The 57,189-nt window shown below is 70.5% G+C and carries 48 protein-coding genes (1 of these 48 only partly in view); 24 read left to right on the plus strand and 24 right to left on the minus strand.

The genetic code is table 11. The features are described 5' to 3' along the window. The 3 genes from ACPYOG_RS02690 to ACPYOG_RS02700 form a co-directional block, all read right to left on the minus strand. Positions 1-790 (minus strand): GlxA family transcriptional regulator (locus ACPYOG_RS02690; protein ID WP_481292715.1); only part of this gene is annotated, 790 nt, incomplete at its 3' end. Positions 791-808: 18 nt separating this feature from the next. Beyond that, a complete protein-coding gene (argG, locus tag ACPYOG_RS02695; RefSeq protein WP_481292716.1) occupies positions 809-2,242 on the minus strand; it encodes an argininosuccinate synthase in 1,434 nt (477 codons plus the stop codon). A gap of 10 nt (positions 2,243-2,252) precedes the next feature. After that, positions 2,253-2,738: a MarR family winged helix-turn-helix transcriptional regulator gene (locus ACPYOG_RS02700; RefSeq protein ID WP_481292717.1), complete on the minus strand. Its 486-nt coding sequence runs from the start codon at positions 2,736-2,738 to the stop codon at positions 2,253-2,255. Positions 2,739-2,797: 59 nt separating this feature from the next. On the opposite strand from ACPYOG_RS02700, the gene ACPYOG_RS02705 reads away from it, so the two are divergent. Continuing rightward, positions 2,798-3,427 (plus strand): NAD(P)-dependent oxidoreductase, encoded by a 630-nt coding sequence (locus ACPYOG_RS02705; RefSeq protein WP_481292718.1) that lies wholly within the window; start codon positions 2,798-2,800, stop codon positions 3,425-3,427. 102 nt (positions 3,428-3,529) lie between these two features. Here ACPYOG_RS02705 and ACPYOG_RS02710 read toward each other — a convergent pair whose 3' ends face one another. Then, the gene (locus ACPYOG_RS02710; protein ID WP_481292719.1) at positions 3,530-5,245 is read right to left on the minus strand and encodes an amidase; all 1,716 of its coding nucleotides are present in this window, start codon (positions 5,243-5,245) and stop codon (positions 3,530-3,532) included. After that, complete coding sequence (locus ACPYOG_RS02715; RefSeq protein ID WP_481292720.1) at positions 5,242-6,321, minus strand: agmatine deiminase family protein; 1,080 nt, start codon at positions 6,319-6,321, stop codon at positions 5,242-5,244. Before ACPYOG_RS02715 ends, ACPYOG_RS02710 begins: the two co-directional genes overlap by 4 nt. A gap of 79 nt (positions 6,322-6,400) precedes the next feature. On the opposite strand from ACPYOG_RS02715, the gene ACPYOG_RS02720 reads away from it, so the two are divergent. From ACPYOG_RS02720 to ACPYOG_RS02730, 3 genes are read left to right on the plus strand one after another with little or no spacing between them, the layout of a single operon-like run. Continuing rightward, positions 6,401-7,018, plus strand: coding sequence for a TetR/AcrR family transcriptional regulator (locus ACPYOG_RS02720; protein WP_481292721.1), 618 nt, complete (start codon positions 6,401-6,403; stop codon positions 7,016-7,018). 19 nt (positions 7,019-7,037) lie between these two features. Next, positions 7,038-7,307, plus strand: a complete 270-nt coding sequence (locus ACPYOG_RS02725; protein ID WP_481292722.1) for a type II toxin-antitoxin system TacA family antitoxin — start codon at positions 7,038-7,040, stop codon at positions 7,305-7,307. Then, positions 7,300-7,821, plus strand: a complete 522-nt coding sequence (locus tag ACPYOG_RS02730; protein ID WP_481292723.1) for a GNAT family N-acetyltransferase — start codon at positions 7,300-7,302, stop codon at positions 7,819-7,821. The genes ACPYOG_RS02725 and ACPYOG_RS02730 overlap by 8 nt, the downstream gene beginning before the upstream one ends. Here ACPYOG_RS02730 and ACPYOG_RS02735 read toward each other — a convergent pair. The 4 genes from ACPYOG_RS02735 to ACPYOG_RS02750 form a co-directional block, all read right to left on the minus strand. Continuing rightward, the gene (locus tag ACPYOG_RS02735; RefSeq protein WP_481292724.1) at positions 7,814-8,866 is read right to left on the minus strand and encodes an alpha/beta fold hydrolase; all 1,053 of its coding nucleotides are present in this window, start codon (positions 8,864-8,866) and stop codon (positions 7,814-7,816) included. The genes ACPYOG_RS02730 and ACPYOG_RS02735 overlap by 8 nt on opposite strands. Further along, complete coding sequence (locus ACPYOG_RS02740; protein WP_481292725.1) at positions 8,863-9,798, minus strand: alpha/beta hydrolase; 936 nt, start codon at positions 9,796-9,798, stop codon at positions 8,863-8,865. The genes ACPYOG_RS02735 and ACPYOG_RS02740 overlap by 4 nt, the downstream gene beginning before the upstream one ends. Beyond that, on the minus strand, positions 9,795-10,541 hold the full coding sequence (locus tag ACPYOG_RS02745) for a 3-hydroxybutyrate dehydrogenase (protein WP_481292726.1): 747 nt from the start codon (positions 10,539-10,541) through the stop codon (positions 9,795-9,797). Before ACPYOG_RS02745 ends, ACPYOG_RS02740 begins: the two co-directional genes overlap by 4 nt. Before the next feature lie 81 nt (positions 10,542-10,622). Beyond that, entirely contained in the window at positions 10,623-11,603 is a 981-nt protein-coding gene (locus ACPYOG_RS02750; RefSeq protein ID WP_481292727.1) for a Gfo/Idh/MocA family protein, read from the minus strand. A gap of 158 nt (positions 11,604-11,761) precedes the next feature. On the opposite strand from ACPYOG_RS02750, the gene ACPYOG_RS02755 reads away from it, so the two are divergent. Then, entirely contained in the window at positions 11,762-12,178 is a 417-nt protein-coding gene (locus ACPYOG_RS02755; protein ID WP_481292728.1) for a hypothetical protein, read from the plus strand. 201 nt (positions 12,179-12,379) lie between these two features. Then, the gene (locus ACPYOG_RS02760; RefSeq protein ID WP_481292729.1) at positions 12,380-16,387 is read left to right on the plus strand and encodes a DUF7507 domain-containing protein; all 4,008 of its coding nucleotides are present in this window, start codon (positions 12,380-12,382) and stop codon (positions 16,385-16,387) included. 120 nt (positions 16,388-16,507) lie between these two features. Here the strand turns inward: ACPYOG_RS02760 and ACPYOG_RS02765 are convergent, their stop codons facing one another. Continuing rightward, the gene (locus ACPYOG_RS02765; RefSeq protein ID WP_481292775.1) at positions 16,508-18,091 is read right to left on the minus strand and encodes an ATP-dependent DNA ligase; all 1,584 of its coding nucleotides are present in this window, start codon (positions 18,089-18,091) and stop codon (positions 16,508-16,510) included. A gap of 64 nt (positions 18,092-18,155) precedes the next feature. Between ACPYOG_RS02765 and ACPYOG_RS02770 the strand changes: the two genes are divergently transcribed. The 3 genes from ACPYOG_RS02770 to ACPYOG_RS02780 all read left to right on the plus strand — a co-directional run bounded on the left by ACPYOG_RS02770 (position 18,156) and on the right by ACPYOG_RS02780 (position 19,691). Beyond that, positions 18,156-18,524: a cupin domain-containing protein gene (locus tag ACPYOG_RS02770; protein ID WP_481292730.1), complete on the plus strand. Its 369-nt coding sequence runs from the start codon at positions 18,156-18,158 to the stop codon at positions 18,522-18,524. A 34-nt stretch (positions 18,525-18,558) separates the two neighbouring features. Beyond that, entirely contained in the window at positions 18,559-18,972 is a 414-nt protein-coding gene (locus tag ACPYOG_RS02775; protein WP_481292731.1) for an arsenate reductase ArsC, read from the plus strand. A gap of 137 nt (positions 18,973-19,109) precedes the next feature. Further along, the gene (locus ACPYOG_RS02780; RefSeq protein ID WP_481292732.1) at positions 19,110-19,691 is read left to right on the plus strand and encodes a TetR family transcriptional regulator; all 582 of its coding nucleotides are present in this window, start codon (positions 19,110-19,112) and stop codon (positions 19,689-19,691) included. 339 nt (positions 19,692-20,030) lie between these two features. On the opposite strand, the gene ACPYOG_RS02785 is transcribed toward ACPYOG_RS02780, so the two are convergent. Beyond that, positions 20,031-20,555, minus strand: coding sequence for a hypothetical protein (locus tag ACPYOG_RS02785; protein WP_481292733.1), 525 nt, complete (start codon positions 20,553-20,555; stop codon positions 20,031-20,033). 124 nt (positions 20,556-20,679) lie between these two features. Here ACPYOG_RS02785 and ACPYOG_RS02790 point away from each other — a divergent pair, with 124 nt between their 5' ends. The 3 genes from ACPYOG_RS02790 (at position 20,680) to ACPYOG_RS02800 (ending at position 23,629) form a co-directional block, all read left to right on the plus strand. After that, positions 20,680-21,309, plus strand: coding sequence for a LysE family translocator (locus ACPYOG_RS02790; protein ID WP_481292734.1), 630 nt, complete (start codon positions 20,680-20,682; stop codon positions 21,307-21,309). 111 nt (positions 21,310-21,420) lie between these two features. Then, on the plus strand, positions 21,421-23,163 hold the full coding sequence (locus ACPYOG_RS02795; protein WP_481292735.1) for an MFS transporter: 1,743 nt from the start codon (positions 21,421-21,423) through the stop codon (positions 23,161-23,163). Then, positions 23,147-23,629 (plus strand): MarR family winged helix-turn-helix transcriptional regulator, encoded by a 483-nt coding sequence (locus ACPYOG_RS02800; RefSeq protein WP_481292736.1) that lies wholly within the window; start codon positions 23,147-23,149, stop codon positions 23,627-23,629. The genes ACPYOG_RS02795 and ACPYOG_RS02800 overlap by 17 nt, the downstream gene beginning before the upstream one ends. A 181-nt stretch (positions 23,630-23,810) precedes the next feature. Here ACPYOG_RS02800 and ACPYOG_RS02805 read toward each other — a convergent pair whose 3' ends face one another. From ACPYOG_RS02805 to ACPYOG_RS02815, 3 genes are read right to left on the minus strand one after another with little or no spacing between them, the layout of a single operon-like run. Beyond that, positions 23,811-25,379: an amino acid permease gene (locus ACPYOG_RS02805; RefSeq protein WP_481292737.1), complete on the minus strand. Its 1,569-nt coding sequence runs from the start codon at positions 25,377-25,379 to the stop codon at positions 23,811-23,813. A 60-nt stretch (positions 25,380-25,439) separates the two neighbouring features. Further along, complete coding sequence (locus ACPYOG_RS02810) at positions 25,440-26,384, minus strand: EamA family transporter (protein WP_481292738.1); 945 nt, start codon at positions 26,382-26,384, stop codon at positions 25,440-25,442. Next, positions 26,384-26,947 carry a dihydrofolate reductase family protein gene (locus tag ACPYOG_RS02815; RefSeq protein WP_481292739.1) on the minus strand — a complete coding sequence of 188 codons (564 nt, stop codon included), beginning with the start codon at positions 26,945-26,947 and terminating at the stop codon, positions 26,384-26,386. Before ACPYOG_RS02815 ends, ACPYOG_RS02810 begins: the two co-directional genes overlap by 1 nt. A 96-nt stretch (positions 26,948-27,043) precedes the next feature. Here ACPYOG_RS02815 and recQ point away from each other — a divergent pair, with 96 nt between their 5' ends. The 3 genes from recQ to ACPYOG_RS02830 all read left to right on the plus strand — a co-directional run bounded on the left by recQ (position 27,044) and on the right by ACPYOG_RS02830 (position 32,255). Then, the gene (gene recQ / locus ACPYOG_RS02820; protein WP_481292740.1) at positions 27,044-29,089 is read left to right on the plus strand and encodes a DNA helicase RecQ; all 2,046 of its coding nucleotides are present in this window, start codon (positions 27,044-27,046) and stop codon (positions 29,087-29,089) included. Positions 29,090-29,387: 298 nt separating this feature from the next. Continuing rightward, positions 29,388-29,852, plus strand: coding sequence for a DapH/DapD/GlmU-related protein (locus ACPYOG_RS02825; protein WP_481292741.1), 465 nt, complete (start codon positions 29,388-29,390; stop codon positions 29,850-29,852). 291 nt (positions 29,853-30,143) lie between these two features. Continuing rightward, positions 30,144-32,255, plus strand: a complete 2,112-nt coding sequence (locus ACPYOG_RS02830; protein WP_481292742.1) for an acyl-CoA dehydrogenase family protein — start codon at positions 30,144-30,146, stop codon at positions 32,253-32,255. Between the two features lie 123 nt (positions 32,256-32,378). Here ACPYOG_RS02830 and ACPYOG_RS02835 read toward each other — a convergent pair whose 3' ends face one another. Further along, positions 32,379-32,801 (minus strand): FAD synthase family protein, encoded by a 423-nt coding sequence (locus tag ACPYOG_RS02835; RefSeq protein ID WP_481292743.1) that lies wholly within the window; start codon positions 32,799-32,801, stop codon positions 32,379-32,381. Positions 32,802-32,879: 78 nt separating this feature from the next. Next, positions 32,880-33,455 (minus strand): arsenate reductase/protein-tyrosine-phosphatase family protein, encoded by a 576-nt coding sequence (locus ACPYOG_RS02840; protein ID WP_481292744.1) that lies wholly within the window; start codon positions 33,453-33,455, stop codon positions 32,880-32,882. A gap of 329 nt (positions 33,456-33,784) precedes the next feature. Between ACPYOG_RS02840 and ACPYOG_RS02845 the strand changes: the two genes are divergently transcribed. Next, positions 33,785-36,337 (plus strand): right-handed parallel beta-helix repeat-containing protein, encoded by a 2,553-nt coding sequence (locus ACPYOG_RS02845; protein WP_481292745.1) that lies wholly within the window; start codon positions 33,785-33,787, stop codon positions 36,335-36,337. Positions 36,338-36,350: 13 nt separating this feature from the next. Here the strand turns inward: ACPYOG_RS02845 and ACPYOG_RS02850 are convergent, their stop codons facing one another. From ACPYOG_RS02850 to ACPYOG_RS02860, 3 genes are read right to left on the minus strand one after another with little or no spacing between them, the layout of a single operon-like run. After that, positions 36,351-37,862: a lipopolysaccharide biosynthesis protein gene (locus ACPYOG_RS02850; RefSeq protein ID WP_481292746.1), complete on the minus strand. Its 1,512-nt coding sequence runs from the start codon at positions 37,860-37,862 to the stop codon at positions 36,351-36,353. Beyond that, the gene (locus ACPYOG_RS02855) at positions 37,859-39,175 is read right to left on the minus strand and encodes a Coenzyme F420 hydrogenase/dehydrogenase, beta subunit C-terminal domain (protein ID WP_481292747.1); all 1,317 of its coding nucleotides are present in this window, start codon (positions 39,173-39,175) and stop codon (positions 37,859-37,861) included. Before ACPYOG_RS02855 ends, ACPYOG_RS02850 begins: the two co-directional genes overlap by 4 nt. Further along, complete coding sequence (locus ACPYOG_RS02860) at positions 39,172-40,263, minus strand: polysaccharide pyruvyl transferase family protein (RefSeq protein WP_481292748.1); 1,092 nt, start codon at positions 40,261-40,263, stop codon at positions 39,172-39,174. Before ACPYOG_RS02860 ends, ACPYOG_RS02855 begins: the two co-directional genes overlap by 4 nt. Before the next feature lie 175 nt (positions 40,264-40,438). Between ACPYOG_RS02860 and ACPYOG_RS02865 the strand changes: the two genes are divergently transcribed. Next, complete coding sequence (locus ACPYOG_RS02865) at positions 40,439-41,485, plus strand: glycosyltransferase family protein (protein ID WP_481292749.1); 1,047 nt, start codon at positions 40,439-40,441, stop codon at positions 41,483-41,485. Here the strand turns inward: ACPYOG_RS02865 and ACPYOG_RS02870 are convergent. Both ACPYOG_RS02870 and ACPYOG_RS02875 read right to left on the minus strand, forming a co-directional pair. Beyond that, a complete protein-coding gene (locus ACPYOG_RS02870; RefSeq protein ID WP_481292750.1) occupies positions 41,448-42,197 on the minus strand; it encodes a polysaccharide deacetylase family protein in 750 nt (249 codons plus the stop codon). The two genes, ACPYOG_RS02865 and ACPYOG_RS02870, sit on opposite strands and share 38 nt — an antisense overlap. Next, entirely contained in the window at positions 42,194-43,147 is a 954-nt protein-coding gene (locus ACPYOG_RS02875) for a glycosyltransferase family 2 protein (RefSeq protein WP_481292751.1), read from the minus strand. The genes ACPYOG_RS02870 and ACPYOG_RS02875 overlap by 4 nt, the downstream gene beginning before the upstream one ends. Positions 43,148-43,195: 48 nt before the next feature. On the opposite strand from ACPYOG_RS02875, the gene ACPYOG_RS02880 reads away from it, so the two are divergent. From ACPYOG_RS02880 to ACPYOG_RS02910, 7 genes are all read left to right on the plus strand, one after another. Continuing rightward, complete coding sequence (locus tag ACPYOG_RS02880; RefSeq protein ID WP_481292752.1) at positions 43,196-44,218, plus strand: glycosyltransferase; 1,023 nt, start codon at positions 43,196-43,198, stop codon at positions 44,216-44,218. Positions 44,219-44,244: 26 nt separating this feature from the next. Continuing rightward, entirely contained in the window at positions 44,245-44,736 is a 492-nt protein-coding gene (locus ACPYOG_RS02885) for an acyltransferase (RefSeq protein WP_481292753.1), read from the plus strand. A 193-nt stretch (positions 44,737-44,929) separates the two neighbouring features. Further along, positions 44,930-46,177, plus strand: coding sequence for a DUF1972 domain-containing protein (locus ACPYOG_RS02890; protein WP_481292754.1), 1,248 nt, complete (start codon positions 44,930-44,932; stop codon positions 46,175-46,177). Beyond that, the gene (locus ACPYOG_RS02895; RefSeq protein WP_481292755.1) at positions 46,174-47,097 is read left to right on the plus strand and encodes a CDP-alcohol phosphatidyltransferase family protein; all 924 of its coding nucleotides are present in this window, start codon (positions 46,174-46,176) and stop codon (positions 47,095-47,097) included. The genes ACPYOG_RS02890 and ACPYOG_RS02895 overlap by 4 nt, the downstream gene beginning before the upstream one ends. Then, on the plus strand, positions 47,094-47,783 hold the full coding sequence (locus ACPYOG_RS02900) for a hypothetical protein (protein ID WP_481292756.1): 690 nt from the start codon (positions 47,094-47,096) through the stop codon (positions 47,781-47,783). Before ACPYOG_RS02895 ends, ACPYOG_RS02900 begins: the two co-directional genes overlap by 4 nt. A gap of 7 nt (positions 47,784-47,790) precedes the next feature. After that, positions 47,791-49,158, plus strand: a complete 1,368-nt coding sequence (locus ACPYOG_RS02905) for a hypothetical protein (RefSeq protein WP_481292757.1) — start codon at positions 47,791-47,793, stop codon at positions 49,156-49,158. Further along, positions 49,158-50,864: a tyrosine-protein kinase domain-containing protein gene (locus tag ACPYOG_RS02910; RefSeq protein WP_481292758.1), complete on the plus strand. Its 1,707-nt coding sequence runs from the start codon at positions 49,158-49,160 to the stop codon at positions 50,862-50,864. Before ACPYOG_RS02905 ends, ACPYOG_RS02910 begins: the two co-directional genes overlap by 1 nt. Before the next feature lie 367 nt (positions 50,865-51,231). Here the strand turns inward: ACPYOG_RS02910 and ACPYOG_RS02915 are convergent, their stop codons facing one another. The 3 genes from ACPYOG_RS02915 to ACPYOG_RS02925 all read right to left on the minus strand — a co-directional run. Beyond that, complete coding sequence (locus tag ACPYOG_RS02915) at positions 51,232-52,395, minus strand: glycosyltransferase (RefSeq protein WP_481292759.1); 1,164 nt, start codon at positions 52,393-52,395, stop codon at positions 51,232-51,234. Positions 52,396-52,407: 12 nt separating this feature from the next. Beyond that, positions 52,408-56,883, minus strand: a complete 4,476-nt coding sequence (locus ACPYOG_RS02920) for a PKD domain-containing protein (protein WP_481292760.1) — start codon at positions 56,881-56,883, stop codon at positions 52,408-52,410. 107 nt (positions 56,884-56,990) lie between these two features. Next, on the minus strand, positions 56,991-57,189 hold the 3' portion of the coding sequence (locus ACPYOG_RS02925) for a sugar transferase (RefSeq protein WP_481292761.1). Its footprint extends 1,319 nt past the window's final position; 199 of the gene's 1,518 nt are visible here — the last part of the coding sequence; its start codon lies off the right edge, out of view — the gene reads right to left on this strand; the stop codon is at positions 56,991-56,993.

Here is a 57,189-nt window from a genome sequence, read left to right on the forward strand (position 1 = left end):
GCGTGTAGCCGGTGTCCTCGACGAAGCGTCGGGAGAACGTGCGGGCGGAGACCTTGGCGTTCCGTGCGAGCTCCACCAGGGTCAGCGGCTCGGCCAGGTGCGCCAGCGCCCACTCCCGCGTCTCCGCGAACAGGTCGCCGAGCGGCTCCGGGACGCTGCGGGGGACGTACTGGGCCTGGCCGCCGCTGCGGTACGGGGCCGCCACGAGCCGCCGTGCGACATGGTTGGAGAGCGCGACGCCGTGGTCGCGCCGGATCAGGTGCAGGCACAGGTCGATTCCGGAGGCGGCGCCGGCGGAGGTCAGGATGTCGCCCTCGTCCACGAACAGCACGTTCTCATCCACCCAGATCAGTGGATACCGCTGAGCGAGCGCGCGCGTGTAGTGCCAGTGCGTCGTGGCGCGCTTGCGGTCGAGCAGCCCGGTCGCGGCGAAGGCGAAGGCCCCGGTCGAGATCGCGGCCAGCCGGGCGCCGCGGTCGTGCGCGGCCAGGAGGGCGGAGACGACGGAATCCGGCGGATCCGCCGTGGCGGGGTTCCGGTACCCGGGCACGAACACGGTGTCGGCCTGCTCCAGCGCCTCGAGCCCCTCCGCCACGTGATACGAGAGCCCGTCGCCGCCGGTGACCGGCCCCGGCGCCGCACCGCAGACGCGGACGTCGTACGGCATGCTCGGCCGGTGCGAGAACACCTGGGCCGGGATGCCGACGTCGAGCGGCTTCGCGCCGTCGAGCACGAGCACCGCGACGACGTGGTCGGCAGTCCTACCGTCGCCCGAAACGCCCGCTGTCATCTCGGTGCGGCGATCGGGTCAGTCGGTGCCGGAGTCGAAGGCCGCGCCCTCGGAGCTGAGGTCGATGTCGCGGGAGAGCGCCTCGTCGACCGCCTCGACGCCTTCGAGGATGGAGCGCGCGCTCCCCTCCTCCAGCTCGCCGACGAGGGCGCCGGTCGGGCCGCCGATGAGGCCGGCCGCGGCGTACTGCTCCAGGCGGGAGCGGGAGTCGGCGATGTCGAGGTTGCGCATCGTCAGCTGACCGATGCGGTCCCCCGGGCCGAACGCGGAGTTGCCCACGCGCTCCATCGACAGCTTCTCCGGGTGGTAGCTGAGGGCAGGTCCTGTCGTATCCAGGATGGTGTAGTCGTCGCCACGGCGCAGGCGCACGGTGACCTCGCCCGTGATGGCGGAGCCGACCCAGCGCTGCAGGGACTCGCGCAGCATCAGGGACTGCGGGTCGAGCCAGCGGCCCTCGTACATGAGGCGTCCGAGGCGGCGGCCCTCGTTGTGATAGTTGGCGACCGTGTCCTCGTTGTGGATGGCGTTCAGGAGGCGCTCGTAGCCGATGTGCAGCAGTGCCATGCCGGGGGCCTCGTAGATGCCGCGGCTCTTCGCCTCGATGATGCGGTTCTCGATCTGGTCGGAGGCGCCCAGCCCGTGCCGGCCGCCGATCGCGTTCGCCTCGAGCACGAGTGCCACCGGGTCGTCGAACTCGACGCCGTTGATGGCGACCGGGCGTCCGCCCTCGAACCGGACGGAGACCGTCTCGGGCGTGACCTCGACGTCGTCGCGCCAGGCGGCGACGCCCATGATCGGGTCGACGATCTCGAGTCCGGCATTGAGTTCTTCCAGGCGCTTGGCCTCGTGCGTGGCGCCCCAGATGTTGGCGTCGGTGGAGTACGCCTTCTCGCTCGGATCGCGGTACGGGAAGCCGCGCGCGACCAGCCATTCGCTCATCTCGGTCCGGCCGCCGAGCTCCTCCACGAAGGCGGAGTCGAGCCACGGCTTGTAGATGCGCAGCCGCGGGTTGGCGATCAGGCCGTAGCGGTAGAACCGCTCGATGTCGTTGCCCTTGTAGGTGGAGCCGTCGCCCCAGATCTCGACGCCGTCGTCCATCATCGCGCGCACCAGCATGATGCCGGTCACGGCACGGCCGAGCGGCGTGGTGTTGAAGTACGTCTTGCCGGCCGAGCGGATGTGGAAGGCGCCGCACTGCAGCGCGATCAGGCCTTCCTCGACGAGGGCGCGCTTCGCGTCGACCAGGCGGGCGATGTCGGCGCCGTACTCGACGGCACGACCCGGGACCTCGTCGATGTTCGGCTCGTCGTACTGCCCGATGTCTGCGGTGTAGGTGCAGGGGATGGCACCCTTCTCACGCATCCAGGCGACCGCGCAGGAGGTGTCGAGGCCTCCCGAGAACGCGATGCCGACTCGCTCACCGACGGGCAGACTGCTCAAGACCTTGGACACGGCATCCAGCTTACCGGCGCGCTCCGTGGTCGCGCGCGAGCCCCGGGTGCACCCCGGGCCGGTAGCCGCCGCGCTCCACCATCCGGGAGAGGATCGCCAGCAGGGTGGCGCGGTCGTCCGCATCGAGGTGCCGGAGCATGGCCTCCTCCTGCTCGTCTGCCAGGCGGGTCGCGGCGACCACCACATCCCGGGCCGCCGGCGTCAGGTGGATGGCGTAGGCGCGCCGGTCGTTCGGGTGCCGGCGGCGCTCGACCAGGCCGCTCTTCTCGAGGTCGTCGATGAGCCCCACCATGGAGTTGCGGTGCAGGCCCAGCGCGGTGGCGAGCTCCTGCTGCGTGCGGCCTTCCTGCCGGGCGACGTTCATGAGGATGCCGTACCGGTTCGGCGTCAGCCCCAGCGGCGCGAGCGCTGCGGTGAATGCCTGCGCGCTTTGCAATCCCAGCTGCGACACCAGGAAGCTGACGCGGGATTCCAGACCGGGCGACTCCGAGTTCATCCGGATATCGTACCAAGTTGTGATTGCACGTGAGCGTGACTATCACTTACCATGACGATATGAAGCTCACCATCTTCGGAGCGAACGGCCAGACCGGCCGGCTCCTCACCAGCCTCGCCCTCGACCGCGGTCACACCGTGACCGCGGTGATCCGCCGGCCCTCCGCCGACGTGGATGCCCGCGCCCACACCCGGATCGTCCCCAGCCTCGACGACACGGCGGAGGTGCGCTCGGCCGTGGCCGGCGCCGACGCTGTGTTCTCCGCCATCGGTCCGCGCAAGCGCGCAGACGCGCCGGTCGCGGCCCCGGCCGCCCGCGCCATCCTGGCCGGGATGGGCGAGACGCCTCAGCGCTTCGTCGTCATCAGTGCGGCGCCGGTCGCCCCGCCGCCCGCCGATGACAGCTTCATCAGCCGGCGCATCGCGTTGCCGCTGATCGGCACGCTGCTGCGCCCCGTGTACGACGACCTGCGCGAGATGGAGCGCGCGCTCGCCGAGTCCCCGGCCCTCTGGACGGCGTTCCGCCCGCCCAAGCTGACGTCGGGCCCGGCGAAGGGGAAGTACCTCACGCGCGTGGGAGGCAGCGTCCCGCGCCACTTCACCGTCTCGCGCGCCGACCTCGCCGACGCGATGCTGGCCAGCCTCGGCCGCCCCGAAACGGAGCGGGCTCCCGTCGGCGTCGCCGGCTGACCCGCCCCTGCCGCACCCCCACCGTCGAGTACACGAAGACTGCACGCGACACGCCGAGCGAGCGTGCAATCTGTGCGGACTCGACGGTGGGGGTGTGGGGCGTCAGGGGAGGCGGGGGGTGCGCGGCGGCTCGGTGCGGCGGCGACCGGTCGCCTCGAAGGCGGCGGCCAGGGCCAGCAGCGCCGTGTCGTCGTAGGCGCGGCCGGCGAAGGTGAGGCCGACGGGCATCCCGATGTCGTCCATGGTCCCCATGGGCACCGTCACGGTCGGGATGCCGAGGTGGCGCGGCACCAGGTTTCCGTTGGCGACCCAGACGCCGTTCCGCCAGCCGAGGTCCGCCGAGGCGGGGTCGACGTCCATGTCCGCCGGCCCCACGTCCGCCACCGCCGGGAAGATCACCGCGTCGAGGCCCAGCCCGTCCATCCACTCCTCCAGGTCGACCCGGCGCGTCTCCTCCAGCCCGCGGATGCCCTCGGCGAGTTCCGGGATGCCGGCGAGCGTCGTGCCGGGATGCGCCCGCACCCAGTCCGGGTACCCCGCGATGTCGTCCTCGAAGCCGTCGTACCGGTCGGGCAGCGCGCCCTCGGGATGCGGGAAGATGCGTGCGCCGTCGACCGGCACCAGCGTGTTCAGGGCCGGGTCGCCGTTGGCGGCGAGGAAGTCGTCCCACGCCCACGCCGACAGGTCGACGATCTCGCGGTGCAGGAACTCCGGGCTGACCAGCCCACGCGTCGCGATCGTCGGCGCGCCCGGACGGTCGCCCTCGTAGTTCGACACAGCGGGGAAGTCGACCTCGACGACCGTCGCCCCTGCCGCCTCCAGGTCCCGCCGGGCCGCCTCCCAGAGGGCGATCACCGACGCCCGCGTCTCGATCCGCTGACCGGTCGGGCCGCCGATCCACGTCCGTTCGGCCAGTGCGCTTCCCGCGGTCCCGGCCTCCGGATCGGCGTTGATGTACATGCGCGGAACGCCGAACCGACGTCCCTCAAGAGACGGGCCGGAGGCGAGCGCGGGATAGGACGCCGGCCGCACAGCGGACGCGCGCGGGAGCGGCACCCACGGCTGGGAGCGCCAGAAGTCGCCGCGCGTCTCGGCGTCGTCGGCGACGATGACGTCCAGCACCTCGAGCAGGTCCGCCATCGTGCGCGTGTGCGGCACCACCACATCCATCGTCGGCACCAGGGGCCAGTTGCCGCGGACCGAGATGATCCCGCGGGAGGGCGTGTACGCGCACAGGGCGTTGTTGGATGCGGGGGCGCGGCCCGACGACCACGTCTCCTCCCCGAGCCCGAACGCCGCGAAGCTGGCCGCCGTGGCCGTGCCCGAGCCGTTGGAGGAGCCGGAGGCGAACGCGGCCGTCAGGTAGTCGCCGTTGTACGGGGACTCCGCGCGACCGTAGAGGCCGCGCTGCATCCCGCCTGCCGCCATCGGAGGCATGTTGGTCAGCCCGAGCAGGACGGCCCCGGCAGCCCGCAGGCGCTCGATCGTGAACGCGTCCCGCTGTGCGACCAGGTGCTCGAACGCGGGCGACCCGGCCGCTGCGGTCAGACCCCGGGCGAGGTAGCTGTCCTTCGCCGTGTACGGGATGCCGTCGAGCGGCCCAAGCGTCTCGCCCCGGGCGCGTCGCGTATCCGACTCCCGGGCATCAGCCAGCGTGTCCGGGTTCCGCACGACGACGGAGTGGAGGTGCGGGCCGGCGGTGTCGTACGCGTCGATCCGTGCGAGGTACGCCGTGACGAGCTCCTCGCTCGTCGTGTCGCCGGCCTCGAGCGCGCGACGCAGCTCCGAGATGGGCGCCTCCACCACGTCGAAGGTCATCGCCCGTCCTCCTCGGAGGAAGTGGCGTCGGCGGACGCGGGCGCCGCGGCCACGGCCGGCTGTTGCTGCGTGATGCAGTGGATGCCGCCCCCGCGCGCGAAGATCGGCCGCGAATCCACCATGGTCACCGTCCGCCCCGGGTACACCGCTTCGAGGATCGCGGTCGCCTCGGCGTCCGCCCGCTCCTCTCCGAAGGCGCAGGCCACGATGCCGTCGTTGACAACGAGGTGGTTCACGTAGCTCCAGTCCACGAAGCCCTCCTCGTCCCTCAGGGTCGCCGGTGCGGGCAGGTCGACGATGTCCCAGGAGCGCCCGGCCGCGTCGGCCGTCTCGCTGAGCAGTGCCCGCAGCTCGCGCGTCACCACGAAGTCCGGATGGTCCGGGTTCTGCTGGGCGTGCAGCAGGAGGCGACCCGGCGACGGGATGGTCGCGACGATGTCGACGTGACCCTTCGTCCCGAAGTCGTCGTAGTCGCGGGTGAGCCCGCGCGGGAGCCAGATGGCGTGCGTCGCGCCGATCGTGCGGGCGAGCTCCGCCTCCACGCGCGCCTTGTCCGCGTACCGGTTGCGGCGCGGGTCGAGCTGTACGGTCTCGGTGAGGAGAACGGTCCCTTCGCCGTCGACGTGGATGCCGCCGCCCTCGTTGACGAGCAGTGAGCTGATGATCTCGGCACTGGTCCGGTCGGCCACGAACGCCGCGATCCCGGCGGATTTGTGCCACTCGGCCCATTCCGGGTCGCCCCAGCCGTTGAAGGTCCAGTCGACGGCGCCGAGCGCGCCCGGCCGCTCGTCGTCGACCACGAACGTGGGGCCGAAGTCGCGCATCCAGAACTCGTCCAGTGGCGCCTCCACCTGCTCCACGTGGGTGCCGAGCAACCGGCGGGCGCGCTCGCGTTCGCTCGGGTCCACGACCATCGTGACCGGCTCGTACTCGGAGACGGCGTGGGCCACCGCCGTCCAGGCGGCGTACGCCTCGTCGGCCGAGGCGGCGTCGTCGCCGAGGGTGATGCCGGCGCGCGGGAAGGCCATCCAGGTGCGCTCGTGCGGTGCGGTCTCAGCGGGCATGCGCCAGGTCATCGGTGTCCTCCGCGGATGGGCGACGAATTGTTGATCAGACGATCAATATGTGAGCGAAGCTACCTATACTGGGCGGACCATGTCAAGAGCCGCCCGACGCCCGCCCGCTGAGCGCCGCGCCGAACTGTCCGCTGCCGCGCGTGACGTGGCGCTCGCCGACGGGCTCGCCGCGGTCACCCTCCGCGGCGTCGCGGCGCGCGCGGGGGTCGCGCCCGCTCTCGTCGCGCACTACCACCCGGCCATGGATGAGCTGGTCGCGTCCGCCTTCCGCGCCGTGGTGGCCGCCGAGCTGGATGAGGTGCGCGGCCTGCTCGCGCCGGTGGGCGGTCCGACCGCGCGACTAGCAGCTCTCCTGCGCACGCTGCTCGACGGCACGCGGGAGGACGTCACCCTGGTCTGGGTCGAAGCCTGGGCCCTGGGCCGACGCAATGAGGCGCTCGCCGCTGCCGTCCGCGACGAGATGGACGCGTGGCAGGCGCTCATCCTCTCGGTGATCGGGGACGGCGTCGCGACGGGCGAATTCCGGCCCGACGACCCCGCGCAGGCGGCCTGGCAGCTGCTGGGCATGATCGACGGACTGAACGCCCAGGCGCTGGTCCGCTGGGGAGCGGGCGGCGAGCGCGGCCCCGCCCTGGCGCGCGCGGTCGAAGGGATGCTGGGGCTCGAGCACGGGACGCTCGGCAACACGTACGGCTGATTGCCGTACACTGGAGCGCATGGCGGTGAAGGACAAGCGGCTCGAACTCCGCGTCACGAGTGAGCAGAAACAGCTCATCGAGCAGGCGGCGGCGCTCGAAGGCCGCTCGGTCACCGACTTCTCCACCCAGGTGATCGTGGAGGAGGCGCACGAGGTGATCCGCCGGGAGCACCAGCTCACGCTCGATGCCGAGTTGTTCGACGCCTTCCAGGCAGAGCTCGACAAGCCGGCCCGTGTCGTTCCCGGTCTGGCCGATCTCTACCGCCGCGGCACTGTCTTCGGTGAGTGAGTCGAGCGGGTTCGCCGAGCCTCGACCGTTGCGGACCGGCGACGTCATCTCCGAATTCGTGTGCGGAACCGAGGAGCTGGACCGCTGGCTTCGCGCGTGGGCACGGCAGAACGACGCCCAGGGCGCGTCCCGGACGTTCGTATCGCCGGCGCCCGGATCCGACCGGGTCGCCGGCTTCTACTGCCTGGCGGCCGGGTCGATGGCCAGAGCGGATGCTCCCGGCCGGGTCGCACGCAACATGCCGGACCCCATCCCGGTCGTCCTGATCGGGAGGCTGGCGGTCGACCTCCGGTATGCCGGCAGGGGTCTCGGTGCCTCCCTTCTGCAGCACGCGGTGCTTCAGTCCGTCCGGGTCGCCCAGACGATCGGCATGCGGGCGATGGTGGTGCACGGCAAGGATGACCGGGCCGTCGCGTTCTACGAGCGCTTTGGCTTCGTCCGCATCCCCGGGCAGGAGCGTGCGCTGTACCTGCGAGTCAGCGACGCGCTCGCGACGGCGGCGTCGCTCAACTGATCCAGGCGAGCAGTTCGGCGCGGAACTCGTCCGGCTTCTCGATGTGGGCGGAATGGCCGCAGTCGTCGAAGACGACCTCTCGGGTGGTGCCTCCCGCGTCCGCGTAGCGGGCCAGCACGGCGCGCGTCTGGGCGAGCATCGGCTGCGGCGGCGCGACGTCCTCGCCGGGCCAGCCGGGGATGATGCCGGCGGCTCCCAGCTGGTTGAGGTCGAAGAAGGACGCATCGCCGACGATCGCATCCTGGGCTCCATGGATCCAGAGGATGGGCGGCTTGGCGGGCGCATCCACGATTCCGGAGGTGTTGAAGTACGTCGGCGCGAGCGTGTTGAGGACGCCCCGGGTGCCCGGAGCGAAGCCCGGCCAGTTATCGGAGGGGGCGGAGTCGCCCGGGTAGTTGTCGGGTCCGGTCGCGGTCGAGAGCATGGATTCGACCCAGAGGTCCTCGAACTCCGAGACGAAACCGGGAGCGACATAGGAGGAGCGGTAGACGGCGCGCGGTGAGGTCGGTGCGTCCTCGCCCGTGTCTCCCGCCTCCAGACGGGCGATGAAGTCGGGGTTCGCACCGCCGCCTCCCGTCCCGGACGCATCGGGGTTGAGGAGGCTGCCGTCGGCCGCCGTTCCGCCGAAGCCGTAGGGGGAGACCGGGGAGACGAGCGTCAACGTGCCGACCAGGTCCGGCCGGTCGAGCAGCAGCTGCATGGCGACACCTCCGCCGAGGCTCCAGCCCACCACGTTCACAGCTCCCAGCCGCAACTCGTCGGCGACCGCCGCGACGTCGTCGGAGAAGTCCCGGACTCCGCGCGTGCCGTCGACCGGGAGCGTCTCGCTGTCACCGAAGCCGCGGAGGTCGACGGCGAGGGCACGCACGCCGTCGGGGAGCGACAGCATGAGCGGCTGCCAGAACAGCGACGACGACACGTTGCCGTGTACGAAGAGGACCGTCCGGAGAGCCTCGCCGCTCGCGGGGCGCTCCAGTACGTTGGCGGTGTAGCGGGCGGTTCGGACGGTGCGGGACTCGATGCCGGGCAGCAGCGTTCCACTCATGCGTCGGCCTCCTTCGTGACGGGCGGATGCGGGACTGCGGCCTGCCCGCCGGGCGGATGCGGGACGGGCGGATGCAGCAGCGGCAGCACCTGACGCACCCCCGCCTCGGTCAGCAGGATCGTGTAATGGTTGACGTCCGTCGCCTCCCGGACCCGCATCCCGGGCAGCCGCTGCAGCCATTCGGACACCACGGCCGGGTCGTAGAGCGGCTCCGCATTCAGCAGTCCCCGGGGTGCGCGGATGAAGGAGATCGGCAGCTGCAATCCCGCCAGGGCCTCCGCATACCCGGTGGACCCGTCGAACTCCAGCGCGTTCACGGACACCGCCTCCGGGTCTGCGCTCGATCGCAGCTCAGGGGCATCCCCCATCAGGTCGTAGCCGATGTAGTCGTCGAGGGTGTCGCTCCACCACGGACCGAGCGCCGGATGCCGCTGCCAGAACGCCCGGTAGTCCTCGAACGACGCGAACCGCATCCCCAGACGCTCGAGTGCCGGCCCGAGGAGAACCGCGGGAACGTCCTCCGGGGCGACCCCCTCGGGCGCGGGGATCGGCAGGCCGCCGTCGATCAGCACCAGGCGCCTGACCCGGTCGGGATGCCGCGCCGCGAACCAGACCGCGACGAAACCGCCCATCGAGTGCCCGGCGAGGGCGACGTGGTCCACCTCCAGGGCGTCGAGCATCCTGGCCAGGTCGTCGGCGTGCTGGACCAGGCCGTACGGTGCCGGCAGCCCGGAACTGCGCCCGCGGCCGCACAGGTCCGGCGCGATCACGCGGGTATCGGGCAGGTCCTCGGCGGCGAGCAGCCACGCACGGTGGCTCGAGGTGATGCCGTGGATGCCGACCAGCGGCATCCCGCCGGCCTCCGGGTTCCAGATGCCGACCGCCAGCTCTCCTCCGTCGACCGGGACGCCGACCCGCTCGTACGGAGTCACCGGGCGCTCCATCCGCCGTCCATCGTGTAACTGGCTCCGGTCACCATCGCGGAGTCGCGTCCGGCGAGCCAGAGCGCCAGGCTCGCGACCTCGGTCGGTTCGACCAGCCGCTTGATCGCCGCCTCGGTCAGCATCACCTTCTCGACGACCTCCTCCTCGCGGATGTCGTGCAGCCGTGCCTGGTCGGCGATCTGCTTCTCGACCAGCGGCGTGCGCACGTAGCCGGGGTTGATGCAGTTGGAGGTGACGCCGTGCGGTCCGCCCTCGAGCGCCGTGGTCTTCGAGAGCCCCTCCAGAGCGTGCTTGGCGGTGACGTAGGCCGACTTGAACTCGGAGGCCCTCAGCCCGTGGACGCTGGAGATGTTCACGATCCGGCCGAAGCCCCGCTCGTACATCCCGGGAAGTGCAGCGCGGATGAGGAGGAACGGGGCCTCCACCATGATCCGCAGCATCAGGGCGAACGTCTCGGGTTCGAACTCCGGGATCGGCCGGACGTGCTGGATTCCTGCATTGTTCACCAGGATGTCGGTGTCGACCGTTGCCTCGGCGAGCTCGCCGGTCCGGGAGAGATCGACCTCCCACGCGTCGCCGCCCAGCCGTTGCGCGACCTCGCGCGCCGCGTCTCCGTTGAGGTCCGCGATCGTGACGCGGGCGCCCGCTTCGGCGAACGCCTCCGCGCAGGCGAGCCCGATCCCGCTCGCGCCGCCGGTCACCAGCGCCCGCCTTCCGGTGAGGTCCGTCATCGTCGACACTCCTTCCCGCAGGACCGGTGGCCCTCGCCGCACTCTAACTCCGGCCGCGTCGCCCGGGGAAGAGCGGCGGGGTCATTCGTAGACGAGGCCGATGCGCTCCCGGATGGTGTCGAGCGTGCCCATGATCGCGATCGACTGCGACAGCGGCATCCGGGCATCCTCGCCGCCGCCGGCCGCGACCAGTCGCTCGATCGCCCGCGCCTGGTACTGCATCCCGCGGCCGCTGATCTGCGATTCGTACGTCTCGATCACGCGTCCGCTGTGGTCGACGACGCGGAATGCCGTCGGCACGAAAAAGGTCGCGTCCAGCTCGATCCGCGCATCCGTCCCGACCACCGTCGCGCTGTTGTCGCCGGCCGCATCGAGCACGGTGGTGAGCGCCGCCTGGGCGCCCGATTCGTAGCCGAGCAGGATGGAGGTCTGCCGGTCGACACCGGTCGCCGTCGGCGTCGACAACGCGAGCACCTCGCTCGGCGCGCCCAGCACATCCCAGGAGAACGACACCGGGTAGATGCCGAGGTCGAGCAGGGCGCCGCCGCCGAGTGCGGGGTCGAGCATCCGCCCGGCGGGATCGGGGCTGGTCCGCTGGCAGTGGTGCGCCACCACCGATCGGAGCTCGCCCAGCGTTCCGTCGTCGATGATCTCGTGGAGTCGATCCATGTGCGGCAGCCACCGCGTCCACATCGCCTCGAGGGCCACCAGGCCGCCGAGGCGTGCGGTGTCGGCGACCTGCTGCGCCTCCTGCTGGTTCATGGTGAACGGCTTCTCCACGAGGACGTGCTTGCCGGCGGCCAGGGCGAGCAGGGCGTTCGGAGCGTGCTGCGGATGCGGGGTCGCGACGTAGACGATGTCGATGCCGGGATCGGCGGCCAGCTCCTCGTACGAGCCGTGCGAGCGCGGGAGGCCGTGGGCGGCGGCGAACCGCGCGGCCGACTCCGGCGTGCGGGATCCGACCGCCGCGACGGTGTGCCCATCGAGCTGGAGGTCGCGCGTCATGGCGGCGGCGATGCCACCCGTTCCGAGGATGCCCCAGACCGGGGACGAGGTCGTCATGCGGTCATCGTAGCGGCGACGGGGTTGCTCACCGGCGGCCCGGAGAGCGGGAAGCGGAGCGGGAGCGGAGTGAGCAGGAATGGAGAAGCGGTCGTGATGCCCGAATCGTAGATTGGTCGCAGTCCACACGAGAGCCCACAGACCAGGAAGAGGACATCATGGCCACGACGACATTCAGCAAAGAGGAGAAGGCAGCCATCAAGGCCGCGGTCGCGGAGAAGAAGGCGGCGCAGGAAGGGGCGGATGCGGCGGCCGCGTGCGATGCCGCGATCGCCGCGATGACCGGGACCGACCGGGAGCTCGCCGAGGCGTTCCACCAGCTGGTCGCCGAGAACACCTCCCTGAACGCGAAGACCTGGTACGGGATGCCGGCCTATACCGACGCCGACGGCAAAGTGGTGGTCGCGTTCAAGCCGGGATCCAAGTTCAAGATCCGCTACGCGACCCTCGAGTTCCAGCAGGCGGCGAACCTCGACGACGGCAACATGTGGCCGGTCGGCTTCGCCCTGACGAAGCTGGACGCCGCGGACAAGAAGCGCGTCGCCGACATCCTGAAGGCCGCCGTAGGGTCCTGAAGGCACCGTTCCTCCGCCCCCGGCCGCGCAGGGTGAACCCGGGGTGAAAAACGGTCTCGGGGTGGCATCCCTCCGCTAGCGTGTGCTCCGGGTCGACAGGAATACATGTGTTCTGTCGACCCGGATACTCGGCTCCGCCCGACCGCGGCGCCGGTAGTTTTCGCGGCGCGTTCTCGCGCTACGAGCGTTCTGGAGGGGACCATGCGCCACACGAAATCACGCCTGTTCGACGAGCGAGTACCGGTGCGGCGACCGTCGCGCACCCTCTCCTCCGTCGTCACGATCCTCCTGGCGGTGAGCGGGCTGGCCGTCGCGGGCGGAACGGCCGCGCTCCCGGCAGCGGCAGCACAGCCGGCGCAGGCGGCACCATCGGCGACGGCCGCAGCGGCCCGTCCCGAAGCGTCGAGCGCAGCGGCGACCTTCACCAAGACCGGCACCTCCACCGCAACCGGTACGTCGACGGACTCGGCAGCCGGCACGACGGGGACGACGCAGCAGTCGGACACCCTCAACTGGGTCCTGCACTACACCAACACGACCGGATCGTCGGCGACCGTCGACCAGACAGACGCCATCACCGGCCTGCAGGGCTACGTGCCCGGGTCGCTGAAGACGCCGCCGAGCCTGTCGCCCCAGTACACGACCGACGGGGGCCAGACCTGGACCGCGGGCAGCCCGCCCGGCGGTGCCGCGGTCAACGGCGTCGGCGCGACGGGAACGGTTCCGGCCAGCATCACGAGCTCCTCCTCGTCGAACTTCTCGGCGGCGGCCGTCACGTTCAACACCCCCGGCGGCGACGGCTACAGCGTCGAGGGCTACCTGGGCAACGTGTACACGGTCTTCCACCACAACAGCAGCCCGACCGTGGTGTTCTGCGCCACTCTGTCCGGCGCCATCTGCCCGGGCTGGCCGGCCCAGTCCTCGTATGTGGACCCGACCCCCGGCACCCCGCTCGGCACCGGTTCATCGACCACGTACTTCTCCGACCTGGTCAACGGCTCCTTCATCTCCGGCGGCCGTCTGTACTGGCCGGCCTCGCAGAACGTGGTCCCGGCGAACCCGTTCGGGATGCAGTGCCTCGACCTGAACTCCCTGACCAGTTGCGGCTTCACTGCACTGGGCTCGACCACGGTCCCCGGCTACTCGCTGAGCGGCGACGGAATCGCCGCGGGCGACGGCAACTACTATTACGTGGACCTCAACGGCAACCTGCAGTGCGTCTCGCCTGCCGGCGCCTCCTGCGGCACCACGACGGTGACCGCGGGGCAGCCGATGGGCACGGTCGGGAACCCCGAGATCGACACGTTCGGTCGCTACGTCTACATCTCCTACGTGGATGCGATCGGCTCCACCGAGTTCCTGAGCTGCTACGACACGACCGCGCAGGCGGTCTGCCCCAGCTTCCCCATCGCCGTCGGGGCTCCCAGCCTGCACGGCAGCGAGGTGTTCCCGGTGGTGTCGTCGACCGGTACCGTCCTCGGCGGATGCGCGGTCTTCGACTCCGCCTGCTTCACGCCGACCGGCGCGCCACTCCCGAACCCGTGGAGCCAGACGGCCTACGCCTTCTCCCCGGCGACGAACGACGGCTTCGGCACCGGCGTCCTCGTGGGCGCGAAGTACTACACGGCCAACGGAGACGTCGACTCCTGCTACGACTTCTCGCTTCCGCTTGTCGGCGGCAAGGTCCAGCCCTGCGCCGAGTTCACCACCGCGCCGACGAATGTCCGCGGCTACACCGTGCGCGCCCTGCAGAACCTGCCCGGATGCATGGCGTCCAACGGCGATGGCGCACAGATCACGATCTTCAACGCCCTCACCGGCGGACCCTGCACGACCGCCTCGCAGCAGGTGACCCTGTCGCCCGAGCAGTACTACTGCGACGGGCAGAGCGGTCACGTCTCTTCGTGGCAGACCGTCTCCCTGCCCGGCCTGACCGGCACGGAGTACGAGAGCGCCACCGTCACGCTGCAGGATGCGAACGGGAACCCGGTCACCGGCTTCGACAACATCCCGTTCCCGGCGGGCACTCCGCCGAGCATCGACATCTCGTCGATTCCGACCAGCGGTGCGACCGCGAGCCTGACGGCCGTCCTCAACCTGGCCGGCGTGACGGATTCCGCAGCGGTGGACGCCTCGCACGTCCAGCTCTCCTGGAGCGGCGACCCGATCCAGACCTGCTACAGCACGACCGTGCTGAACACCTGCCCGCAGCCGGGGACCACCGTCACGAACACCGCCAACGCCGTCACCACGGGTGACAACGGGGTCACTGACGCCCCCGCCGGAACGTCCTCCGGCCAGGCCGCGTTCGACTTCGTCCCGACAGCGGCGTGCGCCGCCATCTCGATCGACAAACACGCCAGTCCACCGGCGGATGTGAACGGCGACGGGTTGACGGATGCCGGGGACACCATCCAGTACACCTTCACCGTCACGAACACAGGCGTCCTCACCCTGAGCAGCGTGGGCGTGAACGACCCCAAGGCCGGCGCGGTCACCTGCCCGCAGACGACACTCGCCCCCGCCGCGAGCGAGCTCTGCACCGCCACCAGCGTGTACACGATCACCGCGGCGGATGTGACCGCCGGCACGGTCCACAACTCCGCCACCTCGGAGGGGACGCCTCCGGGAGCGGTCACGCCGGTCGTGTCCGTCCCCTCCACCACGGACACTCCGACCACCGCCCCTGCTCCTTCGCTCAGCCTGGTGAAGTCGGCGGATCCGTCTGACGCCGCGGCCTACACGCCGGGCCAGCTGATCACCTACCACTTCGTGGTGACGAACACCGGCAACGTGCCGATGAACGGCATCAGCGTCGACGAGTCGCAGTTCAGCGGCACCGGCACGATGTCGCCGGCGACCTGCCCGTCCCCGACGCTGGCGCTCGGCGAGCAGGAGGTCTGCACCGCCGCGTACACGCTCACCCAGGCGGATGTGGATGCGGGCAGCCTGACGAACACGGCCGTGGCGAACGGCACACCCACCGGGTCGAACGTCTCCGTCCCGTCGGGACCGTCGTCCGTCACCATTCCGCAGACGCCTGCTCCCGGGATCTCTCTCGTCAAGTCGGTCGATTCCGCTACGGTGAACGCTGCAGGTGAGCAGGTGACGTACTCGTTCTTCGTGACGAACACGGGCAACGTGACGTTGACGAACCCGACGGTGACCGAGACGCAGTTCTCCGGAACCGGCGCCCTTTCGGCGATCGACTGCCCGGAGACCTCGCTCGTCGCGGGCCAGTTCGAGACCTGCACGGCCACCTACACGGTCACCCAGGCCGACATGGACGCCGGGACGATCACCAACACCGCGACGGTGACGGGCACGCCGCCGACCGGTGCGCCGGTGACCTCCGTGCCGTCGAACGCTGTCGTGAACGCGGCGCAGGCGCCCGAGCTGACGCTCGTGAAGACTGCGAGCGCACAGGCCGCCCAGGTGGGCCAGGAGCTCACCTACTCGTTCGCGATCACCAACACGGGCAATGTCACCATCACGGGTCCGACCGTGACGGAGTCGGCGTTCTCAGGGACCGGACAGCTGTCGGCGATCACCTGCCCGCCGGGCGTCGTGCTCCTTCCGACCGACACCACCACCTGCACCGCCACGTACACGGTGACGCAGGCGGACATCGACTCCGGGAAGATCACGAACACCGCCACGGCCGCTGGGACCTCGCCGGGCGGGGGCACGGTCACCTCCGCACCGTCCTCGGTCGCGGTCGTCACCAGCCCGCACCCCGCGCTCGCCCTGGTGAAGACCGCGAGCATCCAGCAGGCCACGCAGGTGGGGCAGGTCGTGAACTACCTGTTCGCGATCACCAACGCGGGCAATGTGGACATCACCAATCCGAACGTCGCGGAGGGCGCCTTCAGCGGACACGGCAGCCTCTCGGCCGTCACCTGCCCCGGCCCGAGCATCCTTCCGCCCGGCCAGACGATCGACTGCACGGCCACGTACACGGTCGTAGCGGCGGATCTGGCCGCGGGCGGGACGCTGACCAACACGGCGACGGCGACCGGCACGACGGCCGGCGGCGATCCGATCGTCTCGGATCCGTCCACGGCGAAGGTGACGGAGGTCGCGCCGGCCGGTCTGGCGTCGACGGGCAGCGACCTGCTGCCGCCGTTCCTGATCGCACTCGGACTGTTGGCCCTGGGTCTGATCGCGGCTCTCGTGACCCGCTACCGACGCCGGGGACGCACCGACTGATCGCATGACGCGGCGGGGATCGAGGGGAGCGGATGCGCTCCCCTCGATCCCCGGCCGTGCGTCAGGCGGTAGCCGGCCGGGCCGCAACGGGCGGTAGCCGCCCGGGCCGTAAACGCGGCCTCAGGCGCGGAGCATGGCGCGCAGCGTCCCGATCGTGTCCGCCTCGCCGGGGTCCTTGTCGTCGCGGTACCGCTTGACGCGGGCGAACCGCAGCGCGATCCCGCCGGGGTAGCGGCTGGAGCGCTGGACGCCGTCGATCGCGATCTCCACGACCGTCGTGGGAGCCACCCAGACGGTGCCCGGCGTGCGGCGCACCTCGATCTCCTGGTAGTGCTCGGTCTGCCAGGCGAGCAGCTTGTCGGTGAGCCCCTTGAACGTCTTCCCGACCATGACGAAGCCCCCGGGCTCCCCGTACTCCCCGTCCGGGTCGCGGGCGCCGAGATGGATGTTCGACAGCAGACCGTGGCGGCGCCCGGACCCCCACTCGACGGCCAGCACGACGAGGTCATAGGTGTGCACGGGCTTCACCTTGATCCAGCTGGAACCGCGGCGGCCGGCGGCGTACGGGGAGTCGATCGCCTTGACGACGACGCCTTCCTGGCCGGCGGCCAGGGCCTCCCTCGCCACGCGCTCCGCCACTTCGGGGTCGGAGGTGACCTCGCCCGGGATGCGGTGCTCGCCCGCCACCCGCTCCAGTTCGGCGAGCCGGGTCGACAGCGGTTCGTCGAGCAGGTCGCGCCCGTCGACGTGGAGCACGTCGAAGAACCAGGGATGCGCGGTGGAGCTCAGGGCAGCGCGGAGCGGTGCCGCGACCCCAGCGCCGAGGGAGCCCGCGACCGAGGTGACGGAAGCCGGGCTCGACATGAATCGCGACATCGTCTCCTGAAACGGCCGCGGGACGCCGTCCTCATCGAGCGAGAGGGTCTCGCCGTCGAGGATCACGTCCCGCACGGGAAGTCGTCGCACCACCTCGACGACCTCCGGCAGCCGGTGCGTGATGTCGGCGAGGTTGCGCGTGAAGACACGCACCTCGTCGCCGTGCCGGTGCACCTGGATGCGCGCGCCGTCGAGCTTGAACTCCACCGACGCGGTCCCGGTCGTGCCGAGCGCCTCTGCTGCCGTCGGCGCCGAGGCGGCGAGCATCGGCAGGACCGGCCGGCCCACCACCAGCCCGACCGCATCCAGCTCTTCGGCGCTGCCGGTGAGCGCGAGCAGCGCCGTCTCGCCGAGGTCGCCGGACAGCATCGCCGCACGACGGACCGCCTCGCCCGTTCGTCCCGAGGCGCGGGCGATCGCATCCATCAGCACCCCCTCCAAGGCGCCGGTGCGCATCTCGCCGAGGAGCACGCGGGCGATGAAGTCCTGCTCCCGGGAGGTCGCCCGCGCGGTGAAGTCCCGCAGGGTGCGATTGCGCTCGCCGGCAGACCCGGCGCCGGAGAGCGCGCCCAGCCGGTCGAGCAGCGCATCGAGGTCGTCGATCGTCAGGCCGGGCTCCGCCGCGGGCTCGCCCATCGCTCCGCTCAGCCCGCGCCAGCCGACGCCGACCCGGCCCTGCCGGGCCTTCCCGACCAAGAAGCCCACCGCAGGCGCCACCTCCTCGGGCGCAAGGCGCGAGAGCAGCGCCGCGAGCGCGTCCACCTTCGCCAGCCGGGAGCGGGTGGATGCGACGGTCTCGGCCGTCGTCACGAGCGCATCGAGGAGCACGTGCCCATCCAACCACCGGCCTCCGACAGCGCCGGCCACGGACCGGCGCGGGTACGCTGCCCCCATGAACGCCGTCCACAACCTCGATGCCGTCTTCGCCCTTGTTGCGGAGCCGTGGCAGCCGCACCGGCTCACGAGTGTCAACGACTACGACGTCAAGGTCGCCCGGCTGCGGGGCGAGTTCGTCTGGCATGCGCATCCCGACACCGACGAGTTGTTCCTGGTGCTAGAGGGACGGCTGACCATCCAGTTGCGCGAGGGGGACGTGGAGCTCGGCCCGCACGACGTCTTCGTGGTTCCGCGAGGGGTGGAGCACTGCCCGAAGGCCGACGAGGATGCGCTCGTCGTGCTGTTCGAGCCGACCGGGACGGTGAACACGGGCGACAATCCCGGCGACCGGACCAGCGAGCTGCGGGAGCTGCCCGGCACGTGAGGCGTGGCTGCCCCGCGCGTGCGAAGCTGTACGAGTGAGCGAATCCCCCCGTCCCAGCGTGCTGTTCGTCTGCGTCCACAACGCGGGCCGGAGCCAGATGGCTGCCGGCTACCTGCGGGCCCTCGCCGGGGATCGAGTGGAGGTGCGCTCGGCCGGGTCGGAGCCGGGGAACGCGCTGAACCCCGTCGCTGTTCAAGCGATGGCCGAGGACGGCATCGACATCTCGGCGGGCAGCCCGGCGCTACTCACCACCGAAGCGGTACAGGAGTCGGACGTCGTGATCACGATGGGATGCGGCGACACCTGCCCCGTCTTCCCCGGCAAGCGCTACGAGGATTGGGAGCTCACCGATCCAGCCGGCAGGCCGATCGACGAGGTGCGGCCCATCCGCGACGAGATCAAGGAGCGCGTCCGTGCCCTGATCGCGGAGTTGCTTCACGCCGCGTGACCTGCAGTTCTGTCCCCTCAGGACGCGACCGTCCGTGTTCGTTTCCCGATCCCACCCCGACCGCCGCTGCGCCGACCGTGCGGATCGCCGCGCTATCGTCTAGTCACCCCCTCCCTTCACGAGACAGGCGATGACGCATGCCGAGACAGGAACGCGCCGAGCGCACGCGGATCGCCATTCTCGACGCCGCTGCGACCGAGTTCGACCAGCACGGGTACGAGGGCGCACGCCTGGACCGGATCGTCGAGCGAACGGGTGCGACGAAGGGCGCGGTGTACTTCCACTTCCGCTCGAAGCTCGACATCGCGACGGCGCTGGTGGAGGAGAGCGGAGGCGATTGGCCGGCCATCGTCCACGACGTGGCGGCGTCCGGGCTGCGCGGGCTCGCGGCCGCAGAGGAAGTGACACAGCGGGTGGCGGCCGTCCTCGGCGCGGATATCCGGGCGCGTGCCGCCATGAAGCTCACCCAGACCGTGCTTCCCCCGGCGGCCGACGACGACCCCTATGCGCGCTGGGCGGCCTTCGTGGCCGGACTGCTGAGGCAGGAAGCCCAGGATCGCCGACGCAGTGACGTGGAGGTGCGCGACCTGGCGACGGCCGCCGTTCACGGGCTCTTCGGCGCTTACACGATCGCGGCCGAGCGCAACGCCTTCGAGACGCTGAGCGAGGACATCGCGCGGGTGTGGGGCGTGGTCACTGCCGCGTTCGGCACGCTGTAACGCCTGCATTTGCGATCAAACCGGGAAGTCCGTACGTTCTAACCGGGGACACCGGCGGCGCCGTGCGTCGCCCTGCGGGGGAGTGCGCTCCGGTTCCGTTCCGGATCGGAGCGTGCCCCCGCCCGCCTGACCCGCCCGCCTGACCCGCGCTGCCTCCCGTCCCTGAGGCGGAGCGCACGCCGAAGTGCTCGTCGTTGCATCCGACACGCCGCGGGTGACGGCAACAACGAGCACCTCGGCGGAAGCTTCCTTATACTGTTCAGGTTCGGGGGACTCGCCTATCGGGGCGACCTGTCTGGTTCGATTTCCAGAGTCCTCCACCACCATTCGGCGCAGCGTTCACATCCGGGCTTTGAGGTCTGCCCGGATGCCGTCGAGCACTCCGTGCACCGAAACGCGCTTCGCCTCTGTGTCCACGACATTCGCCGGCACCGTCACCGTGAGCCCCGAGCGGTAGTACGCGCGGATGCGGAAGCCGCCGGGCCACGGCGAGTCCGATCCGTCGTCCCCCTGCCCGCCGGACAGCTCGAACCATTCCAGCGCCCTACGGCCCTCCACCCGGGTCGTGACGTGCGCGCCCGGCGATCCGTCGTCGACGACCTCCGCCGCGACCACCATGCTCGCGGTGAAGATCCCGACCCGCAACGTGACGGTGGAGACCGACGTAGCGGTGGCCGCGCCCAGGTAGATGATCTTGTCGTCGCCGACGGCCAGCTCGAGCTGGCGCACCAGGGCCGGGTACCAGAGCGGTTCCGTCGCGGCCAGTTCCTTCATCCCGCGCTCGCCCTCCAGGAGGCTGCGCAACTGGTCCGGGATGGAGACCTGCTCCTCGCCCGGGTCTGTTTCGGTGTCCGTATCGATCATCGCCGTGCCTCTCGGGTTGCAGGCTGGGCCGACGTCTCCCGTGGGTCCTGCGCACAGCCTAACCCCGGTCGGACCGTACGCGACGGGCGCGACGGGTTTTCGGCTGCCGTTGCATACTTGTCGGATGACCGCAGCAAGCCTCCTCGCCTTCGCCGGCCTGTGCGTCGTCCTCGCGATCACACCGGGGCCGGACACGTTCCTCGTGCTGCGCTTCAGCCTGTCGAGACCGAGCGCCGGGATCGCGGCGTCGGTCGGCTCGGCGGTCGGCTCGCTCGGCTGGGCGCTCGCGGTCGCCCTGGGGCTGGCCGCATTGCTGGAGCAGTCCGCGGAGCTCTACCGCATCCTGAAGATCGTCGGCGGCCTCTACCTCGTGTACCTCGGTGTCATGGCGTTCATCGCCAGCCGCAAGAACCACTCTGCTGGGATCGAGCCGACCGCCCGCCGCACATCCCTGCACGGAGGGTTCGTGGCCGGGGCGCTGTCCACGATGACCAACCCGAAGGTGGGCCTGTTCTTCCTCGCCGTCGCGCCGCAGTTCGTGCCCCACGACGGCTCCACGATCGGCAGCACCCTGCTGCTCGGGGCGATCGACGCGGTCGTCGGCTCGCTCTACCTCGTCGCGGTCGCGCTCCTCGCCGGCCGGGCGGTGGCCTGGCTGAAGCGGCCCGCCGTCACGACGTGGCTGGAGCGGGTGTCGGCCGGGATCCTGGCCGCCCTCGGGCTCGGCACCATCGCGCTCAGCGCGGAGTCGTAGGCGCCTCCCGCGGGCATAACGGAGGACCGTGCGGCGGACGCGCGTAATATAGTTGACGCATATAAACGACCGCATCTCCACGTACTCTCACGCGCACTGACAAGGACTTCCGTGGCCCGCACCGGCATCTTCACCAAAGACCACCCGCACTACCGCTGGGTGGCGCTGTCCAACACCACGCTCGGCATGCTCATGGCGACGATCAACTCGTCGATCGTCATCATCTCCCTGCCCGCGATCTTCACCGGCGTCAAGCTGAACCCTCTCGAGCCGGGCAACGTGTCGTACCTCCTCTGGATGCTGATGGGCTACATGCTCGTCACCGCCGTCCTCGTCGTCATGTTCGGACGGATGGGCGACCAGTTCGGACGGGTCAGGATCTACAACCTCGGGTTCGTGATCTTCACGATCGCGGCCATCGCGCTGTGCCTCGACCCGCTCACCGGTGGACCGGGCGCAATGTGGCTGATCGTCTGGAGGTTCGTGCAGGGGATCGGCGGCGCGATGCTGTTCGCCAACTCGACCGCGATCCTGACGGACGCGTTCCCGGCCAACAAGCGCGGGTTCGCCCTCGGACTCAACCAGGTGGCCGCCATCGCGGGCAGCTTCATCGGCCTCATCCTCGGCGGCCTGCTGGCCGAGGTGGACTGGCGGGCCGTGTTCTTCGTCTCCGTTCCGTTCGGCATCGTCGGAACCATCTGGTCCCTCAAGTCGCTGCACGAGGTCGGGCAGAAGAACCCCGGACGGATCGACGGGCTCGGCAACGCGACGTTCGCGGTCGGCCTGATCGTCCTCCTCACCGGCATCACGTACGGCATCCAGCCCTACGGCGGCTCCAGCCAGGGATGGGGCAACCCGTGGGTCCTCGGTGCGATCATCGGCGGCATCCTGCTGCTCGTCGCGTTCGTGTTCATCGAGTTGCGGGTCCCGGCGCCGATGTTCGACATGCGGCTGTTCCGCATCCGTGCCTTCTCCTCCGGGATCTTCTCGGGGTTCCTCGCGGCGATCGGGCGAGGCGGGCTGCAGTTCATGCTGATCATCTGGCTGCAGGGGATCTGGCTGCCGCTGCACGGCTACAGCTACGAGTCGACGCCGCTCTGGGCGGGCATTTACATGCTCCCGATCACGATCGGGTTCCTGGTGGCAGGTCCCGTCTCCGGCGCGCTCTCCGACCGGTTCGGATCGCGCTCGTTCGCGACGGTCGGACTGCTCCTCGTCGGCGCGACGTTCGTCGGCCTGCTGCTCATCCCGGTGAACTTCGAGTACTGGCAGTTCGCTCTGCTGACCGGCCTCAACGGGATCGGGTCCGGCCTGTTCTCCTCGCCCAACCGCACCGCGATCATGAACAGCGTGCCGGCGAACGAGCGCGGTGCCGCATCCGGGATGGCCGGTGTGGCGCTCAATGCCGGAAGCTCGCTCTCCATCGGCATCTTCTTCTCCCTGATGATCGCCGGGCTCTCGGTGGCGCTGCCGTCGGCGCTCAGCAACGGGCTGACGTCCCACGGGGTTCCGGCGAACATCGCGGCGCAGGTCGGGAACACGCCGCCGGTCGGCAGTCTGTTCGCCGCCTTCCTGGGCTACAACCCCATCCAGAGCCTCCTCACCCCGACCGGGATCCTGACCTCGCCGCACGTGGACGCAGCCACGCTGACGGGCAAGGAGTTCTTCCCCCAGCTGATCTCCGGGCCGTTCCACGACGGGCTCGTGGTCGTCTTCATCGCCGCCGCCGTGATGAGCGTCATCGGCGCCGTGGCGTCGTTCCTCGGCGGGGCGAAGTATGTTCATGAGGAGGCCGTCGCACCCCAGCGTCAGGCCGCCGAGGAAGGCGAGGAAGTCGGTGCCCACCGCGCATGAAGCTGACGAGCGGCCGGCGGCCGGAGGCGGCGACAACGAGGTCGTCGACGATGTCTCCGGCCGCCTGGCCCTTGCTGTCGGGAGGCTGAACCGCCGCATCCGCTCGTCCACCGGGGGTCTCAGCCACGGCCAGTTGTCCGCACTGTCCACCATCGTCCGCCGCGGACCGCTGCGCCCCAGCGAGATCGCCGCGATCGAGGTGGCGGCGGCGCCGACCATCACGCGGATCGTCGCCGAACTCGAGACGCGCGGTCTCGTGGAGCGGGCGCCTGACCCGGAGGACGGACGCTCCCTCTTCGTCTCGGGGACGGACGCGGGGAAGGCGCTGCTGGACGAGGCGCGGTCGGACCGCGCGCGGGCGGTCTCCGCGGTGCTCGCCGAGCTCACGCCGGATCAGGTGGAGGCGGTCCGCGCCGCCCTGCCCGCGCTGGAGCAGGCCGCACAGGTGGCCCCGCCCGCGTCCTGACGCCGCTCAGCTCGACCGCACCTCCTCGCCGCTCCCATCTCCGATTCGCCGAGGTGCTCGTTGTTGCACTCGCCGCCGGCGTGTCGCATGTAACTACGAGCACTTCGGCGGATTGGCCTCGGCGGATGAGGTCCGGCGGACGGCGGAGGGGGACCGGGGCGTAGGGCTCGGCGGGTGAGGGTCAGCGGGGGCCGGGGTCGCCGGGGCGACCCGGGCGGCCGGGGCGCCGCGCCGCGATGACGGGGTGCGCGCCCGTGTGCCCCTGGCGCTCCGCCGCGATGGCCAGGATGCGCGAACGTTGCGCGTACCAGCCGATCACGAGCAGCGGGATGATGATGACGAGCGAGGCGACCGTCCACGTCCCGGTCGGGTAGTCGAACGCCATCAGCACGAGCACCGCCACGAGGAACGCGAGGGTCAGCCAGGCGGTGAACGGCGCACCGAACAGCCGGAACGAGGGGCGCGTGTATACGCCGCGGAGCGCCCAGCGGCGCAGCTGCATCTGGCAGAGGACGATCATCCCCCAGCTGGTGACGATGCCGAGGGATGCGATGTTCAGCACGATGTTGAACGCCTGCTCCGGCACGATCAGGTTGAGGAACACGCCGAGCACGCCGATCGCAGCGGTCAGCAAGATGCCGCCGTACGGGACGCCGCGCGTGTTCATCCGTGCGGTGAATCGGGGCGACGCTCCCGTCTGCGCCATGGAGTGCAGGATGCGGCCGGTCGAGTACATCCCGGCATTCAGGCTGGAGAGGGCGGCGGTGAGCACGACGAAGTTCATGATCGAGCCGATGATCGCGCTGAGCTCGGGTCCGCCGAGGTGGCTGAAGAAGGTGACGAACGGGCTCTGGTCGGCGCTGTAGGCGCTCGCCGGGAGCAGCAGCGCGAGCAGCAGCACCGAGCCGCAGTAGAACACCGCGATGCGGAACACGACGCTGTTGATCGCCCGCGGCATGATCTTCTCGGGGTTCTCGGTCTCACCGGCGGCCGTGCCCACCAGCTCGACGCCGGCGTAGGCGAAGACGACGCCCTGCACGAGCACGATCGCCATGGCGATGGTAGCGACGCCGTGGGGCAGCAGCCAGCCGTTCTGCGAGAGCATCGCGATGCCTGTCGGCCCGACATCGGTCGGCCAGCCGGCCGCGAGCACGACGATCCCGACGACCAGGAACGCGACCAGCGCCCCGACCTTGATCAGGGCGAACCAGAACTCCATCTCGCCGAACACCCTCACCGAGATGAGGTTGAGGCTCACCACCACGACGAGTGCGATCAGGGCGAGCAGCCACTGCGGGACGCTCGAGAACAGGCTCCAGTACTTCACGTACAGCGCTACGGCCGTGGAGTCGACGATCGCCGTCATCGCCCAGTTGAGGAAGTACATCCATCCGGCGACGTAGGCCATCTTCTCGCCGTAGAACTCCCGCGCGTACGACACGAACGAGCCGGACGACGGCCGGTGCAGGACGAGCTCGCCGAGCGCGCGCAGCACCAGGAACGCGAAGAAGCCGCACACCGCGTAGACGATCACCAGCAGGGGCCCGCCATCGTGCAGACGGCCGCCGGCGCCGAGGAACAGGCCGGTGCCGATCGCGCCGCCGATGGCGATCATCTGCAGCTGCCGCGACGAGAGCGACTTGTGGTAGCCCTCCTGCTCGCTGGAGAAGTCCTGGACGGCCTGACTCACATCGCCCAGGTGCTCCCGGGGATTCTCGAGTTCGTCTGCCGGGTCGTGCGGTGTGCTCATGGATCGCCTCCGTCTGCTCCAGCGACCCACAGTACCGGCTGGCACGGGTCGAGAGCGAGGTCAGCTGATGGCGAGCATCGCCGCGGCCACGACCGCGAGCGCCAGCCCGACCCACTGCACGGGCGCCACCCGCTCTCGCAGCACGATGGCAGCCAGCAGGATGGTTCCCGCCGGATAGAGGCCGACCAGGACGGAGATCGTGGTCAGCTCCCCGAGCCTCAATCCGAGCAGGATGAGGACGTTCGCGGAGGCGTCGATGGCACCCCCGGCGATCGCGATGCCGACGCCGAGGCGTTCGAGCCGGACCGGCGCATCCACTCGGGCTGCCGCCTCGAATCGGGCCTGCGCGTCGCCCGGGAGGAGCGCATCCACTCGGTCGCGTGCGGCTCTCTGACGCGCTGCAGCGCCGCGTCGGGACCTCAGCACCAGCAGGGCGACCGCGGTCCACATCACCGCGCCGTTCACCGCGCGGTTGGCGATCAGCGGCACGACGCCGGAGTCCCGCGGCGTCTGGTCGAGCAGGATGAGGAACACGCCGAGCATCGCGCCGGCGCCCACCGCCATGAGCAGCGCACGACCGCTCGGCCGCACGGCGCCCTTCTCGGGGACGAATCCGACGAGCACCACGGCGACGAGCGCGAGTCCGAGCGCGAGGGAGCCCACGAGCCCGAACCGGTCGCCCCCGACGAGTCCCCACACCATCGGCACGACGGCGGAGACCAGCGCGGTGAGCGGCGAGAGGATGCTCATCGGGCCGATAGCGAGGCATCCGTACAGGAGGCCGATGGCGACCGATCCCGCCAACCCGGACAGGGCGCCCCAGCCGAGCGCAGGAACCGACCAGGTGCCGCCCACGAAGGGCAGCGCGACCAGCAGGAGGACGAGGCCGCTGACTGCGCCGACCGCGGTGGTGCGCATCGGGCCGATGCGCCGCGACGCCACGCCGCCCAGGAAATCGGCGGATCCGTAGACGATGGCGCTGAGCAGCCCGAGGACCGCCGGCATCAGCTCCCGGCCAGGCGATAGGTGTGCAGCACCGCGCCGGAGCTGAAGCGGTCCAGCTGGGTGAGCTCGAACGTCCACTTCTCCCGGTCGTCGGGGAAGATCCGGGTGCCGCCGCCGATCGTGACCGGGTAGACCAGCAGCCGCAGCTCGTCGACGAGCCCCCAGACCAGCAGCGACCGGACGAGGGAGGCGCTGCCCGCGACCAGGATCGGGCCGCCGTCACCCTCCTTCAGTGTGCCGATGCCGGCGCGGACGGGATGCTCCACGGCGGTCGCGTTCCACTCCAGCTCGCGTGGCCGGGAGGTGGCGACGACCTTGGGCATGGCGTTCATCTTCTCGGCGAACTCGCCTTCGCGCGGCGGCCAGGCCTCCGCGAACTGCTCATAGGTGCGTCGGCCCAGGAGCAACGACTCGGCCTCGAGCACCTCCCGCAGCTTGAAGGCGCGGAGGTCGTCGGAACTGAATGGGATCGTCCATCCGGAGTGCCGGTGCGTCGGCTCGCCGCCGGGTGCCTCCACGACTCCATCGAGGGTCATGAACTCGGTGACGATCAGCCGGCGCATGTGGGCGATGGTACCCGAGTGAGGGTTCGACGGGGAGTTATCCACAGATCGCATCCGCCCGGGCCGACCGTCAGACGCCGCGGATACGATCGAGGAATGAGTTTCACCGACGGCTGGATCCCCGGCGACCCGGCCTCCGACGACCGGGTGCCCGACGACCGGGATGCGCCTCCTCTCGATGAGGAGCCGCCGCTGCCCGAGTTCGACGACCCGTACGCCGGTGAGGTGTGGCCCGCCGGTGAGGAGACCGTGCCCGCGGCAGCGGCAGGCCGTCCGGTATCGACCCCGGCGGTCGTCCGGGCGACGCTGCCACGGTTCGGGTCCGCCGCGGAAGCGCTGCGCACGGTCTTCGGGTACGACGGGTTCCGCGGGCAGCAGCAGGCGATCATCGAACGGGTCGCCGCGGGTGGCGACGCCGTGGTGCTCATGCCCACCGGCGGCGGAAAGAGCCTCTGCTACCAGATCCCGTCGCTGCTGCGTGAGGGCACCGGCGTCGTCGTCTCGCCGCTCATCGCGCTGATGCAGGATCAGGTGGATGCGCTCACCGCGGTCGGCGTCCGTGCCGCGTTCCTGAACTCGACGCAGGACGGCTACGCCCGGGCCGCGGTCGAGCGCGCCTACCTCGGCGGAGAGCTCGACCTGCTCTACGTGGCCCCGGAGCGGCTGTCGTCCGAGGCGACCAAGCGCTTCCTCGAGCGTGGCCGCATCGCGCTGTTCGCGATCGACGAGGCGCACTGCGTGTCGCAATGGGGGCACGACTTCCGCCCGGACTACCTCATGCTCTCCGAGCTGGCCGACCGCTGGCCCGGCGTACCGCGCATCGCCCTCACCGCGACCGCGACCGACGCGACGCACCGCGAGATCACGTCCCGCCTCCGGCTCGAGCAAGCCGAACATTTCGTCGCCGACTTCGACCGCCCCAACATCCAGTACCGCATCGTGCCGAAGGTGGAGCCCCGCAAACAGCTGCTCGACTTCATCACCGCAGAGCATGCGGGCGACGCTGGGATCGTGTACGCCCTGTCCCGGGCGTCGGTCGAGAAGACGGCGGAGTTCCTGTCGTCGCGCGGCCTGACCGCTCTGCCGTATCACGCCGGCCTCGAGGCGTCCCAGCGGGCGGCGACGCAGTCGCGGTTTCTCCGCGAGGAGGGCGTGATCGTCGTCGCGACCATCGCCTTCGGCATGGGCATCGACAAGCCCGACGTGCGCTTCGTTGCCCACATCGACCTGCCCAAATCGGTCGAGGGGTACTACCAGGAGACCGGCCGCGCCGGCCGCGACGGGCTGCCCTCGACCGCGTGGCTCGCCTACGGCCTGCAAGACGTGGTGCAGCAGCGGCGCATGATCGACGACTCCCCGGGCGACCTGGCGCACCGCAGACGCCTGACGCAGCATCTGGATGCGATGCTCGCGCTGTGCGAGACCGTCCAGTGCCGCCGGGTGAACCTGCTCGGATACTTCGGGCAGACCTCGGGCCCGTGCGGCAACTGCGACACCTGCCTGACGCCGCCGGAGAGCTGGGACGGGACGGTCCCGGCACAGAAGCTGCTCTCGACCGTCGTGCGCCTCCACCGGGAGCGCAATCAGCGGTTCGGCGCCGGGCACCTGATCGACATCCTCCGCGGCAAGCGCACGCCGCGCGTCGAGCAGTACGGCCATGACCGCCTCTCCACCTGGGCCATCGGCGACGACCTCAGCGACAGCCAGTGGCGCGGCGTCGTCCGGCAGCTCATCGCCGGAGAGCTGCTGAAGCCCGAGGGGGAGTACGGCGTGCTGACGTTGACGCCCGGCGGCGGCGAGGTGCTCGCCGGGGGCCGGACCGTGGTCCTCCGGCGCGAGCCGGACCGGCCGGAGCGCGCGCCCCGCGCGTCGCGCAGCGCCGCGGCGACGGCCGACCTGTCGGCCGCCGACCAGCCGCTGTTCGAGGCGCTCCGATCGTGGCGGGCGGGTCAAGCTCGCGAGCAGGGCGTCCCCGCCTATATCGTCTTCGGCGATGCGACCCTCCGCGCGGTCGCCGCCGCCCGCCCGGCCTCGCTGGCCGACCTCGACGGCATCAGCGGCATCGGCTCGAAGAAGCGCGAGGTCTACGGCGAGGCGCTGCTCTCCGTCGTCGCCGGCGCCGACGCGGCTGCGCCCGCCTGACAGTCGCCTCCAGTACGGCCGGACTCGCCGCTCCGATCCCGTCCGGTCGTTGCCACGCGCCGTACCCCGTCCGGCCGTTCCCGCCCGCCCATCGCATCCGGCCGACCTCGTCGTCCGCGCCTGTCCGATTCGCGCTCGCACCGCCCGCCTGACGGCCAGACCTCGTCGTTCCCCCTTGCGCGGTGCACGAGGGGGAGTATCGTCCGTCGTTCCATCGGGCGACCAGGGAATTCCTTCCGGCCGCCCGACGTTATGACATTGAATGATTACTGCGCGATCTCGGAGAAGGAAGTAGCAGATGGCACGAATGATCGAAGAGCTGGAGGATGAGACCGGCGCGGTCATCAAGTACAAGCGTCACGCGAACGGCCGGGGACTGGTGTCCCCCACGGCCCGGGTGGCCGAGTCGGCATACATCGAGCCGACGGCCTACGTGGAGGCCGACGCACGGGTCGGGATGGACGCCTACGTCGGCGCAGGAAGCTGGATCGACAAGGGCGCCACGGTGGGCGACCGCACCTTCGTGGGCGCGAACGTCCACGTCGGGGCAGGATGCCTCGTGGGCAGCGGAGTGAAGATCGGCAGCGGCTCCAAGCTGGGCGAGAACGCCATGGTCGGCAACGGTGCGCGCCTCGAGCGCGACACGCACGTCCCGGCCGGCGCTGTCATCGAGCTGAAGGGCGCCGCAGCCGCCCGAGCGGCACTGGCGACCCCGCTGCGCGCCCCGCGCCCCCAACAGCGCGCATCCCGCCGCGCCGCCTGACCCTCACGCCCCATCCCCAGCATCGACTACACACAGACTGCACGCGACACGCCGGCGTCGCGTGCAGTCTTCGTGTACTCGGCGATGGGCGGCGGGCGAGAGGCGGCGGGTCAGGCGGCATGGCGGGTTGTGCATGGTGTCACGCGCGGGGAGGCTGGATTTGGAGGTTCCCGACAAGAGCGGGGTCGGGCCTGCCCGGCTCGCTTTGTAGGCCGGGCACCGACGTTTTCGCCGTTGCCGGTGGTCGGTCGTAGCGTGGCGGCATCCCGCGATCTTCCTAGAGGAGAAGTCATGGTCGACACTGCCGAACGCGTTCCGAGCGCCACCCCCGCATCCACTTCCGCCGGCCCAGCCGCGCCCTCGACGCTCACCGAGCCGACCGCTCCGCCCGCCGGCGTTGCGCCGCGGGTCGACGTGGAGGCGCTGGGCCGCCAGCTGCTCGGCCACTGGGCCGAGGCGCGGCTCGCCTCCCGGGAGGTCTCGAAGCGTCCGGAGATGCAGAAGCAGGAAGGCCTCTCGGTCGCCGACCACCGCGCCCGCGTCTTCGGGCAGCTGAAGCTCCTCGTCGAGAACGGTCAGGTCCACCGGGCCTTCCCGAAGTCCCTGGGCGGCTTGGAGGATCACGGCGGCAACATCGCGGCGTTCGAGGAGCTCGTCGCGGCCGACCCGTCCCTCCAGATCAAGTCGGGGGTGCAGTGGGGCCTGTTCGGCGCCGCCGTCCTGCACCTCGGCACGGAACGCCACCACCAGAAGTACCTCCCCGGCATCATGTCGCTGGAGGTCCCCGGCGCGTTCGCGATGACCGAGACCGGCCACGGTTCGGATGTCGCCAGCATCGCCACGACGGCGACGTACGACGCGGAGTCGCGGGAGTTCGTCCTCGACACTCCGTTCCGCGGCGCGTGGAAGGACTACCTCGGAAACGCGGCAGTGGATGCGACCGCCGCCGTCGTCTTCGCGCAGCTGATCGCCGGCAACGTCAACCACGGCGTCCATGCGTTCTACGTCCCGATCCGCGACGAGAACGGCGACTTCCTTCCCGGTATCGGCGGCGAGGACGACGGCCAGAAGGGCGGACTGAACGGCATCGACAACGGTCGTCTGCACTTCACCGGGGTCCGCATCCCGCGCACCGACCTGCTCAACCGCTACGGGGATGTGGCCGAGGACGGCACGTACACCTCGCCCATCCAGAGCCCCGGCCGCCGCTTCTTCACGATGCTCGGGACGCTCGTGCAGGGCCGTGTCTCGCTCGACGGCTCCGCGACCATCGGCGCGAAGCTGGGCCTCGCCATCGCGATCACGTACGCGGACCAGCGCCGGCAGTTCACCGCGGGCAGCGACACCGACGAGGAGGTGCTGCTCGACTACCAGCGGCACCAGCGCCGGCTGCTCCCGCTGCTCGCCACGACATACGCGGCGAGCTTCGCGCACGAGGTGTTCCTGCACAAGTTCGACGATGTCTTCAGCGGCGTCGCCGACACGGACACCGACCGCCAGGACCTGGAGACCATCGCCGCGGCGCTCAAGCCGCTGAGTACGTGGCATGCGCTCGACACCCTGCAGGAGGCGCGCGAGGCGTGCGGCGGCGCGGGCTTCCTCACCGAGAACCGCCTCACATCGCTCCGGCAGGACCTGGACATCTGGGTCACGTTCGAAGGCGACAACAACGTCCTGCTGCAGCTGGTCGCGAAGCGGCTGCTCACCGACTTCAGCCGCAAGTTCGCGAAGGCGGACGCCGGCGCGATGGCCCGCTACGTCGTCACGCAGGCGGCGGGCCGGGCCTACCACGGCTCCGGGTTGCGGAGCGTCGCCCAGACGGTCCGCGACTTCGGCTCGACAGCCCGCGCCGTCAACTGGCTGCAGGAGCCGGCGACGCAGCGCGAGCTGCTGACCGATCGCGTCGAGACGATGATCGCGCAGATCGCGGGACGCCTGCGCCCCGCCTCCAAGCTCGGCAAGAAGGCCGCAGCCGAGCTGTTCAACTCGCAGCAGAACGAGCTCATCGAGGCGGCCCGCGCCCACGGCGAGCTGCTGCAGTGGGAGGCGTTCACCGACGCTCTCGAGGATGCGCCCGACGCCGGGACGAAGCAGGTGCTCACCTGGCTGCGCGACCTCTTCGGCTTCGGACTGATCGAGAAGCACCTCGAGTGGTACCTGATGAACGGCCGCCTGTCGCCGCAGCGCGCCCAAGCCGTCCGTGCCTACATCGACCGGCTGCTGACGCGCATCCGTCCGCATGCCGTCGATCTGGTGGATGCGTTCGGCTACGGCCCGGAGCTGGTCCGCGCGAAGATCGCCTCGGGCGCCGAGGCCGAGCGGCAGGCGGAGGCGCGCGCCTACTACGCCGCGCGCCGCGCCGCGGGCACCCTCCCCGAGCAGGAGAAGTCCAAGAAGCGCTGACCCCCACCGTCGAGTCCGCACAGATTGCACGCGACACGCCGTGGCGGCGTGCAGTCTCTGCGTACTCGATGGTGGGGCGCGGGGCGCGGGGAGGGTAGGGCGCGGGGCGCAGGGAGGGCGGGGTCAGCCGGCCAGGGCGGCGAGGGCCCGGCGCAGCTGGGTGGATGAGGTGGTCATGGTGTACGGGAAGTACACGACCTCGACGCCGACGGCCGCGAACTCGCGCTCGAGGCGGAGTCCCTTCTCGGTGCCGCGCCAGTCGTCGCCCTTGAAGAAGACGTCGAAGCGGAGCTCGCGCCACATGTCCAGCTTGTCCGGGACCGTCTCGGCGACGGCCTCGTCGACGTAGGCGATGCTGCGGACGATCTCCAGCCGCTCGTGGAGCGGGACGACCGGGGGCGTGCCTTTGGTCAGCTCCAGCATCTCGTCCGACACCACGCCCGCGATCAGGTAGTCGCATTCGCTTTTGGCGTGCCTCAGGATGTTGAGGTGTCCGATGTGGAACAGGTCGAACGCCCCTGCGGCGTAGCCGATGCGTCGGGTCACGGGCATCCCCCTCTGATTGAGCTATCCTCACCTATTCTGGCGGATTAGTGAGGATTTGTCACCAGTAGGTTCGGAGCGCTACTCCCGGCTGTTGAGAGCTGCGGCCACCGCACGTGCAAGGGGCAGGATCTGAGCGAGCGATTGGCGGAAGACGGCCTCCGGGCGTCCGTACGGATCCACGATGTCGCCCGGGCTGCCGCCGCGCCGGGTGGAGGGCGTCCGCCTGGTAGGTCTCGCCGGCCGGTGGGCCGCTGCCCACGCGACGAGGTCGGACGCCGTTCCCGATGCCGGAGCGCCGTCCACGATGTGCGCGAACTCGGCGAGTGTGAAGGTTCGGCGGGCGGCCGCAGCGTCGGCGGAGGCGATCCACTCCCGGTGCGCGTAGGTCGCTGTCAGGATCAGGTCGTCGATTCCCAGCATGTTCGCATCCAACTGGCGCGCACGGTGCCCGCGGACGTCGAGTCCGCGCTCGCGCAGCAGGCGGACCATGGCCGGATCGGCGGGCCATCCGGTCATTGCCTCCGTGCCGGCGGACTCCACGATGAAGCCCCGGTCAGCATTCAATTCGGCGGCGAGCAGGGCTTCCATCGCCGGCGACCGGCAGATGTTGCCCGTGCAGATCGCACGGATGCTGAAGCGGGTCGCCGAAGCCATCCGTCCATTCTCCCGGATACGTCCGATCGCCCGCGTGCCGACACCCGAACGGGGGTGATTCTCCGCTGCGGCGTGCTACGGTCTGTCGCTGAAAGCTCGGTTGGTTCTGTCACTGGCACCGCGCCCCCAGCGTTTGCTAACGTCACCACCAACCTGCGGCAGGAACTGGTCTCGCCTGCTACCCGTTTCCGTTCTACCCGACGTTTGGATAGCACCCCTCTATGTCCCGACACCCCGCTCACCGTTTCGAGACCAATCGGAAAGCGGGCGCTGCGAAAGCGCGCCTGCGATCCTCAATCGCCCTCGCGGCAAGTGCCGCAGTAGCGGCCGTGGCCGTCGGCATCACTGCCGGCGGCGCGTTCGCCGCCCCGACAAGTTACGTCGTCTCGCGGCAGATCGCCGCAGACACCTTCGACCGGACCCAGACCAACGGCTGGGGCGCCGCCCAGCTCGGCGGCGCCTACCACGTGAACAGCGCTGCTGCGTTCTCTGTCGGTTCCGCTTCCGGCCGCCAGGCCGTGCCCCGGCCCGGCGCGTCGCTCACGGCCAGCCTCCCCTCCGCGACAGCGTCCGATGTGGATGCGGCTGCGAACGTCCTGATCGACACCCTGCCGTCGACCGGCAACGGCGTCTACTCCGGTGTGCAGGTGCGCTCTACCGGCACCGCGTACTACCAGGCCACCTTCCGGGTCGACGCGCGGCACCATGGCGTGCTGTCGATCACCCGCGTGAACGGCTCGACCGCTACGCAGACGACGGTCGCCGCCGAGAAGGTCGTGCTTCCGGCCGTCGCCGCCGGCACGCCCATCCGAGTGGAGTTGCGCGCCACCGGGACGGACTCGGTCGCCCTGAGCGCCCGCGCCTGGCCCGCCTCCAGCACGGCCCCCGACTGGCAGGTGACCGCGAGCGACTCCTCGCTCGACCGCCTCAGCCACGCCGGCTCGATCGCGCTGTGGAGCTACATTTCCAGCAGTTCGACCGCCGAGCCGGTGCGCTTCGACGACCTGACCGCGAGCGAGCTCACGGCGCAGTCGGGTTCGACGCCCGCTCCGACGGCGACCACACCGGTCGTCACGCCGACCCCCGGCCAGACCGTGACGCCGACGCCGACCCCCACCCCGACGCAGACGCCGACGAGCGCTCCGCAGCCGCCGGCCACCGGCCCCACCGCGCCCGCCGGCGCTGACACGAGCATCGACCAGTCGACCGCTCGTTCGGCTTCCGGAGCGGCGCCGATCGGCAGCACCTCGTACGCGGTGCCGTCCGGCGCCTACTTCGTGGCGAACACCGGCGACGACGGCGTCTCGCGCTCGTCCCAGTCCGCTCCGTGGAAGACGGTCCAGCACGCGGTCGACGCCGTCCCCAGCGGATCGACCATCGTGGTCCGCGGCGGCACCTACCACGAGACGGTGACGATCCCGCGCGGCAAGAAGGTCACCATCCAGGCGTATCCGAAGGAGGCCGTCTGGTTCGACGGCAGCCGCGCGGTCTCGAACTGGTCGCGCTCCGGCTCGGCCTGGGTCGCCGGCAACTGGAACGTCGTCTTCGACGACAGCCCGACGTACACGCGCGGAGCGCCGGACGGTACGACCGCCGGCTGGCAGTTCGTCAACCCGGCGTACCCGATGGCCGCGCATCCCGACCAGCTGTTCCTCGACGGGACCGCTCTGAAGCAGGTCGCCTCGCGGGCGGCCGTGACGGCCGGGACGTTCTACGTCGACGGGACCACCCACGAGCTGGTGCTCGGCTCGGACCCGACAGGTCACCAGCTCAACGCCAGCGACACGGTGAAGGCGTTCGTGGTCCTGGGTGACGGCAGCGCACTCAAGGGCATCGGCATCCGTCGCTACTCCCCGTCCGTCCCGGACATGGGAGCCGTGCAGATCTACGCCACCGGCGTCACCGTCGAGAACGCCTCGATCACGGACAATGCCACGACTGGTCTCGCCATCGGCGGCACCGACGGCACCCTCACCAATGTCACCGTCGCCCGCAACGGCATGCTCGGTGCCCAGGCGACCTACGCGGACCGCCTCCGGGTCACCGGGATGCTGGCCGACCACAACAACACGGAGCACTTCAACCGTGCTCCGGTCGCCGGCGGCTTCAAGGTCGCCCGGTCGCGCGGCATCACCGTCACCGGGAGCAACTTCCTGAACAACGACGGCAACGCGCTCTGGTTCGACGAGTCGGTGTACGACGCCTCCATCGCGGACAGCGACATCGTGGGCAACTCTGGTCACGGCCTGGTCGCCGAGATCTCCGCGAAGTTCGCCATCGCGAACAATGTGGTGGCGCAGAACGGCATGGACGGCATCCTGGTCAGCGACACCAACGGGGTGGACATCCGCAACAACACGGTGACCGGCAACGTGCGCGACATCAGCATCACGCAGGGCTACCGGCGGGCGAGCGACCTCTCCACGGCGGGTCACGACCCCCGGCAGTCTCTTCCCGACCCGACCGTGACCTGGATCACCGGCAACGTCACCGTGACGAACAACATCCTCGCGAACAGCCTGGGCAACGCCGTGCTCGCGGTCGAGGACTACAGCCACTGGCACTCGGCGGAGCAGATGGGGATCACCCTCACGGGGAACGTCTACCAGCGCACCTCGACGGGTAGCCCGACCTGGCTCATCGTCTGGTCGCGAGGAGCCGGAGACCCTGCGGTCTTCAACTCGCTCGCCCAGTTCACGGCCGCGACCGGACAGGACCGCACGTCGCGCTCCTTCGACGGTCAGGACGTGCTCTCCGCCGGGTTCGCCCCGCTGCCGCTGGTGACCTCGCTCACCTCGGCGCTGGCTCAGCCGCTCCCCGCGGCGACGGCCGCGCTGACCGGCGAGCCGGCCGGCTCGCTCCGGATCGGAGCGTGGAACTGACCCAGCAGCGCGATCAGCGGGAGCGGAGGAGCCGCGCCACGGCGATCACTCCCGCCAGATCCCGCCGGATCGCGGGGATGAGCAGGACCGCTACCCCGTAGACCAGCGCCAGCGCCACGACGGCCGCCGCCACCTGGACCACTGTGCCCAGGGCGGCGGCCGTCGTGCATGCCGCCCAGGCGGCGCCGCCGCCGAGAATCGCGCAGGCGAGCACCCGGGCTGCGCCGGCGTACAGCCGTCCGATCGGGACATCCGTATTGCGTGCCAGCCACCACAATGAGATAGGCCATGACAGGGCAGGCGCGACGGCATAGGCGATCGCGACTCCGAGCACGCCTCCGAGCGAGCCGATGACGATGCAGACGACCTTGATCGCAGCGCTCACCAGCGAGTAGCGAAGCAGCGCACCGGTGAGACCGCGCGACACGTAGGCCCAGTAGCCGACGAAGGCGAGGATCTGGAAGATACCCGCGACCGCGAAGAGCCGCAGGATCGGCGCGGCCGCGCTCCATTTCGGGCCGAGGAGGAGCGAGGTCAACGGGTCGGAGGCGCCGGCGACGAGCGCCAGGCCGGTCACGATCGTGTAGCCGAGGGCGAGCTGACCGCGGGCGAGCCACTCGCCGAACCGTTCCTTCTCGTTCTGGAGCCGCGAGAAGAGCGGCAGCGCGACGGTGGTCAACGGGATGCGAACCTGGTTCAGGGGCGTCATCAGGAGCTGAAAGGCCCGGCTGTACACGCCCAGGGCGGCCGGGCCGAAGCGAGCACCGACGAGGACGTTGTCGATGTTGTTGCTGACGTAGCTGACCAACTGGGACGCGAGCATGTTCCAGCCGAAGGCGAGGAACGCGCCGACCGGCGCATCGCGTCGGGGGAGTCCCGGAAGCCAGCCCGCCGCGACGATCAGCACGACGAGCAGCACGAGTGCCTGGGTGAGCTGCTGCGCGACCAGCGCCCAGAATCCCCAGCCGGCGAGCGCGGAGACGATCGCGACGGCCAGGGCGACGGCCGGAGCGAGGATGTCGGCGGTCGCGACAGCGGAGAAGCGCATCCGTCGCACGAGATCGGCTCGGTACTGGGTGCCCAGCCCGTTGATCAGGAACGTGAAGGCCAGTGCGTGTGCGATCGGCACCAGGTCCGGTTGGCGGAACGCCAAGGCGATGAGTCCCGCTCCGCTGAAGACGATCGCCGTGAGGACCGCGCCGATCCCGGCGTTGATCCAGAACAGGTTGCCGCGCTGGCCGCGGCTGACGCTCGGCGCCTGGATGGAGGCGGACGAGAGCCCGAAGTCACGGAAGAGCTCGCCCACGCCGATGATGGCGACGACCATGGCGATCAGGCCGTAGTCGTGGGGGCTCAGCAGCCGCGCCAGGACGATGACGGAGGCGACCTGCACGACGACCTTGCCGCCCTGCGCGCCCAGGGTGACGGCCGCCCCGCGGACCGCCCGGCCGCCGAGGCCGCGCGTGTCTTCGGGGTCTGCAGCGTCATGCCGCCCGGGCCGCGAGCGCGGGGTGCGGATGGTCATGACCGCAGCCCGGCAGCGGCCCGGCGATCCCGGGCGCGTCGATAGGTTCCGCGCGCGACCCGCACCACCTCGCGCAGCCGCGGAAGTGCGAGGGCCAACAGCCCGAACCCCCGGTAGTGCGGGACGGGGTTCCCGGCGAGCCGCGCACCGGCGAGGCGTCCGGCCAGTGTGCTGCGACGGGTGGTCTGCAGGGGCTGGACGGCGGCCAGCTCGTCGAGGTCGATCGTGCTGACCGAGATGACTCCGGCCTCGATCGCACGCAGGACGATGTCGTAGCCGCGCTCGGTACGCGCGATGAGGGCGCTGCGGCCGTCGCCGTCGGCGAAAACCGGATACCCCTGTCCGTCCGACTCCCAGAAGTCTGCTGCCGTGATGTCGGCGCTCTCGCCGATTCCGTCCGGGCAGATCTTGCAGCGCCACTGGGTTGCAGGACCGAGGGCGGAGCCCCAGGACTCGTCGTAGCTCGCGTCGCTCGACGTCCCATCCGGGCGCTGGACCGTGAACCGTCCGGGCCAGCCGCGCCCGCGATACCAGAGGTCGCTCACGGGTGTCCCGGCCGGCGACCCGAGCTCCGCCGCCAGTCGGTCGGTCGCGTGCTGACTAGGTGTGCCGGCGCAGAAGAAGGAGAGGAGCACGGGATTGTCGTCCTGGCGCCCATCCGGGCGGGAGGTCAGCGCACGGATCGCACTGACCTCGCACGGCTTCCCGACCATGACCGTGCCGGGGAGCAGAGCCTCCGGACGGGAGGCGCTCGCCGTGGGTGCATAGCGGGAGCCGGCGGCCGCCAAGGCCTCCTCTCGGGAGAGGATGCTGACGCTCACGGTCCGGCGCGGCTCCTGCGTGTCGGCACGGGCTCCGACCATCCGGGCGGCCTGGCCGGTCTCGAGCATCCAGGCGGCGATCGCCGTGAGCGCGCCGCCGCTGCTTCCCCGGAACCGGACGTCGGTGTCGGTCGCCCACGCCATCCAGACCCGGAGGTAGGGGCCCATCGTCGGGTGCCGCCGGGTCGACGGGGGCCGCACCGCACGGACGGTGACGCCCGGGCACGCCTCCTCGAACCGGCGGACCACGTCCGGCCCCACGGGCGCGGCGTCGACCGGTGCCTGCGAGGAGTCCACCGGCTGGGAGTCCACCGGTACGGGCCGGAGGTTGCCCTCCTCGTCGAGGCGCATCCGGAGACCGGGGTCGAGGAGGGTGCACGCGCCGCATCCGCTGCAGTTTCCGGAGGCGACGACGCGGGCGACCGCAGCACGCAACGCGGCGGTCCGCGCGCCGGTCGCGTCGCTCGTGGAGGTTCGTATCGTGGCGGTCATGCGGCGACCCGATCGAGGCCGCGCGAGAGCGCTGCGACCGCGCCTTCGAGCCGGTCTGCCGTGACGTCCAGCACCCGGGCGGCGTCCGCTGCGAGGTGGGGGTCGGCGATCTGCGCGAGCACCTCCTCCACGGGGTCCGCGGCCGTCCGCAGATCGACCGAGCGCGTCCAGCCGAGGTCGGCGAGCAGGGGGCCGAACTTGCGGGAGTAGGCGAGCGGCACCGCGGGAGTCCCGGTCGAGAGCGCGTTCAGGCACGCATGCATGCGCGAGCCGAGCACCACATTCGCGGAGGCGACCGTCTGGCGGACATCCTCCAGCCCACCGGGCACGACGGTATCCAGCCGGTCCTTCCGCTCGGCGAGGAGCTCGGAGATGGCGTGGATGTCCGAGTCGGGGTTGTCGGATTCGAGGACATGGGCGAGCAGCGTCACCTCGCGCCCTTCCGCGGCCAGCCCGTCGAGCAGCCGGTGGATGGTCCGGCGGTAGCGCGAGCTGTCGACGTGCGGATTCGGGTGCCAGAGCAGTCCGGAGACGTTGAGGACGACATCCCGGCTCTTCTGCACCTCCGGGCGCGGGAGCGCGAAGACGACGTCTGTGGTGAGAACGTCGACCGGGCGGCCCAGAGCCCGGGCGGCGTCGGAGCTCTCGCTGTCGCGGGCCATCACCAGCTGCGATCGCCGGAGGCTGCGCCGGGCGAGAGCGCGGCCGGTCGCCGTCTGGAACGGTCCGATCGTCTGCGGCCCGAGGACGACGGGGACGCCCGACTGGGCCGCGAACTCGGCGACGGCCGACATGACGGCGAGTCGGCGGGTGCCGTAGATGTCGGCGAAGCTGTCGCCCGAGCGCGTGTCGATCACGAGGTCGAACCCGGCGAGCCAGCGCTGCATCCCCTTACGCCCGGTCACCCGCTCTGCGAGGAGCGAGCGGAGCCGGCCGATCGGCAGTTGTGGGGCGCGCATCCCGTAGTTCTGGAAGACGATCTCGCTCTGTGGATGCACACGTCTCAGGAGGGCCGCTGTCCCCGCGCCGAGCGCGCGCACGCCGAGATTCGGCGATGCGTCGTCGGCCCAGAGGATCAGTGTTCGCATCGGCGCTCCCGGGTCGGGTCGGTGGGACATCGGACGCAGGCGCCCAGCGCGCCCAAGTGAGACTTACTCATGTATCTTAGCCAGCGGACGCGCGGCGCGTGACCCCAATTGAGGGTGCGTGAGGCAACTGCCGCGGCGTGCCAGAGTGGACCGCATACCGGCCGGAGGGGGAGAGATGCGCGAGCTCGTCGTGCAGCAGTCCTTCCCTGACCCGCGCCCGACCACCAACCCGTACCTGATCATGCTGCGCGACGCCGTCGCCGCGCAGCCGGGTGTCGAGGTCCGCACGTTCACCTGGCGTCGAGCGCTGCTCGGCCGGTACGACGTCTTCCACGTCCACTGGCCGGAGATCCTGGTCTCGGGTCACAGCCCGCTCAAGAAGGCCGTGCGGCAGGTGCTCACCCTCGCGCTCGTCGCGAAGCTGCGGCTGACCAGGACGCCGATCGTGCGCACCGCCCACAACCTGGAGATCCCGGACGGGATCAGCAGGCGAGAGCGGGGGCTGCTGCGCTTGATCGACCGCTCCACCACTCTCCGCATCCGGCTGAATCCCCTCACTCCGGTGCCGGAGGGGTCGGCCGTCGAGACGATCGAGCACGGGCACTACCGCGAATGGTTCGCCCGCTACCCCAAGCATCCGGCCACTCAGGGACGGCTCGCCTACGTGGGGCTGGTCCGGCGCTACAAGGGCGTGGATGCGCTCATCGCCGCCTTCCGCTCAGCCTTCCGGTCGCCGCCGCCCGAGCCGCAAGCGACGCTGACCGTCTCGGGCAAGCCGTCCTCCGACGAGCTCGCCGGGCAGCTGCGCGAGGCAGCGCGCGGGGACGACCGCATCGCCCTCCACTTCGCCTTCCTCTCGGACGAGGAGCTGGTCGCCGCGGTCACCGAGGCGGAGCTCATCGTGCTGCCGTACCGCGAGATGCACAACTCCGGCGGCGCACTGTCGACCCTGTCCCTCGATCGTCCGGTGCTCGTACCGGACAACGAGGTGAACCGGATGCTCGGGGCAGAGGTCGGGGAGCTCTGGGTCCAGCGCTACCAGCCGCCGTTGACCGCGGCCGACCTCGAGCGCGCGCTCGCCGCTGTGGGGCAGCGCGACCCGGACGTTCGCCCGGACCTCCGCAGACGCGGCTGGGAGGAGACGGGCCGGCGCCACGTGGACGCTTACCGTCGCGCCATCGAGCTCAGCGGGCGCGGGACCGGACGAAGACGCCCCGGTTGACGACGCGCCCCGATTCGAGCGCCTCACCGAGGGATCGGACGCGGAGGCCCCTTGCCGCGGAGATGTCGAGGATCTCGGAGGCGAGCCGCAGACGGTCGACCTGCGGCTCCGGTCCGTCGTCGACCCCGTCGAGGGCGGACGCGAAGTTGTCGTGGGCGAGCAGGATCGCGCCCCGCCACGCTCCGGCCTGGGCTGCGGCGATGCGCTCGTCGTCCGTCAGCGCTGCAGCCCCATCCCGGACGGAGGTGCTCCAGATGACCGGCGTGAGCCCCGCATCCCGTACCGAGCGCCAGCCGGCGAACGTCAGGTGGCCGTAGGGCGGCCGGTACCAGCGCACCTCGCGGCCGATCGTGTCCTCGAGCTCGCGGCGGCCGTCATGCATCCGGCGGCGGAAGACGTCGGGTGCGATGGTCGCCGCATCGACGTGGTCGATGCCGTGCAGGGCGACCTCGTGACCGCCCTCCAGGAGCGCACGGGTGAGTGCGGGGTCGCGCCGCACGCGCGACAGGAGGACGAAGAAGGTGGCCGTCGCCGAGCGGGAGGCCAGTAGCTCGAGGAGGCGATCGGTCATGCCGGCGACCGGGCCGTCATCGTAGGTCAGGACGAGCTCGGGCGCGGAGGTGCGCACCGACACGACGGAGCCGACGGGCGCAAGCGCGAACCGGATGGTGTCGCGCCCGAAGCGACGAAGGTCCGCGCGACGCAGCCTCACGCGTCCGCCCCCGCGGCTTCGCCGGCGCGGCCGGTGCGCGCGTACTCCTGGTACACGACGCCGAACGCCCCGGACACCATCCCGCCGCCGCGCCAGACGGCGCGAGCGCCCCGGGCCTGATGGCGGAGCGATCCGGTGATCCGGCCCACGAGCCAACGGCCGGCGCCGCCGACCACGCGGACGCAGCCCCCGGCGACTGCCGAGACTCGCGCGAGAGCGCGGCGGAGGCGAGTCGGAGCGAGTCGGATGCGGATCGTGCTGGTCGAGTTGCCGTGACTCCAGGCCCGCTGCAGCACCCAACGACGCGTCATCCGCTCGGGCGGGACGACGTCGGTGATCGCCGACTCGTCGCACCACACCATCCGGTAGCCCCGGCCGTGGAGCTGCCGGCTGAACAACGTGTCCTCTCCGCCGCTCAGCCCCAGGTCGTCGGCGAACCGGACACCGGCCGCGGCCACCTGTTCGAGATCGAGCAGGAGGTTTCCGGCGGCCGCGACGTCGATGGGCGTCCCGGTGGGCATCCGGCGGCGGACGTAGAACGAGCCGGCGGCCAGCCATGGGTCGAGCTCGCCACGGAACTCGGCCACGACCCGGCCCGAGACGGCGGCGGGCCGGCCGGACGAGCTCCAGGTCTCGAGGAGGCGCACGAGCCAGCCGTCGTGCGGAAGCTCGTCGTCGTCGATGAAGGCGAGCAACCGGGTTCCGGCTTCGCTCAGCGCACGGTTCCGCACGGCCGAGATTCCGGGGTGGGACTCGACGACGGCACGTGCGCGGGCATCCGAAAGCGCATCCACGACGGCCTTGCCGCTGCCCTCCGGGTCGTTGTCGACGACGAGCACCGTGGTGGGATAGGGCGCGCCGGCCTCAGTGGCGTGGGCCAGCAGCATGGGCAGCAGCGCGCCGAGTTCGGCTGGACGGTGGAACGTCGGCACGGCTATCGTCACTGTCACCGGTTCCTCCGGTTGCACGGTCACCCCCTCACGTCAGAGCGGAAGTCTATGCCAGACCCGACCCGGGACACGTCGGCGGCGCGGCCCGAACCTACGCCGTCGTTCGCGGGCGAGGCGGTCGTCGTGGTCAATTACGGATCCTCGCGGCTCCTCGCGGAGAACCTCGCGCCGCTCTCCCGCGCAGCGACGGGCCTGCTGACGGTCGTGGTGGACAGCTTCAGCACGGACCCCGAACGCGAGGAGATCGTCGCGTTGTGCCGGCAGGAGGGCTGGATCGCCGTCCTTCCCGACCACAACCCCGGCTTCGGGGCCGGCATGAACGCCGGGGTCGCACGTGCCGCCGAGGCGGGCGCCGAGCGCATCCTGCTCCTCAACCCGGATGCCGTGATCGCGCCGACGGATGCCCGCGCACTGTTGGACGCGGTGATCGCCGACCCCGACGCCCTGGTCGCGCCGCGCATCCTTCGCCCGGACGGGTCGGTCTGGTCGGCCGGCGCCGACGTTTCCCTGGTGGATGGGCGGATGACGTCGGCGCGCCGGCGGCCGCAGCCACCCGAACGACGGGCCGAGCCGTGGCTCAGCGGCGCGTGCCTCTGCATGGCGCTGCCACTGTGGGAGCGCGCGGGCGGCTTCGGCGACGGCTACTTCCTCTACTGGGAGGATGTGGAGCTGTCGTTCCGGGTCCGCAGGGCCGGCGGCCGCCTGACGCTCCTCGACAGCGCGACTGTCACGCACGCCGAGGGAGGCACGCAGCAGCCGGGCGCGGAGAGCGCGGCGACTGCGAAGTCCGCGGGCTACTACTACTTCAACATCCGCAACCGGATGCTCTTCGCCGCGCTCAACCTGCCGGACGACGACCTCGCCCGGTGGCTGCGGACCTCGCCCCGCGTCGCCTGGGAGATCCTGCTGCAGGGCGGCCGTCGCCAGTTCCTCCACCCGGTCGCGCCGCTGCGGGCGGCCTGGCGGGGCTTGCGCGACGGACGGCGGATCGCCCGGGCCGAGCTCGCTGCACGGGCAGAAGGTCGTGGCCGTACGATGCAGGCGACGGCTCGAACCGAGGGGGAGCGATGAAAGTGCGTGGTCGCATACAGCGGTACGTGGAGCTTGCCCGCGGCGTCCTCCGAGGTCACCCCGGAGCGCGCCTCGCAGCCGGAGTCCGGCTGGGCGGACAGGGACGGTACGAGCTTGCGCGCGGCAGCATCATCCAGAAGGGCGCACGCCTCTGGGTGAAGGAGAACGCCACCCTCCGGCTCGAGAGGGGGAGTGCCATCGGCCCACGCTGCACGGTGAACGTCGCGTCGGGGCTGGTCGTGGGTGAGCGGACACGGATCTCTTGGGAGGTGCAGCTGCTCGATACCGACTTCCACCGGATCACGCGCCCGAACGGCGACGTGCTTCCCCATACGGCTCCTATCCGGATCGGGCGTCATGTTCTCGTGGGCACCGGGGCGATGATCCTGAAGGGCGTGACGATCGGGAATGGTGCGGTCGTGGCCGCCGGCTCGGTCGTGACCCGGGACGTGGAGGCCGGTGCGATCGTCGCAGGCAACCCCGCCAAGCGCCTCGGTGACGCCTCGGACTGGGAGTAAGCCAGCCTCTGACCCATGGCCCTCTGATGAGGGGGGCGACAGCTGAGGAATTCTCGCTTAGTCTGGTGATGCAACAGCGACCCGACCCCTGATGCGACCTGATAGCCGTTCCGTCCTCTCTCCCGAGGGAGGCTCGCGGAGACATCGTTGGCCGAGCCGCCGTGTATCCGAGAGAAGTGAGAGCGAGCATCCAATGGTCGATGGGGGAAGGCGCATCAGCGTCGCGCTCGTCGGTACGCGTGGCGTACCGGCGCGCTACGGGGGGTTCGAGACCTGCGTGGAGGAGGTCGGCACCCGGCTGGCGGCCTGGGGGCACGACGTCGTCGTCTACTGCCGCTCGGCGAAGACGGACGACCGACCGGCCGAGTACGAGGGGATGCGGCTGATCCACCGGGGCGCGATGCACCGGCGGAGCCTGGAGACCCTGAGCCACACCGGTCTCTCGGTCGCACATCTGCTCCGCCACCGGACGGATGCCGCCATCGTGTTCAACGCCGCCAATGCGCCCTACCTGCCCGCATTGCGTGCGGCGTGCATCCCCGTCGCCACCCACGTCGATGGACTGGAGTGGCGTCGCGCCAAGTGGGGACGCATGGGCCAGGCCTACTACCGCACCGCCGAATCCCTCGCGGTGCGCTGGTCCGATGCCCTCATCGCCGACGCGCAGGGGATCGCCGACTACTACCGCGACGAGTTCCGCGCGGAGACGCAGCTCATCGCCTATGGCGCGCCGGCGGTCACTCCGGGCGACGACCTCCTGGAGGGGGTCGGCCTGCAGGCCGGCGGCTACCACCTCGTCGTCGCGCGCTTCGAAGCCGAGAACCACGTGAACCTCATCGTCGAGGGCTACGTGCGCAGCCGGTCCACGAAGCCGCTCGTCGTCGTCGGGTCCGCGCCCTACGCGGAGGAGTACAGCCGGCGTGTGCGCAACGCTGCTGATGAGCGCGTGCGCTTCCTCGGCGGCGTGTGGGACCAGCGCCTCCTCGACCAGCTCTACGCCGGTGCGGCCACCTACCTGCACGGCCACTCGGTGGGCGGGACGAACCCCTCCCTGCTGCGCGCGCTCGGCGCGGGAACCGCCGTCATCGCCTACGACGTGTCGTTCAACCGCGAGGTGGCAGGCGCGGCCGCGGCGTACTTCTTGGACGCCTCCGGCGTGGCTTCGGCCATCGACACTGCGGACGCCGAGCCGGCCCTCCTGGAGCGGCGCCGCAGCGCAGCCGCCCGCCGTGCCACCGAATACGACTGGGACGATGTCGCCGACCGCTACGAGCAGCTCTGCCTCCGGCTCGCCGCGCACGAGCTGGTCCGGCCGGCTCGCCCCTGGGGCCGCCAGCGGACCGGAGCCGCGGGCCGTCAGGCCGCCGAGGAGCGTGCCGGGCGTATCCCGGGGCGCGGCACCGCCGGCGTCGAGGGTCGCATCCACGGAGCGGCACGATGAGCGGGCAGCGGGCGGAGTTCCCGGCCGGCATCCCGACCCCAGCCAGCGTTCCGTCGTCGGCCAGCATCCCGACCCCGTCCAGCGTCCCGTCGCCCGCGAGCGGCGAGACATTCGCCGACGCCCTGCGCCGCCTCCGCGCCGCACAGAAGCCCCCGGCGCGTTCGGCGCCCGCCTACTCGCGGTTCGTCAACCGGCGCATCGGACGGTACCTGGCCGCGTGGGCGTACCGCGCACGGTTCACCCCGAACGCGGTGACGGCCATCAGCGCCGTGTGGACCTTCGCCGCCATCCTGCTGCTGGTGCTGTTCCCACCATCGTGGCTGCTGGGCGTCCTCGTCGCGCTGCTCCTCCTCGTCGGCTACGCCTTCGACTCGGCCGACGGCCAGCTCTCTCGGCTCCTCGGCACCAGCAGCCCGGCCGGCGAGTGGCTCGACCACATGGTGGACGCGACCAAGGTGTCCACCATGCCTCTCGCGCTCGCCGTCGGTTTCTACCGCTTCCAGGTGGTCCCGGTCCCGTGGCTCCTCGTGCCGATCGCCTTCGCGATCGTCTCGGCCGTGCTGTTCTTCGGCATGATCCTGACCGAGCAGCTCCGGCGGCGGACGCAGGGATCGGTCCCCCTCGCCGAGGATGCCTCCGGACGGCCGTCCTGGCTGCGCGCCCTCGCCGTGCTGCCGATGGACTACGGGGTGCTGTGCCTGTCGTTCCTCACTCTCGGCGCGATCCCCGTCTTCGTCACCCTGTACACGCTGATCGCCGTCGCGACCACCGTGTTCCTGCTCCTCGCGGCGGTCAAGTGGTTCCGTGAGCTGCGCTCCTGGAGACCCGCCCAGGCGCACGAACAGCTGCCACCCGAGCAGGCACCAATCGACACCCCACCCGAACAGGCCCGACCAGAAGAGAAGGGGGACCTCCGATGACGAAGGTCGATCGTCCCGAACAGAACCCGGAACAGAACCCCCAGGAGCCGTCCAGACGGCGCCGCCGCATCCTGATCATCGTCGGGGCCGTGGTGGTCGCCGCCCTGCTCGCCGTCGCGATCTCCGTCGCGGCCGTCCGCGGCGCGCAGAACGCGGAGGCGAGGGCGGTCGGCACACCGGCCCCCTTCCAGCTGCCGACGCCCGACAAGAACTCCCCGCCGCCCCCTTCGGCCTCGCCGGCTCCGCAGTCCACCTCGTCGTCGAAGCCCCAGGCTCCGCCGAAGGTCGACCCCCGGTACGGTGCCCCCGTCGCAGCGGTCGTCTCCACAGGCACGACCGCGACCCTCGCCGGAGGGCTCACCGCGAAGCTTCACGTGGTGGACACGACGGCCAAAGCGGTCCGCGCCGGTGAGGTCGCCGGTCCCGCCATCACGGTGCAGGTCGTGCTGGCCAACCCGGGTGGCACCGACGTCTCCCTCGCGCAGGTCGCCGTGAACGCCTACTACGGCAAGACCTCCATCCCGGCCACCGAGCTCACCGACGGCGCCCAGCCGCTGCTCGGCACGCTCAAGGCGGGCGAGACCCGGACCGGCATCTACGTCTTCTCGATCCCCGACGGGCAGAGCAGCTCGGCCGTCGTCACCGTGACGGACGCCGCGGGAACGCCGATCACCGTCTTCAAGTGAGCCCATCATGATCCCCGCCACCGAGACCATCGCCGCCGCACTCAGCGGCACGGCGCTGGACACCACGCTGCTCGGCGTGGCGGGGATCGCCGTCGCCGTCGCCGCCTTCATCGTGCTGAGGCGGATGCCGCGGACGGCCGTCGGCGTGTGGACCGCGGTGCTCTGCTTCGTACCCGTCTGGATCGGCCTGAGCCTCGGCTTCAACGGCAATTACTACCTGCCGGCCGTCTCCGGCATGGCGGTCCTTGCGACCGTGGTGCTGCTGCCGGTGCACGGGTTCCGGTTCGGCGCCATGGACGGGCTGGTGGCCCTGCTCATCGTGTTCGCGTTCGCCTCCCTCATCACCGCGAACGCCGGCATCGCGGTCGGCTTCGCCTTCTCGCTGTTCACCTACTTCATCGCCGGCTACGTCTTCGGCCGGGTCGCCGGCCTGCGCGTGGACCCCTCGTGGATCTACGGGGCCGTGGCCATCGCCTTCACCGTCGTCAGCATCCTGGTCATCGTCGAGTTCCTGGCGCACTGGAACCCGTTCGTCACCATCCGCTCCGGGAACTCGATGTACGCGATCTGGGGCACCATCCAGGAGCGCGGCGGCGTCGCCCGGGCCGAAGGAGCATTCGGGCATTCGATCGCCCTCGGGTCGAGCCTCGCCATCGCCATCCCGCTGACCCTCGCGGCACGCTTCCCCCTCCTCGTGCGCGCCGGGATGGTGCTGCTGATGCTCAGCGCCACGGTGCTGACCTTCAGCCGGATCGGGATGATCGGCGCACTGCTGGGGCTCGTCCTCTCCATCGTGTTCATGCGGGATGCGATCTCCCGCCGCGCGCGCATCGTGCTCACCTCGGCGATCGCCATCGTCTCCGCACTGCTCTTCCCGCTCGTCGCCACCGTCTTCGACGATGCCGGAGCGGAGGCGACCGGCAGCGCGAACTACCGTGGCGACCTCCTCTCCCTGCTCGGCAGCATGAACGCCGTCGGCGTCGCCGGATCCGCGCAGAAGAATTCCACCGGGCAGGTCTACTTCGGCAACTTCCGCTCGATCGACAGCCAGCTCATCCTCACCGGGCTCTCGAGCGGGCTCATCGCGCTGGCCGTGGTCGTCGTCGCTCTCGGTGCCGGCATCGTCCTGGTCGTCACCCGCAGGGCGACTCCCGCGACGATCGCGGTGGTCGCGCAGATCCCGGCGCTCGCCACGGTCGCCCTGATCACGCAGTACTCCGTGTTCCTCTGGGTGGCGGTCGGTCTCGCCGCCACCACCCAGCATGTCCGCCCGGCCGCCGCCGAGGCGAACCTCCTGGTGTCGTTCGGCCGGTACCGCGCTGCGCGGCCCCCGGTCGTCGCGACTGCACCTCTGCCCGAAAGGAGCGCCCGCTGATGCCAGCGCCAGCCCGACACATCCCTCAGGCCCCGCCCACTGCCGAGGCCGGTTCGAGCACTCCATCCGCGGCCCAGCACCAGTTCGGTGCCGCGCTGAAACGGTTCTGGTACATCGTCGCCATCGGCGCGATCGCCGGACTGGTCGGCGGATGGGGCCTCGCGCAGGTCGCGACGCCCGTCTACACCGCCACCAGCAGCCTGTACTTCTCGCTGAACTTCGGCGGGTCGGCCAACGACCTCAACCAGGGCTCCACCTACACGCAGAATCAGATGCTCTCGTTCGCCCAGCTGGCCGAGTCGGCGCTCGTGCTGCAGCCCGTGATCGACCAGCTCGACCTGGAGACCACCCCGGCCGATCTGGGCGACTCCATCGCCGTGAGCACGCCGCAGAACACCGTCATCATGCAGCTCTCGGTCAGCAGCCCGGATGCGCAGCAGGCCGCCGACATCGCGAACGCCGTCGCCGCGACCCTCGGCAAGAAGGTCGAGGAGATCGCGCCGAAGAGCGTCGCGGGGGCCCCGACCGTGTCGGTGCGCACCATCCAGACCGCTGTGAAGCCGGACACCCCCTCGTCGCCGAACGTCCGGCTCAACCTGGTGGCGGGCTTCGTCATCGGCATCCTGCTCGGAGTCCTCGCGGTCGTGCTCCGCGAGCTGCTGGACACGCGCGTGCGCTCGGCGGAGATCGCGTCGCGTGTGACCGGCGTGCCGATGCTCGCCCAGATCCAGCGACTGCGGCGGAAGCTTCCGAGCCCGATCCTGCTCGCCGACCCGCTCTCCAGCGCGGCGGAGGGCTACCGCCGGCTGCGGTCGAGTCTCGAGTTCGTCAGCGTCGACTCCGACCGGCTGGCGTTCGTGGTGACCTCCTCCATCGAGGACGAGGGCAAGTCGCTCGTCTCCCTCAACCTGGCGCTGACGCTCACCGAAGGCGACCGCCGGGTGCTGCTCGTGGATGCGGACCTGCGCAGGCCGACGCTGGCCAATGCGACCGGCCTCCCGGGCGGCTCTGGTCTGACCTCCATCCTCGTCGGCCGGGTCGCCCTGGCCGATGCCGTCCAGCAGTGGAACGGCCTGGATGTCATCACCAGCGGCCCCATCCCGCCGAATCCGAGCGAGCTGCTCTCGTCGCGGGCCATGGCCGACTTCATCGCGCAGGTCTCGCACGACTACGACGTCGTCGTCTTCGACACTCCGCCGATGACGGCCGTGGTGGATGCGGCGATCGTCGCACGGTCGCTCGAGGGTGCGCTCGTCGTCGCCGACCGCACCCGCGTATCGCGCCAGCAGCTCGCCCAGACCATGGACCTCCTCGAGAAGTCCGGCGTGCGCATCCTCGGCCTGGTGCTGAACCGCGTCGCCCCCACCAAGAGCTCGAGCAGCTACTACCGCACGGCTGCCCCGGGCCCCCAGAGCCGGTGGCGCCGGCTGACGATGCGTCGGGCTCGTCAGTCGGTGCTGCCTCTGCCCCTCCCGCCCCTGCCCGCCCAGCCCTCGGAGGATGAGGAGCTCGCCCGCGTCCCCGAGGACGCCGTCGACGACGCCCCCCTCGACGACGAGTTCGACGAGGACCTCAGCCTCGCCGAGGCGGACGCCGACGCCGAGGACGCCGCCGACGCCTCCGCCGACGCCGGCTCCGACATGGACACCGAGGACTTCGAGCTGGCCAACACGGGCGGAACCCCGGAGGCGAAGCCGGGCCGCTGACGACGAACGCCGTCCCCTATTGAAGGAGATTCGAACCAATACCGTTCGAATCTCCTTCAGTACTGCCATTCGAAGGAGATTCGACACCCGATCTCCTTCGATAGCCCCGGCAGGCGACGATACCCAGGCCGGAGCGGCCCCTCGGCTTCCGCTCTCGCCGACTCCCGTCGTCCGCAGTCATCGCCCGGGCGAGAGTCCGCCAGCGGAGGAGACTCGCACGAATTCCGTTCGAATCTCCTTCAGTACTGCCATTCGAAGGAGATTCGACACCGGATCTCCTTCGATAGCCCCGCCGAGACGCTCTGCAGCAGCCCGACGCCGGACCGGCCCGGCGGGCCGGCAAGCCGCGACCTCGACCCGGCCGCCCTCACCTCCGGGCCGCCTCCCGCACAATGCCCGCGATCCGCTCCCGGTACCCTGCGACGCCGTGGCGGCGCTCCGCCTCGTCGGCGTCGCCGCCGACCGCCTCCAGCGTCGTGTCCCAGTCGTGGATGGTCAGCTCCAGCGCATCCGCAAGTGCGGCCGCATCGTCCGGCCGGACGGTCACCGCCGTGCGGTACCCCGCCGTCGCCTCCAGAAGTCCGCTGGTCGCACTGGCGATCACCGGCCGACCGGCCAGCAACGCCTCCACCGCCGTGTTGCCGAACGGCTCGTCCACCCGGGACGGCACCACGACGACGTCGCCGTCGCCCACGATGTCCCAGACGCACGGCTGGAAGCCGTGGAAGCGGACGCTGCCGACCAGGTCCTTCGATCCGACCGAGGCTGCCAGCTCCCGCTGGTACCACTCGTAGCCGGGGAAGACCGAGCCCACCACGTTGAGCTGGGCGCTGATGCCGCGGTCGCGGAGGCGTCCGACTGCGTCGATCGCCACATCCACTCCTTTGCGCGGTGAGAGCCGTCCGATGTAGGTCACGCGCAGCGGCCCGGCGATGAACTCCCGTGGAGGTGTCCGGCGGTCCGGCCCGGGCACGGCGTTGTAGACGACTTCGGCCCGGCGGCCCAGCCGGGTGAAGGAACTCGAGAGGACACTCGCGCTGAACCTGCTGTTCACCAGCAGGACCCGCGAGAGGAAGAGGGGGAGGGCCAGGAGCCGCCGCACTGCCCGGGAGGCGCTCGCCTCGCCCTCGTGCACATGGGTCAGCACCGGAACGCCCGCCGCACGGGCGAGCAGCGGCCACAGCGGAACGGTGATCGTGTTGACGTAGACGAGAGCGGGTCGCTCCCGGCGCAGCAGCGCGGTGCCGCGAACGATGGATGCTGCGGAGGTGCGCAGGAACCGGGCGAACCCTCGAGGGGTGAGGACGCTCTTGCGGAGCACCGGGCTGGGGCACAACTCGACGGACGCTCCGCGTGCCTGCAGCTCGGCGACCAGCGGTCCGTCCGTCGGGACCGTGACGACGACACGCCAGCCGTCGTCGACCAGACCGCTCACGCTCTCCAGCATCACCCGGTCGGAGCCGTAGAGCTCCGGGCTGGGATGCGCGACGAGAACGGTGTGCGAAGGTCGGCGACGGCTGGCGTGTGTCATCCTCGGATGCCCCTACTGAGCAGGCGTCACGACGAAGTTGTCGAACTTCGTGGTGAGCGGCACGTCAGTCGCGGTACCCGAGAGGTAGGCGCGGAGGCCCACGACGCCGGCTGCCTGCAGGGCGGCGGTACTGTCCGTCACCGATGCCTGCCAGGTGGCCGGCTCGGTGGCGCCCACCTTCCAGACCCGGGCCCGGATGGTGGTCGGCGAGGTGCCGAAGACCTGGACGCGGACCTGGTACTGGGTGCCCGGAGCGTAGGTGAGGCCGGAGATGTTCACCAGCTGGAGGGCGGTCGAACCCTGGAGCAGCTGAAGCTGTGCCAGGTTGCTCGACTGGAACCAGACGCGGGCGGAGTACTCGGACGTGCCCACCACCCTGCCGAGGGCGGAGACGAAGATCCCGCCGCCGGTCGCGGTGCGGTCCGTCGTGAACTGAACCGTGGTGTCCGTGTTGCTGCTGGACACCGTGTTCAGCAGCTGCGTCTTCGTGGATCCGGCTGCACCGACGATCTGGCCGGTACCGCTTCCCACCGAGTACGCCGTCGCCGAACCGGCTCCGGTCCACGCTCCGCCGAGGTCCGCGCTGCCCCAGCCGCTGGCCGAGGTGCGCTCGAACGTGTCGGAGGCGATCGCTGCGGGCGGCGGTGCCGTCACGGTCACGGACTTCGTGGCGGCGTTGGTTCCGCCGCGGTTGTCCGTCACCGTGAGCGTCACCGTGTAGGTGCCGCCCGAGGCGTAGGCGTGGCTGGCCGTCGCCGTCGTCGCCGTGGCGCCGTCACCGAAGTCCCAGGCGTAGCCGGCGATAGTGCCGTCCGGGTCGCTGGATCCGCTGCCGTCCACGTTGACCGTCAGCCCGTTCGTCGAGGCCGTGAAGCTGGCCACCGGCGGCTGGTTCGGCGCGAGGGTGGTGGTCACTGGGTTCTGCGCCGGCGTTCCGGCCAGGCCCTGGTCGTCCGTCACCGTCAGCTTCACCGTGAAGGTCCCGGCGCTGCCGTAGGTGTGCGTCGGGTTCACCCCGGTTCCCGTCGTCCCGTCACCGAAGTCCCAGGCGTAGGAGGCGACCGTCCCGTCCGGATCGGACGACGCGGAAGCGTCGAACGAGGCGGTCAGGTTGGACACGCTGGAGGTGAACGACGCGACCGGCGGCTGGTTGGCGACGACCGTGACCTGCTTGGATGCGGTGTTGGTCGACCCCTGGTTGTCGGTCACGGTGAGGGCCACCGTGTAGGTGCCCCCGGCAGCGTAGGTGTGGCTGGCGGTCGCCGTGCTGGCGGTCGCGCCGTCACCGAAGTCCCACGCGTAGGAGGCGATGGTCCCGTCCGGGTCGTTCGAGGCGGTGCCGTCCACGTTCACGGTCAGGCTGTTCTGCGTGGTCGTGAACGAGGCGGTCGGCGTCTGGTTGGGCAGGGTCCCGGTGGTGGCCAGCGAGTAGTGGTTGGCCACCTGCTGTGCCGTCAGCTCACTCGGGTAGATCGCCGCCTCATCCAGGGTCCCGTTGAAGTACGCGCTCGTCGAGCCCCAGGTGTTGTCGCCGCCGATCCGCCAGTAGCCGTTGTATGCCTGAGCGGCGGTCTGCGGGTTGGTGCCCACGAGCTGGCCGTCCACGTACAGGCTCATGCCGTCCGGGCCCTGCACCCCGACCACCTGATGCCACTGGTTGTTGTTCAGTGCCGTGGGCGAGGTGATGGTGTTGGCCTGGCCGGTCCAGACGCCGAACACCAGGCGCCCGTCATTCTGCATGTAGATGTGGCGGTCGTAGCTGCTCGACAGGCCGGTCTGCTGATCGCCGAACCCGATCAGCTTCCCGCCCTGCGTCGTGGACGTCTTGAACCAGATCTCCTCGGTGTAGACGGTCGGGTTCGCGAACTGCTGGTTGCTGGAGACGAGGCTTCCGCCGCTGCCGTGCAGAGGCGTGTTGAACTTCACCGCCTTGTCGGTCGCGGAGAGGACGCCCTGCTGGCCCTTCGTCGTCGCGGTGCCCGAGTAGGTGCCGTTGTTGCTGTAGGCGTCGGCGCTGAACGCGGTGGAGCCGCTGGTCTCATCCAGCCGCCAGTAGATGTCCGGGTTCGCGTTGTACACCGCCGCTCCGTAGGCATCGCTGGGAGCCGCCTGAAGCGGGGACGGGCGACCGGAGGCGACGTACTGGTTCACGACCGTGGTCCGGTCGAGCACCGTCGGGTAGAGGGAGACCTGCCCGATGTTGCCGGCGAAAAAGTCGCTGCTCGGCCGGTTCGGCCAGCCGCCCAGGTTGTCACCGCCGATCCGCCAGTAGCCGGAGTAGCTCTGAGCGCTCGTCACATCGGTGCGCGAGCCCACCTGCTTCCCGTCGAGGTACAGCCGCATGCCGTTCGCACCGAGCGACGCGGTCACCTGGTGCCACTGGCCGTCGTTGAATCCAGTGCCGCTGTTCAGCGTCTGCACGCCTCCCGGGTAGACGCCGAACCAGATCCGGCCGCTGTTGTCCATGTAGACATGGCGGTCGTAGCTGCCCGAGGTCGTCGAGGTGTTGGAGTTGCCGAAGCCGATGATCTTGCCTCCACTGGTCGACGTCGTGTTGAACCAGGCCGAGACCGTGAAGGTGTTCGGACCGGTGATCGACGACGGCGTCACAGCGAACCCGGTGGATGCGCCGCTGAACGTGGATGCGGTGCTCCCGCTGATCGGGCCGGCCACGCCGTTGCGCGTGACGCCCGCCTGCAGCTGCAGGTCACTGAATCCGACGTGGTCATAGCCGATGGCTCCGCTCGCCTCGTCCAGCGGCCAGTACGAGCTGGCGCCGGCGTTCGTCACCGAGTCGGCGTACGGTCCTCCGCTATCGGTGGATGCGATCGTCACCGTGTTGCCGAGGCGCGAGATCTGGTTGCCGTCGGGGTCGGTCACGTACACGCGGTACGAATGGGTGGATCCCGGAGCGAGGCCTGTGTCGATGAAGCCCATCGACGGCCGGGTCCAGAAGTTGGAGATCAGTGTGGTCTGGTACACGGGGCTCGCGTTGTTGCCGTCGCGGACCACCTTGTAGCTGAGGTTCACGTTGTCCTGGTCGTAGGTCGCCGTCCAGGAGACGCGCGCCTGTCCCGTCTTGAAGGAGACGGCGTTCGGCACGAGCGAGGTGTTCACGTTCGGGCCGAGCTTGCTCTTGACCACGTTGTCCATCGCGTAGCGGACGAGACCGTACTGCGCCACGCCGTTCACGTACGGGAACTCGCCGCCGGCCACCAGGTAGTTGCCGTTGCCGGCTACGGACCAGGCCGCCTGCCCCTGGCCCGTGAAGGAGCCGGTGACGTACTGCGGGAACCAGTTGAGGAGGGTCGGCGAGGGCTGGCCGGTGAAGTTCGCGTAGGCGCCGTCACCGTTGTTCGTCAGCGTGCCGGTCTGCGCCTGCGAGAACGCGATGGTGTGGTGGTACGTCCACGGGTTGGTCTGCGGGAAGCCGCCGACGTTTCCGCAGTAGTGCGGGTGCCCCGCAACGTACAGAGCGTTGTTCATGGGCCAGATGGAGTACGTGTCGCCGTGGCAGTCCTCCATCCAGATCAGGTTTCCGGTGCTCGGGTCGGCCGAGAAGCTGCCCTCCAGGTTGCCGCCGGTGCCGAAGACGTAGCCGGAGCCGTAGACCCGGTCGTTCGTGGCGACCAGGGCGGTGATCCCCGCTTGGTCGCCTGCGTCGCGGACCACCGAGTTGGCGCCGAACGGCTGGAACGCGCCGGTGGTGCCGTCGAACATGGCAAGGCCATACGCCGGGTTCGAGCCGTTCACGTTCTGGAAGCGGCCACCTGCGTACACCTTGGTGGTGTCCGGGCTGACCGCGAGCGCGTCGACGACGTAGTCGGCGCTTGCGGCCCAGGTCGTGTTCAGCGATCCGTCGGAGGCGTTGATCTTGGCGATGTATCCGGTCGCCGTCCCGTTCACGGACGAGAACGTCCCGCCTGCGTACACGGCGGTGTTCGTCGCGGCGAGCGCGCGGACCTCGCTCTCCATGATCGGCCGGAAGGAGCTGATCACTTGGCCGGTCGCGGTGCTGATGGCCACGATGCGGTAGTAGTTGCCGCCGCCGGCCGTAGTGAAGTCACCGCCGACGTAGATGCGCGATCCGTCCGGCGAGGCGGTGATCGCCAGCGCCTGTGCGTTCAGCGGCACGTTGAAGCCGGTGATCAGGTTGCCCGTGGTGATGTCGTACGCGAGGAGGTTGCTGCGGGGCGTCGTGTTCGTCCCTGCCGCTGCTCCCGCGGGGCGGGCCGTGGTGAACTTGCCCGCCACGTACACGGTGTTGCCCACGACGACCTGCGCCCACGCGACTCCATCGATCTGCGTGGTGGGGAGGACGTCGGCGCTCACCGTCGGTGGCGACGCGGGATTCGTCGGATCCGGTGGAGCCGTGTCCGCGAGGGCGGGCTGGGCGAGTGCGAGGCCGCCGAAGACGAGACCGATCGCCGTGAGGACGGCGGTCAGGATGCCCAGGGAACGAGAGCGAGGGCGGGGTGATGTGCTCATGACAACCTCGGTGTCTGTGTGGTCGGGATGGGGCTGGTCGGGTTGGAGCCGGTGCTGCTGGTGGTGCGGGTGGTGCTGCTGTTGCTGGTGGTGCTTCCGGGGGCGCATCAGTACGCCCCGACGGGATGTGCCATCACCTTGACGGTGCGCCACATGATGACGAGGTCGCCGGTCAGCGACCAGTTCTCGACGTAGTAGAGGTCCAGGCGGACGCTCTCCTCCCACGAGAGGTCGGATCGGCCGTTCACCTGCCACATCCCGGTGAGGCCGGGCTTGATGTAGAGGCGGCGGCGGACATGGTTCTCG

Source organism: Leifsonia sp. HAY1-4F (assembly GCF_056755275.1).

Bases quoted from the DNA above. Each gene is read 5' to 3' on its own strand.
- ACPYOG_RS02700 (WP_481292717.1), bottom strand. From the start codon at position 2,738: ATGAACTCGGAGTCGCCCGGTCTGGAATCCCGCGTCAGCTTCCTGGTG.
- ACPYOG_RS02705 (WP_481292718.1), top strand. From the start codon at position 2,798: ATGAAGCTCACCATCTTCGGAGCGAACGGCCAGACCGGCCGGCTCCTC.
- ACPYOG_RS02710 (WP_481292719.1), bottom strand. From the start codon at position 5,245: ATGACCTTCGACGTGGTGGAGGCGCCCATCTCGGAGCTGCGTCGCGCG.
- ACPYOG_RS02715 (WP_481292720.1), bottom strand. From the start codon at position 6,321: ATGACCTGGCGCATGCCCGCTGAGACCGCACCGCACGAGCGCACCTGG.
- ACPYOG_RS02720 (WP_481292721.1), top strand. From the start codon at position 6,401: ATGTCAAGAGCCGCCCGACGCCCGCCCGCTGAGCGCCGCGCCGAACTG.
- ACPYOG_RS02725 (WP_481292722.1), top strand. From the start codon at position 7,038: ATGGCGGTGAAGGACAAGCGGCTCGAACTCCGCGTCACGAGTGAGCAG.
- ACPYOG_RS02735 (WP_481292724.1), bottom strand. From the start codon at position 8,866: ATGAGTGGAACGCTGCTGCCCGGCATCGAGTCCCGCACCGTCCGAACC.
- ACPYOG_RS02745 (WP_481292726.1), bottom strand. From the start codon at position 10,541: ATGACGGACCTCACCGGAAGGCGGGCGCTGGTGACCGGCGGCGCGAGC.
- ACPYOG_RS02750 (WP_481292727.1), bottom strand. From the start codon at position 11,603: ATGACGACCTCGTCCCCGGTCTGGGGCATCCTCGGAACGGGTGGCATC.
- ACPYOG_RS02755 (WP_481292728.1), top strand. From the start codon at position 11,762: ATGGCCACGACGACATTCAGCAAAGAGGAGAAGGCAGCCATCAAGGCC.
- ACPYOG_RS02760 (WP_481292729.1), top strand. From the start codon at position 12,380: ATGCGCCACACGAAATCACGCCTGTTCGACGAGCGAGTACCGGTGCGG.
- ACPYOG_RS02770 (WP_481292730.1), top strand. From the start codon at position 18,156: ATGAACGCCGTCCACAACCTCGATGCCGTCTTCGCCCTTGTTGCGGAG.
- ACPYOG_RS02780 (WP_481292732.1), top strand. From the start codon at position 19,110: ATGCCGAGACAGGAACGCGCCGAGCGCACGCGGATCGCCATTCTCGAC.
- ACPYOG_RS02785 (WP_481292733.1), bottom strand. From the start codon at position 20,555: ATGATCGATACGGACACCGAAACAGACCCGGGCGAGGAGCAGGTCTCC.
- ACPYOG_RS02790 (WP_481292734.1), top strand. From the start codon at position 20,680: ATGACCGCAGCAAGCCTCCTCGCCTTCGCCGGCCTGTGCGTCGTCCTC.
- ACPYOG_RS02805 (WP_481292737.1), bottom strand. From the start codon at position 25,379: ATGAGCACACCGCACGACCCGGCAGACGAACTCGAGAATCCCCGGGAG.
- ACPYOG_RS02810 (WP_481292738.1), bottom strand. From the start codon at position 26,384: ATGCCGGCGGTCCTCGGGCTGCTCAGCGCCATCGTCTACGGATCCGCC.
- ACPYOG_RS02815 (WP_481292739.1), bottom strand. From the start codon at position 26,947: ATGCGCCGGCTGATCGTCACCGAGTTCATGACCCTCGATGGAGTCGTG.
- recQ (WP_481292740.1), top strand. From the start codon at position 27,044: ATGAGTTTCACCGACGGCTGGATCCCCGGCGACCCGGCCTCCGACGAC.
- ACPYOG_RS02825 (WP_481292741.1), top strand. From the start codon at position 29,388: ATGGCACGAATGATCGAAGAGCTGGAGGATGAGACCGGCGCGGTCATC.
- ACPYOG_RS02830 (WP_481292742.1), top strand. From the start codon at position 30,144: ATGGTCGACACTGCCGAACGCGTTCCGAGCGCCACCCCCGCATCCACT.
- ACPYOG_RS02840 (WP_481292744.1), bottom strand. From the start codon at position 33,455: ATGGCTTCGGCGACCCGCTTCAGCATCCGTGCGATCTGCACGGGCAAC.
- ACPYOG_RS02850 (WP_481292746.1), bottom strand. From the start codon at position 37,862: ATGACCATCCGCACCCCGCGCTCGCGGCCCGGGCGGCATGACGCTGCA.
- ACPYOG_RS02855 (WP_481292747.1), bottom strand. From the start codon at position 39,175: ATGACCGCCACGATACGAACCTCCACGAGCGACGCGACCGGCGCGCGG.
- ACPYOG_RS02860 (WP_481292748.1), bottom strand. From the start codon at position 40,263: ATGCGAACACTGATCCTCTGGGCCGACGACGCATCGCCGAATCTCGGC.
- ACPYOG_RS02865 (WP_481292749.1), top strand. From the start codon at position 40,439: ATGCGCGAGCTCGTCGTGCAGCAGTCCTTCCCTGACCCGCGCCCGACC.
- ACPYOG_RS02880 (WP_481292752.1), top strand. From the start codon at position 43,196: ATGCCAGACCCGACCCGGGACACGTCGGCGGCGCGGCCCGAACCTACG.
- ACPYOG_RS02890 (WP_481292754.1), top strand. From the start codon at position 44,930: ATGGTCGATGGGGGAAGGCGCATCAGCGTCGCGCTCGTCGGTACGCGT.
- ACPYOG_RS02895 (WP_481292755.1), top strand. From the start codon at position 46,174: ATGAGCGGGCAGCGGGCGGAGTTCCCGGCCGGCATCCCGACCCCAGCC.
- ACPYOG_RS02900 (WP_481292756.1), top strand. From the start codon at position 47,094: ATGACGAAGGTCGATCGTCCCGAACAGAACCCGGAACAGAACCCCCAG.
- ACPYOG_RS02905 (WP_481292757.1), top strand. From the start codon at position 47,791: ATGATCCCCGCCACCGAGACCATCGCCGCCGCACTCAGCGGCACGGCG.
- ACPYOG_RS02910 (WP_481292758.1), top strand. From the start codon at position 49,158: ATGCCAGCGCCAGCCCGACACATCCCTCAGGCCCCGCCCACTGCCGAG.
- ACPYOG_RS02915 (WP_481292759.1), bottom strand. From the start codon at position 52,395: ATGACACACGCCAGCCGTCGCCGACCTTCGCACACCGTTCTCGTCGCG.
- ACPYOG_RS02920 (WP_481292760.1), bottom strand. From the start codon at position 56,883: ATGAGCACATCACCCCGCCCTCGCTCTCGTTCCCTGGGCATCCTGACC.